We start from the raw sequence: 46,861 nt of genomic DNA, 5'->3' as shown, positions 1-46,861 counted from the left end.
TAGATGTTGCGCAGGTCGATCAGCACGGGCGCGGCCCCGGATGGCGCCATGGCCTGGCGCAGCCGGTCCAGATCGAGCGCCCGGAAGGCGTTCCACTCGGTCACGATCACCAGCGCGTCCGCGCCCTCGGCGCAGGCGTACGGGTTCTCGGCGTATTCCACAGACGGCATCAGCGCGCGCGCCTGCTCCATCCCCTCGGGATCATAGGCGCGCACCGTGGCGCCGGCATCCTGCAGGCCGGCCACGATCGCCAGCGAGGGCGCCTCGCGCATGTCGTCGGTGTCGGGCTTGAAGGTCAGGCCGAGCAGCGCGACGGTCCGGCCCCGGACGCTGCCGCCGCAGGCCTTGATCACCTTGCGGGCCATGGCGCGCTTGCGCTGGTCGTTGACCGCCACCACGGTCTCGACCAGCCGCAGCGGCGCCCCGGCATCCTGAGCGGTCTTGACCAGGGCGAGGGTATCCTTCGGGAAGCACGAGCCGCCATAGCCCGGCCCCGCATGCAGGAACTTGGTGCCGATCCGGTTGTCGAGCCCGATGCCGCGGGCGACCTGCTGCACGTCGGCACCGACCGCCTCGCACAAATCCGCGATCTCGTTGATGAAGGTGATCTTGGCGGCCAGGAACGCATTGGCGGCGTACTTGGTCAGCTCCGCGGTGCGACGCCGCGTCACCAGGATCGGCGCGGCGTTGAGGTAGAGCGGCCGGTAGACCTCGCGCATCACCGCCTCGGCCCGGGCATCCTCGGCGCCGACCACGATGCGGTCGGGACGCTTGAAGTCGGCGATCGCCGCGCCCTCGCGCAGGAATTCCGGGTTCGAGACCACGGCGACATCCGCCCCGGGGGCGGCCTCGCGGATGATGCGCTCGACCTCGTCGCCGGTGCCCACCGGCACCGTCGACTTGGTCACCACCACGGTGAAGCCCGACAGCGCTCCCGCGATCGCCCGGGCGGCCTCGAACACGAAGCTCAGGTCGGCGAAGCCGTCGCCCCGGCGCGAGGGCGTGCCCACCGCGATGAAAACCGCGTCGGCCCCCGCCACCGCCTCCCGCAGGCTCGAGCCGAAGCCCAGCCGGCCCTGGCGGACGTTCTCGGACACCAGCGCGTCCAGCCCGGGCTCGTAGATCGGCATGCGGCCGGCGTTCAGGCTCGCGATCTTGTCCGGGTCGCGGTCGATGCAGACAACGCTGTGGCCGAAATCCGCCAGGCACGCCCCGGAAACCAGGCCGACATAGCCCGACCCGACCATCGTGATGTTCATGGAATCCTCGTCGCGAAGCGAGCGCCTGCAGGCCCCGCTCTACGTCGACGGCACCGAGGGAACGCATCATATCTAAGGCGTATTCGCGGTAGCGGGACGGGGTACGGCGACCGCCCGCGTTCGGCGGATTTCCGGTGATCCGGTTCGCCTGCCCGGAAGCGAGGACGCCCCGAACGCCGCGGCTCCGCCGCTCCGGCCGGGCATCCCCGCCCGCGCGCCTCCCGACACCGCATTCCAGATCGCCAAGCGGCACGCCGCGGCTCCGGTCGCCGTCCCGCCCCGAGGGAGGATCGACGATACCTCACTTGGCTTACCTTGCGCGCCTCTTAGATTTTCCACGGGCAATGCCTCAGTCGATCCGGCCTCATAACTAATGCCTTTTCGCTCCGCTTATTACCAAAACTCGGATATTTTAGGCTGCCGCGATGGCAGGGCCGGATTCCCTCGGGGCATTTGGTCGGGGAGATTTCATTTGGCCACACGCTTCTACTTCGAGCTCGCGAATGCCGAGACGATGATCCGCGACCCGGAGGGCGTCGAGGCCGCCAACCTCGAAGAGGCCCTCCAGGAAGCCCGCAGCGTGATCGCCGAGATGGCCGACGAGATCGCCGAGGACCATCGCGAGAAGCCGTGGACGCTGCTCGTCCGGGACTCCGCCGGCTGGCTCGTGGGACGCCTACCCATCCGGAAATGACGCGGATCTCCGCTGCGGACGGGGCCGCCTCTCGCCATCCGCGCTCAAGCCGCGGCACGCGGGCTCCGGAGGCCGCCGAACCTTACGGCCCCCGGCCCTGACAGCCGGCCTTAACGTCGTGTTAACCTCTCATCCTGAGGATCAGGCCAGCCGGTGACCAGTGGCAGCCATGGCCAGAACGATCTCATCGCCCTCGAATGATGTGCCGGCCGCTTTGCTCGCGGATGCGACGGCGACCGATATGGCGCGCGCCGCACATGCCCTGATGGGCCTCGGTGATCGCGGCGCCGCCGAAGCGCTCCTCGAGATGGCGCGGCACAACCGGATCCTGGCGCTCAAGTTGCGAGTCGGATCCGGTCTCCGGCGAGACCGGATGAGATCCCAGCGGGGCGAGGCGAGCGCCTCCTGAACGCGGGTTGAGGGTCCGGCGCCCCTCCTGCACCGCGCTGAACCGTCACCCGGCAAATCCGTCCGGTCGCACGCTGAGCGCCGGCAACGTGGCGCTCGGCCGGTACGGCCTGTCGCGATCCTGTCCGGCGCTCCGCCGGACAACCCTGCTCTGCCGGCTCCGTAATGCGTGAGCTCCGCCGCTTCCGAAGGCGCGCGGAACGGCCGAGGCCGAGACAGCCTCCGGAAGAAGGTCCCCGCATGCGGAATGGTCGTCGGTACAAGCGCCCAAACTTGACGGGAAAAGCCCAGGATAACCAACTTTGTTGATTGCTATCAGTATATATCGTGATAAATATTCAATATAGAGCTCGAATGGGAACTCAGCTGCCGTGTCGCCGCGTGAAAGCGAAACCAGCGAAGTGAGCGCAAGTTTGGCGCTCGACATGGTCGGACGCGCCTATCTTGCTTTGGCGCTCCTCTATGAAACGGCCCATCCGGGAGAGTTCGACGACGTCCAACAAAAGATTCGTTCGTTCGTCGAAGACAACTTCCGTATCATTGAGGAAACGAGCAGAAGTGGAACCCTTGCCGCGGGCACGGTCGAGGGAGCGGCTCAACTTGTGAACGGCGTCCTGGTCGAGGTGGAGAACAAGATCGCCACGATGATCCGACCGTCGCGTCAGAGGCAGGCTTAGGGCTTTACTGCGATCCGCATACGCAAAAGCGCGACTGTTGCAGATGAGCCATGAATGCCCGATAAATGTCGCCCGGCGATCCGGCCGCGGCGATGACCAGGACTGGATACATCGACAGTCTTAACGGAACATGTTACGCGCTTAATGAGCGATAACAAGTTTACAAGCGCAATGAAAATCAGCGATGATTGCGAACGGGTTGCGCATAGTGCGGATGTTGCGCTCGAGGTTCTGGTCCGGGCCTATCACGCCCTGGCAATTGTCTATGAACTTTCGAGTCCCGGCGCATACATGGCGTTGCACGGCAAGATGATGCCGTACCTGCTGGATAGCTTCCGTCATTCCGAGGCGACGCAGACCAGCGACCCGCAGACCATCGAGATGTTCTCGACCGCGCTCGAGCGTGTCCGCTGCGCGCTGGACGAGGTCCGATCGGACGTGTCGGCCGTACGGACGCGCAACGACGAACGCGAGCACTGACGATGCCGGCACGGCGCTCCCGGTCAGCGCGCCGGCCGCAGGCTTTGCACCTGTCCGAGAAGCAGGCGCGGTCCGGGCTCCTCGTCGGGGAGGCGGGTCGGGAGGAGCCGCGTGGCCTTGGCCTTCAGCGTCTCGGACGCGATGTGCCGCCACGCTCGCGGGGCATGGAGGAGTTCGCCGAGCGCGGCCGCGTAGCCGTGCGTGCGCCGGCGGTCGAGGACGCGCCGGTGCTGCCATTTCCGCATCGTGGCATCGCGATGGGCTCGCAGGGCGTGCCGCGCGCCCGGCTCGAGGCCCGACCGGGCGAGCATCCCCTCGTCGAACGCCACGATCGCCCCGAGATCCTCCGTGCGATGCTGCGCGCTCAGCGAGTCCGATCGCTCGATCGCCACGTAGCCGCAGGGCGCCGTCACGACGAACACGGCTCCCGCCGCCAGCGCCTCGACGTAGAGGGCGTAATCCTCGCCCAGCCGCAAGCACTCATTGTAGCGAAGGCCCCGGCGCTGCAGGAACGCCCGCCGCATGATCGGCTTGAGGAACCCGAGCTCCCGCCGGTGTGCGCCCGCGCGTCCGATGTTGCCGGAGACGAAGGCTGCGAGCGAGAGCCGCTGCGGCTGGCCGGGCCCGGTCACCAAGCCGGCGGCCGCGGCCGCGGCGCTGCCGCGGACCATGACGATGTCGTCGGCGATCAGGTCCCAGGTGCGGGGCGCGGCCAGGAGGCGCCCCAGGCGCCCGTCCAGAAAGTAATCGTCGGCGTCGAGGATGCAGAGCAGCGGAGACGTCGCGGCCGCGAGGGCGGCGTTGCGCGCCGCCGCGGGCCCGGCATTGCGCGTCAGGCGCAGGAGCTTCAGCCGGCCCGAACCGTCGCCGGCGGCTTCGGCCGCCGCGCTGGTCCGGTCCTCGGAGGCGTCGTCGACGACAATGACCTCCGCGACCTCCGGCTGACGGAGGGCCGAGGCGACTGCGGTCGCGATGGTGGCTTCGGCATTCCGGGCCGCGATGATCACACAGACATCCGGTCCGACGGGTGGGGCCTGGACGCTTCGCAACGGACGACTCCGCAGTTCCTCCGGTCGATTCCGCGTGCCGGGCGACCATGCCGGACGGTAGGCCGCACCTGCTCGGGGCGCGCCATCGTCCAAAAGGAGGGTCACGGCGCCGGATCCGCTCGTCCGAAAGATCACCGCCCTGTCGCGCGATCGCGCCTACGCTTCGCCCGCAGTGCGCCGCTCGTGCAGGCGCTGCGCGCTCCGGCTGACGCCTCCGAGCCGTCTCGGAGCGCCGTGGCTCGCATTGGCGACAGATGAGGATGTGAGCATGACGAGACGGACCGGCCCGATCCGCGGCGCTTGCCTGGCGACGGCACTCCTCCTCCCGGCTTCGCCGCTCGAAGCCGGCGACGGCCTCTCGCCCTCGTCTGCACCCGCGGCGGCCACCCGGAGCGGCGGCTCGTTCGTCGAGACCTTCGGCAGTCTCGGCGAGCACCGCTGGTACGTGTCCGACGGCTGGGCCAACGGCGCGCACCAGAAATGCACGTGGTCACGGCAGCGCGTCCAGATCGCGGCGCCCGGGGAACTCACGCTCACCCTGTCCGACATCGCCTACAAGGACCGCGCCTTCAGCTGCGCCGAAATCCAGACCAAGGAGCGCTACGGCTACGGCACCTACGAGGTCCGCATGCGGGCGGGCGCGGCCTCCGGCCTCGTCTCGGCGTTCTTCACCTACAACGGGCCCGAGGACGGGGATCGCCGGACGAACGACGAGATCGATTTCGAGTTCCTCGGCAAGGACACCCGGGGCGTCCAGCTCAACTACTTCACCTCCGGCACCGGCCAGCACGAGAGCTTCGAGAGCCTCGGCTTCGACGCCTCAACGACGATGGCCGACTATGCGCTGGAATGGCTGCCCGACCGCATCCGCTGGTCCGTCAACGGCCGCCTGTTGCGCGAGGTGCGCGCCGCGCCTGATCGCCCGATCCCCTCGCATCCGAGCAAGATCATCCTCAGCATCTGGAGCGGCCAGGGCCAGGATTTCGAATCGTGGCTCGGGCCGGCCAATTATCCGGGACGGCCGATCACTGCCGCGTTCGAGCGCGTCGCGTTCACCAAGTTGGGCGATCCCTGCGGCTTCAAGGGCTCGATCGCCTGCCGTTAGCAGGCATCCGCCGCTCACGATCCGATCGATTGTCGCCCGGCAGGGATCGACTGGATTCAAGGCGTCTTTCGCCGGAGAACTTCGAAAAGATAACGAAACGTTAACCAATTTTACGTCAGATCCTGCTCCGAGGTATCTGCGGAGCCACAGGATGTCCGGGTTCAGTCTTCTCATCGCGGCCTATGCCGTCGGTCTCGTGGAGTTCTGGCGCCTGTGCCGGGAGGCGCCGCTGGCTCCCGAGGGTCAGGCCTGACGGCTGCCGGCGGCGCTCGCCCCCGCTCGCGCCCCATCGGCGTTCCGTCTTGCAAGCCCGGGGCGATCGACGCGCCGGCGGGATCATCGCTCGCCGCGCATCGGACGCATCAGCGCGCCCAGGAGAAAGGCCAGCTGGCCACAGACCAGCAGCGCCGCCCCCCGCCTCAGGCACGCGCCGGCGCCGAGATGATAGATCCAGTAGCCGTAGGCGACCTCGGCCGCCACGATCGGCACGAAGACCAGCAGGAACCAGACCGGGGCGAAGCGCCCCAGCATCAGTCCGAGCAGGGCGTTCAGCATCAGGCCCTTCATCGGCGCAGGCCGCGGCCGTTTCGAGCGCGGATCGCCGTGAGTCCCCGGGACGAGCACAGGCGGGTCGGGGGTCCAGGGCCGCCTCCCGGCACGGCTCCAGGTCGTCGCACCGGCACGCTCTGTCTCACCGAACCGGCTTCCACTGCGGCGGCGCGTTAGCGGCTGCCGCGCTGGCTCAGCACGGCCGGCACGGTCCGGATCAGGATGCCGAGGTCGCGCGATAGCGTCCACTGGCTGACATACGCGCAGTCCAGGGCCACGCGCTCCGCGTAGCCCGTGTCGCTGCGGCCCGAGACCTGCCACAGGCCGGTCAATCCCGGCGGGACGGAGAAGCAGGTCGTGAAGGCCGCCCCGTAGCGGACGACCTCGGCCTGAACGATCGGCCGGGGCCCGACCAGGCTCATCTCCCCCCGCAGCACGTTCCAGAGCTGCGGCAGCTCATCGAGCGAGGTCCTGCGCAGCACCTGGCCCAACGCCGTCACCCGGGGATCCTGGGTCAGCTTGTGCGTCGCCTCCCACTCGGCCCGCGCCTCGGCGTTCGCCGCGAGATGCCGGGCCAGTATCGCGTCGCCATCGGCCACCATGGACCGGAATTTCAGGCACCCGAAGGCGCGCCCATGCCGGCCGAGGCGCGTGTGGCGGAAGATCGGGGGGTGGCCGTCGCTGCCCCAGATCAGCAGGGCGATGAACAGAAGCAGCGGCAGCAGCAGACACAGGGCTGTCAAGGCGACCGCGGTATCGAGCATGCGCTTGGCCGCCCAGCCGAGCCGCAGCCCGGGACGGGCGGGCGATGCAGCCGGCAGAGTCTTGACCAACGCTTCGTTGATCGTCTCGACCATATGCTGCGGCGACGCAGGCGTGACGGTGCTCGGGGTCCCAACCGGGCGCAACATGATGGCGGCTCCTCACTCGGTGCGAGACTTGGATGAGACAGTGCTAAACGCGATCGAAACCCGGGCTTTGCGAAGGACGAGCGTCCGGTGGCCTCCGGCAGCGTCACCGCGGCCGGATTCGATGGCGCCGGGATGGGGCAAATGCTTGACAATCGAATGCTTCGAAACACCGCAACTTCCGAGTAATCGAGATACTAGACGGCAATACGACCGGCGAATCATCGGTGGAGATAAGTAATTGCTGGTCGTATTGGTTTTCGCCGCCCTGATCGGAGGCGCCGTCGGCTTCGCCGCGGGCCTACTGCATGGCTGGCTCGCCGCACTGCTCGCGGCCCAGGCCACCGCGGCGCTCGCCGTGCTCGCGGCCGTCCTGTTCAGCGTACGCCGATGAGGGGTAGGCCAACCGCATGCCGGCCGTCGGGAGCGCCCAGCCACCGAGGGCGCCGTAGGCCGATGTCTCGGGACGGGCGGCGGCAGCGGCCGCCGCGCGCGATCGAATCGGCCGGCGACCAGCGCAGATGAGCGATGACCCTTCACATCAGTGTTCCACGCGCGATTGAACCAGCTAGCCCCATCAGTTCCGGCATCGATACTGATAAACAGCCCTAAACCAAAAATCCCGGCCAGCTTATACAGCGGCACGGTAATTATTTGGACGAGCCCGCCTAGTTCGATCGAGGTACGGCGGCCGCGCACGCGACGGGCCTACACCGGCAGCCCGGACCGCCCCGCCTGCACCCGCGCGAGCACGACAGGACGGCGGCGGCGCCGCGGCTCTCCGGCGCGTGCCGGTGCCGGCGGGCTCCAGCATCGGACGAGGCGTGCCGTGGACCCTTCAGAGCGCCGCATCATCGGCTTCGACGGCCTGCGGGCCTTGGCCTTCCTGATGGTCTTCGTCAGCCATAAGGCGCCGAGCCCGCGAACGGAGGCCCTCGGCAGCACCGGCGTCTGGCTCTTCTTCGTGCTGAGCGGCTTCCTGATCGTCCGCATCCTCGCGGCGGCCCGCGACCGCGTGGAGGCCGGCAGGGCGACCCCGGCGACCAGCCTGGGATTGTTCTACCGGAAGAGGATCGCCCGCATCGGTCCCGTCTACTACGTCTTCCTGTTCGTGCTCTACACGACCCGGCTTGGCAGCCCATTGAGCCTGGGTGACGAATCCTTCCGGCTCTCGACCTGGCTCTACGTCACGAATGTCTACATCGAATGGAACGGCTGGGGGACGGAACTCGGCCACCTGTGGAGCCTGGCTGTCGAGCAGCAATTCTACCTGATGTTCGCGCCGGCTGCGCTGTTCCTGCCGCGGCGGCACCTCGGCGCGCTCTGCGGGGCGCTCGTCTGCACCAGCATCGTGATGCATGGCGCCTTATGGGCGGTGGGCGCGTGGCTGGTGAGCTTCGACGTCGATACCGTCGTCAATCTCGGGCTGATCGCGCTCGGGGGCTTGGCCGGGTTGCGCACGAAGCCGCTGCCGGCTTGGCTCAGGAGCGACGCCGCCATGGCCGGCGCGCTGATCCTGTTCCTGGCGCTGCCGATCGTGGCCGGGAATAGCGGCCGGTGGCTGATCGTCGGGCGGCTCAGCGGGGTTCTGGCGGCGCTGCTGCTCGTGCAGGTCTTCCAGGCCCAGAGCAGCCGGGCGGTCGGGCTGCTGGACACCGCGTGGCTGCGCAGGATCGGCGTGATCAGCTACGGCGCCTACCTGTTCCACGTGCCGATCCATGCGGAGCGGCTGCTGTCGGCCGTGGGCGTTCACCTCGCCACGCCGCGCCTCGTCGCCCTGACGCTGGACCTCCTGCTGACCCTGCTGCTGGCGGAAGCCTCGTGGCGGCTGCTGGAATCACCCGCCCGCAGGATCCTGCGGGCGCCCCCCGCGGCCGGTCGGGCGTCCGCATTGATCAATCCGTAGGCGAAAAGGCCGTCGCGGCCCGGGATCCGTCCCGGGCCTCACGCACCGCTCTTCTCCAGTCGGGCCGGCTCGAGGACGATCAAGTTGCGCCTCGCCATCAGGCCGAACCGCTTCCGCGCGCGCAGGATCGGGCTCTCGATGCCGTGCCACGACAAGACGGCGGCGAGGATCGTCGGCCCGAGGGCGAGCAGGAACAGCACAGTGACGGATTCGATTTTCGGGACGAGGTAGTGCACCGCATTGAGGATCGGGCAATGGTACAGATAGAGGCCGTAGGAGTAATCGGCCTTGTACTGCCCAATACGGCCGCCGAGATCCGCGAGGCCGATCGAGACCGCGATGTAGGCCAGACACATCCCCGACAGGGCCGGCCCCATGAGAGTCCGCCGGTCAGGACCGAGCAGATACAAGAGGCCGGCTCCCGCGAGCGCGGCCGCGAACAGCCGTCCGTCGAGGGGCACATCGTCCCGCCAGACGTAGAGCAGGCAACCGCCCAGGAAACACGAGAACAGGATCGCGCCGCGACCGGTGAAGAACAGGCGGAACAGCCAAGCCTGCTCGAACAGGGACAGAAGCCCGAGGCCGTCCAGCAGGGCGGGCGTGACCGCGAGCGCGACGATCGCCGCCAGAAGCACGCCGGGGCGGCGGAGAAGTCCCGACGCGATCAGGACCGCCATCAGGCAATAGCAGGCGATCTCGTACGGGATGGTCCAGAGGGCCGCATTGACGATGCCGGGCTGGCCGTTCTGCGTGAAGACCCCGGGAAGTTGGGAGCGGAAGATCCCGACGCTGTTCGCGCAATACTGCCACACCGCAGGCTGCGCGAAATAGGTCACCGGGTCGTAGGTCGAGAAGATCGGGCCGATGACGAACGCCGTCACCAGCGTCACGACGGCCAGCGCGGGCCCGATCCGCAGGGCCCGATTGACGAGGAACCGCCCCGGCGGGAGCCGCAACGCGCTTCCGGCCACCAGGAATCCGCTCAGCCCGAAGAACATCGGCACGAGGCTGTCAGTCAGGGGCGCGAGCGACGTGGTCCAGAGCTTGCTGCCCACCGTGGCGCCGGTGTGGAACGCCATGACCAGGATCGCGAGCGACAGGCGCAGGATGTCGAAGCCGCTCCCGTAGCCGCCGCCGGCCGCGAGTGCCCGGCCTATGGTCCCGGCCGGAACCGATCCGCTGCCGCGCCGGGCCGCCTGATGATGCATGATCTGGCCTCGCAAGGTCGCGCGGCGGGACGCAGCGCCGCGCGACCGGCATGCCACCGGTTCGCGCGGCGGCCGGAGCGGCCTCGGGTGCTCAAATGGAGGGATCCTGTGTCGGATCGGGCGCGCCGGATTGGGGGGCGCTCCACCCTAGGCAGGTCCCGCGACGACCGGACAGGGACCGGCCTCCTCCGAACGACGTAGCGGATCCGGATTTTTCGGTCGCCCCCTACCCCGCCGTTCACCTGGGTCCGTATCCGGCCACTCCGAGCCCGGGGCCGCGGGCGTAACGGCAGCCCGAGACCTCATGCGGGTGGCGGCCGGCCAGCGCCGCCGGGAGCGGCATGATCCCGGCGGTGTGGGCGCGCCTGCACATGCCGATGAGCGGGCCGAGCAATTCGCCTACGAAATAAGCGACGGTATCAACGAGCAATCACAGTCATTTTTGCAGTAAATTTGACTGATCTCACAAAAATACACGAAATTTCTCAATGATTAAAACTGAGATATTCTTTATCTTTATCGGCAATGATTCGATGTTATTGTAGGCGACGCTGCAGCTGGAAACTCCAGCCGTCCCGGCCTCAGATCATGATGACCTTGAGAGATCTGGCAGCCACAATGATACAGGCTTCCTGAAGATGCTCCGATGGGACCTTTTGGCCAGTATAGGCCTGTCCTTCAGGAGTGGGCGGAGAGTGCTTGTCGTGCGAGCGCGCGACAGGTTCGGCGGACTATTCCCGCGGTCGTTCGATCGATAGGAGAGCACTCGTTACTGAAGCGGGCACCGATAAATATAGATCCATCGGCAGCTCAAATAACCGACTATTATACCGCTCACCTCAGTAGCTTTGAGTCAGGATCCGCCGGGATGCGGATCGTCCCCGTCTATTTCGGCAGCGATGCCGTCCTCGTCCTGCGGCCAGCATAATCCGGTTCCGCAGGCCGGGCGTGATGCGGCCGAGCGACGGATATCGCGATCCGGCAGCATCGGCCTGGCGAAGGTCTGCTACCGCTTGATCGGCAGCCGCCCGACCACGCACCCGGTCGCGTCCCGCACGACGAGCGTCAATGGGCTGCCGGGCTCGGTGGCGCACACGTCGTCCGCCATCTCTTGAATCACGCTCCGCGCCTCGGTCAACGCCTCGGCCAAGTCATCGGCTTCCACGCCCTCGTCGTCACGGATCGTCCTCCTGCCGTTCTCGATGTCGAAATAGAAGCGGATGGGCACCTACATCCCCCCTGGTTGTTGCCCTCGGGAGGGCTGTCCGTTTCTGATTGCGTAGCCCGGCTGTGTCTGACAACATTCATTTGGAGACATAAAGCTTAATAAACATCAAAGCTGAGCTCGCGATTTGCGTTGCAATAATGTCGACATTTTAATTGAATAGTTCAATATAGGTATCGATCATCACCCATTCGGCCACGTCGCCGGGGCGGAATGAGGTCATTCGCCTGATCCGCGACGGCCGGCACCTCAGCCTCCGGCAATTCGGGCGTTGGGGAAAATCTATCCCTCCAGCGCCCGATAAAAAAATCCGCGCCGAGATCGAATCGGCTTCATCGAACATCAATCCCTGTCGCAGCGGGCGGGTCTTGAGCCGACCCGCCGGGAAGGCCGTCTCTCGTTGTGCGCCTCGGGAGACGGCCCGAACGGCGGCACCGCCGCGCCAAACCGCCCGCGCCCCCGTTTCGGCTGCGCGCAGAACCGGTTCGGAGCCATCCTCCGCAATGGGACGGTCCGGCGGCCGCGCTACGCCCTTTGAGCGTCGTGCGCCGTATCCGCGTGGCGCCATTCTCGGGCGCGGCCGGGGCGAGCGCCCCGCGCGGATCCTCCGCGGCGCGGCCGGGCAGGAAGGGCGATGGCGGATCAGATCGTGTCCGATGCGTGCGGCGCGTCCGTGGACGTCTCGTTCATCATGGCCGCGCACGACGCGGCTCCCTGGATCGAGACGGCGATCCGTTCGGCCCTCGACCAGGCCGGCGTCGCGGTGGAGATCCTGGTCGTCGATGACGGCTCGGTCGACGGGACCGATGCCGTCATCGCGCGCCTGGCGGCGGCCGACCCGCGCATCCGCGCGGTGCCCCTCGACGGGGCGCGGCCGGGGGCGCCGCGGGGCCCGTCGTGCGCCCGGAACGCCGCCCTGCAGGCCGCCCGGGGTCGCTGGGTCGCGATCCTCGACGCCGACGACCTGGTCGTCCCGGACCGGACCCGCACCCTCCTCGACCTCGCCGCAGCGGCGGGCGCCGACATCCTCGCCGACAACCCGATCCCGTTCGCGGGCGCGTTCGATCCCCGCGGGGCCGGCATGCTCGACGGCGGCCGGGAGCCCTACCTGTTCGAGGTCGATCTCGCCCGGTACCTCACCTGCAACCGGATGCTCACCCCGGGCGTGAAGCTGGGCTATCTCAAGCCGATGCTGCGGGCCGATCTCGTACGCCGGCACGGCCTCCGGTACGACGAAGGCGTCAGGGTCGGCGAGGACTTCCTGTTCTGCCTTGGCGCCCTCGCCGGGGGCGCCCGTTTCGTCGTCACCTCCTACGCGGGCTACGGCTATCGGCGCGGTTCCGCCTCTCTCTCCCACCGGCTGCGCCTGGCCGACATCCAGCGCCTGGACGCGGCATTCGCGGCCTGGGCCGGGCGCGGCGTCGCGGCCGAGCCCCAGGCGCAGGCTGCCGATATCCGGCAGGCCAGCCGCGCCTATCGCGACAGCCTCGCCACCGCCCAGGTCATCGCCCGGGTCGTCGATGCCGCCCAGGCGGGCCGGTGGCTCCGCGGTGCCGCGCTGGCGCTGGGCAGGCCCCAGGCCTGGCGCTTCCTGGCCGGCTCGCTGCTTTCGGCGGCCGGGAAGCGCCTGCGTCCCGCGATGCCGGACGCACTCCCGGTCGGACAGAGGTGAATCGCATGCGCCTGTGCATCTGCATCTGCACCTGCGAGCGCCCGACGGGGCTCGCCCGGCTCCTCGAGGCCATCGACCAGCAGAGGCTCGGCAGCCTCGCCGAGACCGGGCTGCGGATCCTGGTAGTCGACAACGGCCGCAGCGATGCGGCCATCCCGGTGGTGGAGGCCTACCGCACCGACGGCCGCTTCCCGATCACCTATGCCCGCGAGGAGATCCGGGGCCTTTCCGCAGTCCGCAACCGGAGCCTCAACGCCGCGGCTGCGCTGGGCTCCGACTGGGTCGCGCTGATCGACGACGACGAGATCCCCGACCGGGACTGGCTCTGCAACCTCCTCGACACGGCGCTCCGGGTCGGGGTCGCGGCCTGCGTCGGGCCGGTCGTGCCGTTCTTCGACCGGGTCCCGCCCGCCTGGGCCGTGGCGGGGGGCTTCTTCGCCAAGCGCCTCCCGGTCCGCGACGGTCTCGTGGCGGATGCCTACACGGCCAACGCGCTCCTGGACCTGCGGGTGGTCACGGCGCTCGGCCTGTCCTTCGACATGCGCTTCAACACGATGGGCGGCGAGGACACCTACTTCTTCCGGTCCCTGCTCCTCGCCGGGCACCGGATCGCCTGGGCGCAGGACGCGGTCGTGTACGACAGCATCCCCACGCACCGGATGCGGGTGCGCTGGCTGCTGGCCCGCTGGTACCGCAGCGGCAGCGTCGAGGCCTATCTCGGTCGCCTCCGCCCGGAGACGGTGAGCGGCCGCCTCGCCAATGCGGCCCGGGGCCTGGCGCGCCTCGCCGGGGGCCTGCTGCGGCTGGGGATCGCTGGACTGTCGCTGCGGCGGGCGACCCTGATCGGAGGAGGCTACACACTCTGCCGCGGCGCCGGGCTGCTGGCGGCGGTCTTCGGCGCCAGCTACCGGGAATACCACCCGTCCCGGCACCGGTAGGCCTGCCATCGGGTCGTGACCCGAGGCCGAGCGCGGCCTCGGTGAGGAGACCCGCATCGGCGCCCGAACCGCGAAAGACTGCGACACTGCGCGGCAGGCTCGGCGAAGCGGCTTCTTGCCCTCGACGGACGCGCACAATCGGAAACGACGCCCACTGGATCGGGAGAGCGGCCTGCCGCGCGCTCCGAACCCCGCGACGAGGCCCGTCACCGGAACAGGGGCAGGCCCGCGCCGATGATGACGAGGCCGAGCACGATCAGGCTGCCGCCCGCGCTCTCCAGCGCCGCCTGCTGCACCGATCGCTTCGGGGCGATGCCCGCGAGCACCGCGCCCGAGAGCAGGCAGATCAAGCTCAGGAATGTCATGGCAGTCGCCCCAGCGCCCCGCCCGGACGCTCTCCCAACGGTCTCGTTACAGGCCAAAATGCAGCCACGCCGTTAACGAACGCCCCTCGCGCCCCCCAGGCGGGCCGTGGCTGCCCTCGGCAGGCATGCGGCCAAGCCGCGCCGGGGAAGGGGTAAAGCTTCGCCTGCATTGGGCTTTCCCCGATCGATCAACAGCCCTCCACCGCAATCCGGATCCGCGGCGCCCGAATGGTTGAACCGTCCAGCCCCATGCGCTTTGTTCGCTTTATGTTCTCAACAGGATCGATGGCGATGCCCGCTCACCCGCACGAACCGCCGGCGGAGATACGCCTCACGGAGGCCGAGGCGATTGCGCTCGCGTATCACCGCGCCGCCAGGGGCGACGCCTGGGGCGCCCTGGTCGCGGCGATCGCGGACGCGCTTGTCGACCTCGATGAGGCGGAACGGCGCGCGGCGCAGCAGGGGCGGCTGATCTCCCGCGGCTATGCACGCTGCCAGACCGGGACAGGCTGAGCCCCGTCTGCGCCGGCCGCATCGACGAGGCGCTCGTCCGCAATCCGGACGCCGTGGGGTTCGCCGGTCGGGCAGGCCTTGGGCGTCGGCGTCCAGACCGTTTGCCCGCCGGGGCGCGGAGCCCGCATCGGGTTCGGGCTGGACGGAGCCGGCGCTGTGCCGTGTGCGGGCGCGATCGACCCTCTGTCCGGCAAACGGCCGGAGATCCGTGCGAACCAATTCCACCTGGACGGGAGCCGACCGAGGCGGCGACAATTTGTATTATTTCCTTTTCTATGACAATATGCTTATCTTCGTCCCACTTTGGGAACCGGTCATGGGCGATATCAACGATGAACGGCGGCGCCTCTCGGCGACGTGGCTCAACACGATCGCATCCGGTGTCGTGTCCGCTGGCTCATGCGGGTCGCTGCTGGCCTACAGCTTCGGCCCACGGCCGGGCATCAGCGGCTTTCAGGTCCTGGCGGTCTCGATCTTCGCCATGGGCCTCGGGGCGCTGTTGCACCTCCTGGCCCGCGCCCTCCTGAACGACCGCTGATGCGGGAACGGTTCCGGGAGAGCGGCGCGACGCCGCCATGACCCTGCCTTCACCGCGCAGGGTGTACCGACGCCGGCAAGCTCGACCTCTATGCCACCCTCTGCGATGTGCGTAGATCATGATGTGGATGGGCGGGATCCGGTTTCCCGGACTCGTCACGCAACCACCACACGGAGATGGCGCCCGCTGCTGCATCCGTGACAAAGCAGTAGCCTCAGAGGGGCGAGACGCCGGGCAGTGCGGATGTCGATGGAACGGGACCGGATCGGGCGGGGCTGTGATGCGCCGGCTACGCAGGGGCGGGCGAGCCTGATCGCGGGCCTCCTCCTGGCGATCCAGGCGACGGCCGCCCTCGCGGCGCCGGGCGCCTATCCCGACCAACGCGAGGCCGACCTGGTCGTGAAGGATTTCCGCCTGCAGAGCGGGGCCGTGCTGCCGGAAGTCCGGCTGCATTACACCACCCTCGGCACGCCCCACCGGGGCGCCAACGGCGAAATCGACAACGCCGTCCTGATGCTGCACGGCACCACCGGGACCGGCCGGCAGTTCCTGGCGCCCACCCTCGGCCCCGAGCTGTTCGCGGAAGGCGCACCGCTCGATGCGCGAAGATACTTCATCATCCTGCCGGATGGCCTGGGCCGGGGTGGCTCGTCGAAGCCGTCCGACGGGCTGCACGCGCAATTCCCGCGCTACGGCTACGGCGACGTCGTCACGGGCCAGTACCGCGTGGTCACGGAGGGGCTCGGGCTGAAGCACCTCAAGCTCGTCATGGGCACGTCCATGGGCGGGATGCAGACCTGGATGTGGGGCGAGCGTTACCCCACCATGATGGACGCCCTCGTGCCGATCGCCAGCCAGCCGATCCCGATCAGCGGGCGCAACGCCCTGTGGCGGCGCCTGCTCGTCACGGCCATCCGCATGGACCCGGACTGGAACGGCGGTGCGTACACGGCCGAGCCGAGGCGCTTCATCGAAACGCTGCCGATCTTCAACATCATGACCGAGAGCGTGCTCGGCCTGCAGAAGCAGGTGCCGACCAACGCGGATGCCGCAATGGTCTATGCCGCGCTCGAGGCGGGATACGCCGGCAAGGCCGATGCCAACGACTGGCTGTACTGGTTCGAATCCTCCTACGATTACGATCCTTCCGCCGATCTCGGGACGATCAAGGCCAAGCTGCTGGCGATCAACTTCGCCGACGACATGCTGAACCCGCCGGAACTCGAAGTCATGCACGACGCGGTCGAGCGGATTCCGGGCGCGCAGTTCGTCCTGGTACCCGCCTCGGCGGACACGCGTGGTCACCAGTCCCTGCGGTTCGCCAGCCTGTGGAAGGCGCATCTCTCCCGGTTCCTGGCAGGGCTCGACGGGACAGCCGCCGGCGCCACCGACCGGTAATGGGCGGACCACGCGGCAGATCGGGGTTCCCGCCATGACGCCGGCGGAACGCGACCGCTTCGAGAAGTGTCTCGCGCTGGCGGCACGGGGCGCGACCGCGGGTGAGCGGGACGCGGCGCGGGCCGCCGCCGAGCGCATCGCGACCGGCGCCGGCCTCACCCTGGCGGAGGCGGCCGCCGGGGTGCGCGATCCCCGGCCTTCGAGGGCGGGCACGGAACAGCCGCGCCGCCCACCGCCCGATCCGCGGCGCCCCTTCGCCTGGGCCCAACCGAAGGAGCCGGTGAAGCCGATCACCATCGAGGAATTGCTGCGCCAGAAGGCCGGGACGGAAGCGTGGAAGAAGCGGGCGGCCGCCTCCGCCGAGCGCCGGCTGAAGCGGGAACGGGCCGAACAGGAGGCCTACGAGGTGCAGCAACGCGCCCGGCAGGCCGAGCGCGATCGGGAATGGGCGGCCGCGAAGGCGCGGCGGAACGTGCCCTGAGGCCCGTCAGGGCGCCTCGGACGCGGAGGCGAATGTCCTGCCGGCCAGGACCGAGGCGTCGTCCGCGTGCCGGCCGGCCGCGATCACGCGCTTGACCGTGGACCGGGCCGCGTCGATGGCGATGGCCGCCGCCGACATGGTCCTGGCCTCGGTCGGTCGCTCCAGAGCGTGCTTGGCGATGTCGCCGGCGAGGTCGTCGATCTCGCGGGCCAGCGCCGCCAGGCGCCCGCCATCGTCCGTCTCCTGCGCCTCCTGCCGGATCGCCAGGAGCCGGTCGGTCGCCTCCTCGACCCGCTCGCGCCGCAGGCGGGACAGGCGCTGGCCGACCCAGGCGACCGCCGAGCCGATACCGCCGCCCAGGAAGGCGACCAGGTAGATCCAGGTCTCGTAGCGCTCGACGAAGCTCTGCTGCTCACGCTCGAAGTAGTCGACCGCCCCCGGGTGGATCGGCAGCCGCGCGCTGGTCGCGCCCGCGGTGCTCTCGTAGGCGGGAGCCTGCACGTAGTCGGCCGCCGGCGTGACGTTCGCCATGAAGCTGCGCAGCTCGAACAGGTGCTGTGTCACGTCCGCGGCCACCGCGCGGGACAGGCTCGACCGCGCCATGAGCCGATAGGAGGCGCCGACCGTACGGACCTCCGCTTCCGGCACCTTGGGACTGCCCCCGAAGGTCTCGGCCGGCATGCTCACCACCTGGAGGCGCGGCATGCGGGCGACGATGGCCTCGGCATTCTCCACGTCGACGAACGCGATCTTCCGGGTGCGGCCCGCCGCCTGGACGGTCTCGACGATGCGCAGCGCCGCCGGGGCGGTCGGCGCGATGACCGCGACAACCGCGTCGACCCGCTTGCGGGCGAAGGCGGTGGCGAGGTCGGCCTCGGCGACCTCGACGAGGGCCACGTGGCGGGGCGGCAGCGGCCCCTCGATATCCTTGCCGAGCAGCGTCAGGCCGTAATGCGCAAGCATGGACCGGATGAGCGCCTCGTCCGCGTCGCGGTGGGCCAGGATGGCCAGACGCTTGCGGTCGAGGTCGGGGAACCTGTCGATGCCCGACGTGCCGGGCGAGGCGATGATCATCGCTTGGTCGCGCAGGATGGCGAGCGTCAGGCCGTTGTCCGGAAGCTCGACGTCGGGGCGGACCACCGCGAGGTCGGCCTTGCCGTCGCGGAGCGCCTCGGCGCTGTCGCGCACGTCGTCGAAGGGCAGGATCCTGAGGCGGATCTCCTTGTGCCGCTTCGCCAGGGCATCCGCGTAGGCCTGGATCAGGGCCGGCTCGGTGCCGTCGCTCGGAGCGACCGCCACCGTCAGCACGGTCGCGCGGGAGACCCAGTAGGCCGCGGCGGCGGCGAGCCCGAGCCCGATGGACAGCGCCAGGAAGACGACTTCCGGGCGCAGGAGGAGCTTGCCGAACCGCCTCATCGGGGCCTTCTCCGCTCGCGTCGGGACCCGCCCGGCCGGCTCCTCCAGGGAGGGCAGCCGGGCACGGCGTCACGGGCAGGGGTGGCGGGCGCCGTCGTTGCCAAGATAGGTACCGCTCGCCGCGTCGTACGAGCGGAAGCGGCGCGCGCAGGCTGCGACCGCCTCCGGGTCTGAGCCACCCCGGACCACGACGGGCGCGGCCTGGACCTGCGCGTTGGCGATGGCGCCGCCGATGATGGCGCCTGCCGCCAAGCCGGCCACGCCCGCGCCGACGGCCGCGCCGACGCCTGGGCCGCGGCGATAGCCGTAGCCGCGCCGGTGGCCGAAATGCCGGTGGCCGAAGCGGCGGTACTGGCTGTACGCGGTCGGCAGGTCGCCGCGCGCCAGCGCGTCCACAGGGGCGTGCTGCCCCGGGGCGGCCGAGGCGGGAAGGCCGGCGAGGGTGGCCGCGACGGTCGCGGCCAGGGCGAGGGTACGCTTCATGCCCGGTCGATTCCTCTCTTTCAGGGACGCGGCGGATCTCAGGAGATCCGGTTGAGCCGGCCGCCGCTTCAGGAACGGAGGCCGAGGGAGGCGAGAGTCTCCGGCAGCCCGAACGCTGTCAGGGCCCGGCGCAGCCTGGCGCTCGACTCCGATGTCAGCGGGGGCGGCGGGTGAGCCAGCCGGCCGCGAAGGCCAGGGCGGCGAGACCCAGGAGCGTGCGGGTGCGGTTGCCGTCGGCGTAGCGGACGGCACGGCGGCCGTAGGCCTCGCCGCGACGGCGTGCCTCGCGGGCGAGATGGCGGCCGTCCTCGATCAGGTCGTCGGCCCGCTCATGCGCCGCATGGGCGAGGTGGCGACCGTCCTCGACGAGGTCCTCGGCCCGGTCGCGGGCGCGGCCATAGGCGTACTGCGCGCCGCCGGCCACTTGGTTCACGGCGCCCCGCACCTGACGACCCGGATCGCCGGTGATGCCGCCGAGGGTGGTCTGGGCGCGGCCCTTCAGATGACGGGACGCACCATGGAGCTGGTCGCGGTTCATACTGCTCTCCTGAAAACGGGATGAGGGGACGGAGCGGGCGCGGCGGGCCGGCCCGGCAGAGCCGTTCCGGATCGGACTGCGATCGGGCCCCGCTCTGTGTCTTGACGCGCCGCCTGCCGCCGAACCGGCGTTCGCTTCAGCGGCGACACTGATGCGGCGGCAAGGGGCCGATCGGAATTGCCTGATGCAATTCCGATCGGACGGTCATTTCCGGCCGGTGATCGTGTCGGCGACGCTCTTGGCGCCGTCCTTGACGTCGCCGACCGCCTTCTGCGCCTCGCCCTTCAGTTCCTGCGCCTTGCCCTCGGCCACGAGCTTGTCGTTGCCGGTAGCCTTGCCGGCGGCCTGCTTGACGTTGCCGACCGCCTCGTTGGCAAGGCCCTTGATCTTGTCGGTTGTGCTGCTCATCGGATTCTCTCCTTCTGGGTTGCAGTTCTGGCCGGCTATCGCCGGTCGGAAGGGGTCCCCGCCGGATGGCGGGGACCGAGCGGGTCAGACGCGGCGCGCCTCGTAGGTGCCGAGCAGGGTGACGGGCTTGGGGGCGCCGAAGCGGCCGCCCAGGAAGGCGGCGAGCGCCCCGAGGATCAGCGCGATGGCGGCGTAGAAGGCGCCCTGCGTGGCCGCCGACTTCGCGGTCACGGCCGCGGCCTCGGCCTTCTGCTTGGCGGTGGCGACCGCTTGGTCGTACTGCTTCTCGTAGTCCTGCACCTGCTGACGCGCCTGATCGACCGGGATGTTCTGCGCCTTGGCGAGCGCGTCCGCGGCGCGCGCCTCGGCCTGCGCCTTCTGCGCCGGGTCGCCGGTGAACAGGGCCTTCACGGCCGCCACAGCGGCGTCACGGGCGGCCTGCGGGTCCTGGCCGGCGGCCTGCTGTCGGACCGTGTTCTCGATGCCGTCGAGCGGATTCGTGATCTTGGACAGGGACGGCGCAGCGGCCTGGGCGGCCGTCTGCACCGTGCCGCCGACGAGGTTCCCCGCCCCGCCCAGGGTGCTGGTCACGCCGCTGAAGGCACCACCGACGAGGCCGCCGACCGCCGAGGTCAACAGGTAGAGCACGACGAGGGTCGTCACCGCCCAGGACACGAGGCCGTGAAGGCCGGCCGCGCCCGGTAGCGGCTTGCCCGAGAGGCGCCCCGCGATGGCGCCGCCGACCAGCGAGGCCACGACGCCAGAGGCCACGAACCAGACCCCCGCGCCGAGGGAGACGGTCGAGGCGGCCGGGTTGTCGGCGGCGGTGGTGCCGACGGAGGCCAGGCCCACGCCGACGCCGATCAGGTTCAGGATGGCCTGGGTCACGAGGGCTGTGGTGGCGCCGGCGAAGACGGCCCCCCAGGAGACTTGGTTGAGCAGGACGGCACGCGTGTCGGCGTGCGTCTCCGCGGCGAGAGTGGGAACGGTGGTCTGGATGGTGGTCACGCTGCTACTCCGGATCGTCGGTCGTCGGGGGGGTCTGCGGCTCAGTCGCGGGTGGCGCTGACGAGCAGGCCGAGGCCGAAGCCGACGAGGCCGGCGACGAGCAGGGAGGCGAGCGGGTACTCGGCGACCTGGTGGCTCACCTCGCGGGTGCCCCGGCGCAGGTAGTGTCCGCCGCGCTCGTAGGCGTCCTCGGCGTAGTCGTAGGCCTCGTCGGCCGCGTGGCGGACCGTGTCCTTGGCTTGGCCGTAGAGGTTCTCGGCCGTGCCCTGCGCCTCGCGGACGCGGCCCTCGACCGAGTCGCGCTTCGAGCCGGTGAGGTCGCCGACCGCGCCCTGCAGCTTGCCGCCGAATTCCTTCGCGGCACCCGTGATCCTGTCCGTGTCGACCATGTCGTTCTCCTGTGATGGCTTGTCTGTCGGGATGGCGCTCCGGGAGGAGCGCCGGACGGCGTTCAGCGTCAGTCGCGGCGGGGTCGCGTCGGCTTCGACGGCCGCGCCTCGCGTTTCTGACGCCGGCCCTCGGCTTCGACCCGGGTATCGCCGGTGAGCTTGCCGATGGCCTCCTTCACCGAGCCCTTGAGGTGCTCGGTGGAAGTCGATTTGCCTTGTTCGGTCATGGGCACCCCGTCGTGCTTGAGAAAACCCTGGACCGAATTTCAGATGTGCGCCTTGCGGGCACATTCAATGATACGAATTTACTGGTAGGCTGATCTTTATGGATCGGTCGCCTGCACGGGAAATCCGTTCTCGCGCCCCCACAAGATCACCTCCGTCCTCTTGTGCAGGCCCAGCTTGCGGTAGAGCGCGGCGCCGTGATTGCGCACGGTATTGCGCGACAGGCCGAGCTTTCGCGCGATGGCGCCGTCGTCGCAGCCCGCGCAGATCAGATTGAGGATCTGGCGCTCGCGCACCGTCAGATCGGGCACGGATCCGTCGGGGCTCTCGCGTCCTGGGCGCCTCAGGTTGGCGAGCTTCTCGATCAGGCCGCGGCTAAACCACGAAGTGTCGGCCATCACGGTCTCGATCGCGTCGAACAATTCCCGCTCGTTGTGCTTGCGCGCGGTGATGTCCTGAAGCACCAGCAGCACGAAGTCGGCATCGTTGATGGTGACGCGCTCGGCCGAGACCAGACAGTCGAGGTTGGCTCCGCTCTCGTGGCGCAGGCAGACTTCGGCGCCGAGCACGTAGCCGTTGCGGGCCAGCCCAGCCTCGAACGGCACGCGCTGGCTCTCGGACACCCAGAGCCCGACCTCGGCCAGGGTGCGGCCGACGATCTTGTCCTGGCCCAGACCGAAGACCCGGGTGAAGGCCTCGTTGACGCTGCCGACCGAGCAATCCTCCGCCCGCGCCAGTACGGTGGGCACCGGGGTGAGACGAAACGCCTTGGCGAAGCGCTCTTCGCTCTGGCGCAGGGCCGTCTCGGCCTTCCGGCGCAGTTCGAGGTCGGCGAAGGTGAAGAGCATGCAGCGCTCGTCGCCCATCTCGATCGGCTGGCCGGCCACGATGACGAAGCGGGTGCCGCCGTCGGGAAGCTGCAGGCAGGCCTCCATCTGGGGGATCGTGCCGCCCTCGTTCAGGCGGGAGACCGCCAGATCGCGCTGCTTGGCGTCGGCCAGCACGTCGACCTCGTAGACGCTGCGGCCGATCACGCCGTCGCGGGTGTGGCCGGTCATCTCCAGGAAGCCGGCATTGACCTTGACGTGGCGCAGGTCGGACAGCCGGGTGATGACCGCCGGCGCCGGGTTGGCGTTGAAGGTCTTCTCGAACCGCTCCTCGGCCTCGAACTGGTCGGAGATGTCCTTGAGGATCAGTGCGAGGCAACTCGGCCGCCCCTCACGGTCGACGGCGACCAAGCTCCTGAGCGAGTGGACGAAGTCGACCTCGGGCTTGTCCGTCCGCGTCACCTCCACCACGACGTCGTGGAAGGTCTGGCCCGTGACGACACGCTCGATCGGGTAACGCTCGGGCGTATGGTTGTTGCGGTAGCGCAGGCAGAAGCGCTCGCGGTAGGCATCGACCGTGCGTCCGAGTTCGTCCAGCGACGCGGCCCCGTGCATGACGAGCGCGGCCTCATTGGCGTAGGCGAGGCTCTGGTCGGGCTCGACCAGGATGACGCCCTCGCTCAGGCCGGCGATGATCTGCCGGAGTTCCTGCCTGTCGACACCTGCCGTCACGACCCCTCCGGCTCCTGCGTGCTGCGCCCTGCCCATTCGGCAGCCGGGCACAAACGGGTTGCGCACAAGCAGGTTCCCACCTTTCCGTTCTTTTCACTGGTATACCTGCATCATTGACGCGGTTGTTATCGACCAGAGATAAGTCCTCGCCTTGCCGGCAGGGTGCGCCACCCGATGTGGCCGCCTGTTTCGGCTGACCACGAGTGCTTGTTCCGTGCAGTCATTCGACGAACATCAGGACACCATGGCCGTCTCGGTCACGGCGATCGCCCATGTGCATGCCCACCTCGGGCTCCAACTGCGAGAATACTACTCACAGGATGTAGAGATTGACGCCAGCTCGCGCCTAGGGCGAGTTCTCGGCCGCCTATCCGCGGCCCTCGACGCCGCCGAGGCAGGGCACGAGGTCCCAGCCGCCTTCAAGGATGACCTGATCGGGATGGTCCCGCGCCTGCGCCGCTACGCGCTGTCCCTGACCCGCGACGCGGTCGAGGCCGACGACCTCGTTCAGTTTACCCTGCTCAGGGCTTGGCAGCATCGGACCAAGTTCACGTCCGGCACCAACTTGGTGGCATGGCTGTTCGCCATCCTGCGCAACGGCTTCATCAACGGGCGGCGCAAGCACCGTCTCGAGGTTCCGGACCCCGACGGCATCCATGCCGCCGCCCTCGTGCGACCGGCCGATCAGGAGCACAAGCTCGACATCCGCGATCTTCAGGCGGCCCTCGACAGGCTCGAACCCACTTACCGCGAGGCGCTGCTACTGGTCGCCGTGGAGGGCCTGTCATACGAGGCCGCGGCCGACGCGATCGGCTGCCCGACCGGCACCGTGAAGAGCCGGGTCAGCCGCGCACGCGACTGGCTCGCCCGCGATCTCGGCGAGGCCTGACCGGCTCGCGCCCGGACAGGGCGTCGCGCGGCCGAGCCGGAACGGCGCCGCCGCACGCTCGATCCGGCACAGAAAATCCCCTCTCCCGGTAAGTCCTTCTCAGTGCATCGGGACGGCCGGCACCCAAATCGGCTCGCAGGAAACCCGCACGACGGCGCGGCAGCGGGGTCCCGCTTCCTTCCCCAGGGTTGTGCCGGGCGCCGGCCCCCTGCCCTCCCGGCGCGGCCGCGCGGCCGGGCATCGCGCGAACGCCTGGTCCGCCAACCCAGCCGCAGCCACCGCGGAGCCGCCGTCACAGAGAGGACCGGCGGCCTCGCGGCAACGACGACACACGAGAGGAGACCATGACCAGACTCGACCGCGCCGCGATTCCGGCAGCCCTATCCCTGGCCCTGGCCGCCGGCTCGGCGGTTGCCGCGCCGACGGCGAACGGATTCGATGGATCCTGGTCGGTGGTGGCGACCACGGAGAACGGGAGCTGCGCCGGGCCGTTCCGCTATCCCATCGTCATCCGGGACGGGAATGTGGACGAGGCCGGCGACACCGGCGTCGACGCCTCCGGCCGGACAGGCGCCGACGGTCGGATCACCGGCACGATCCGCAGCGGGCTCGCCAGCGTGTCGGTCAGCGGTCGCCTTAGCGGAGCCGGCGGCACCGGACGCTGGAGGCTCTCCGGGCTCACCGCCTGTTCGGGGCGCTGGACGGCCCGGCGCACGGGCTGAGCGGCGCAGCGCCGGCCGGTGCATAGCGCCACAGGGCTGGACCTATCCGCTCGGCAGCCTGTTGCTCCCCGGTATCCGCAGGCGCGGGCGAGCGAGGTATATCGGTGGCAGAACAACTCTCCGGTCAGGACAGCCGTCAGGGCAAGCGCGGCAGGCCGGCGCTCTACGTCCTGATCGTCAGCGTGGGTCTCATGCTCGCCGCGCTCGCCGGGCTGATGATGTGGCAGGGCGCGAGTTCGCCGCCCGACTACGCGAGCCAGAGCCAGGATGCCTCGCGCAAGCAGATCACCGGAACCGAGAGCGGCGCCACGTCGCCGTCCAACAGCAGCGCGGTTCCGGGCGGCAATCCGTCCGCTCCGCAGCCGGCCGCCCGGAGCGCCAACCCGTGACGCCCGGGACCCGGCACGACCACCGATGCGCGGCGGATATCTGCCGTGAGCACGGCTGGCGTGTCGGAACCTGCCTCGTCGGCGATGCGGGCTACGGCCCGACCGTGATCCGGATCACCGCCCTCGGCGAGAAGGTCATGCTGGCCCGGATGGTCAGCCACGCCCGCGTGGCCGTCCCCTACAACGCGGATCGGGCGTGGTCGCTGTCGCTGCGCGACTGGCGCTCTATCGGCTGATCCCGTCCGATTGTGGTACGGCGTGCGCCAGGAAAGGGTGGGGCCGCGCGGGCGCGGCCGACAGCGCCACGGATACCGGCGCGGCGCGAGGGTTCCACGGGACCCTGACCGCTCGTCAACGCACGAGGTGAGCCATGACATCGCTGCTCGACCAACTCCGCACCATGACCGTGGTGGTCGCCGATACCGGCGACATCGGCGCCATCGAGAAGCTGAAGCCGGTCGACTGCACGACGAATCCCTCGCTGCTCCTGAAGGCGGCCGGCACGGAGGGCCTCGCCCACATCGTCGACGAGGCGGTGAGCTGGGGCCGGGCCCAGGGCGGCGGGACCGAGGATGTCGTCCAGGCCGTCGCGGACCGGCTCGCCGTCTCGGTCGGCGTCGCGCTGACCAAGCTGGTACCGGGACGGGTCTCCACGGAGGTCGACGCCAATCTCTCCTTCGACACGGAGCGGACGCTGGAGAAGGCCCGGGCGATCATCGGCGCCTATGACGCGCGCGGTGTGCCGCGCGAGCGGGTGCTGATCAAGATCGCCTCGACCTGGGAGGGCATCCAGGCGGCGCGCGTGCTCCAGCGCGAGGGCGTGGACTGCAACCTGACCCTGCTGTTCTCCCTCGTCCAGGCGATGGCCTGCGCGGATGCCGGCGTATTCCTGATCTCGCCCTTCGTCGGGCGCATCACGGACTGGTACGCCAAGGCCGAGGGGAAGACCTACACGGGGGCGGACGATCCGGGCGTCCAGTCCGTGCGGGCGATCTATGCCGCCTACAAGGCGCGCGGGATCAAGACCGTCGTGATGGGCGCCTCGTTCCGCAACATCGGCCAGATCCAGGCGCTGGCGGGCTGCGACCGCCTGACCATCGCGCCGAAGCTGCTGGAGGAACTCGCCGCCACGCAGGGCACCCTCACCCGCGCCCTGTCGCCGGAGGCCTACGGCGAGCCGCCCGAGGTGCCGGCAACGGACGCGCTCTCGTTCCGTTGGGAGCTGAACGAGAGCGCCATGGCCACGGAGAAGCTCGCGGAGGGCATCCGGCAGTTCGGCAGCGACCTGCGCGCCCTCCACGGTCTCATCCGTGCCCGGCTCGCGCGCGTGTGACGGAACCCGAGCCCGATCGGCCGGTCCGGAACGCGGGGCGGGCATGCGGGCGCCGGCGGATCGTTTCGGACCGCGGCCGAGTTGAAGCCTTGCCGCTCCTGCCGCGGCGGGGAGTGAGCCGTGTATAATTCCTTCTACTCGTCGATGATGCTGGCCATCGAGGCACAGCGTGTCATCGAACTGCGGCTGATGCGCCTCGCCTGGGGCGGCAGCGAGGGGCTCGCCGAGGCACAGTCCATGGTGCTCGAGAAGGTACACGCCGCCGGCGAGGCGATGACGACGCTGATGCTGGGTGGCTCGCCCGAGACGGTCATCGCCCGCTACCGCGAGCACGTCGCGTTCAACACCGAGCGCCTGACCGCGATCTGACCGGCGGGCGCCCCTTTCGGGGGGCCGCCCCGGGCGGTTGACGATTTTCCTGAGCCTGCGCCCCGTTCCGACCGGTTGCGCCTTCGTTGCAGCCACCGTCGGGTGTAAGCGTCCGCGATGATCGAACCTAACCAAACCGCCTTCATCGTGAAGGTCGCCCGCCCCGACGAGGACGCGCCCGAGCACCTGCTCACGCTGTTCTACGCGGTCATCGCCGATGATCCCGAGAGCGGCGTGCAGATCGTCAGGGAGGCCGTGAAGGAGGGCGCCGAGGTCACGCTGACGGAGGTGCGGCTCTCTCAGGCCACCGCCCAGGCGATCGATCTCCGTCCCGGCTACGCGCGGGCTCTCTGAACGGACCGGCAGATCGGCCGTGACTGCTCGCCTAGAGCCGGACTTATTCCAAGGAACGGGCGTCTCCGAGACACCTCACGCGGCGGCCGGCCTGTGTTCCGCCACCGAGCCGAGCAGCGGTCGCGGGCCGCCCGTGCGCCGGCGGATCTCAGGCTTCCACGCCCATCCGTGTTGAGGGGCGGATCGGACGGGCGTGGAAGGCCAGCGATCGGCTGGTTCTCCGGGCGTAATCCGACAGGGTTAACGGTTTCTTACCGGGGCCGCGCCCGCACGGAATGCACGCACCGGAGCGATCCTAGGCCCCCTGGGCGATCCAGCCCAGAACGGTCGCGCAGCGCTCGGCCTGGTCGCGGGTCAGTCCGGAAGCGACGGCAGCTCCGTTGCGATAGACCACGAAGGTGCCGTCGTCGGTGGCGCGGATCTTGATCGAAGCCATCACGCCGCTCCGCCCGAGAGAGCCCGGAGCTGCGTCAGGCCGGTGGCGGTGATCCGCCAGGTGGCGTGGCCGTCATCGGGCTTGGGGTGGTGGACGATCCGCTCCAGATGGCCGACACTTTCGAGCGCGATGAGCCTGCTGTGGTCGCCGGGCCAGGAATCGTCCGGCTTCCGTTGGATCGAGATCCGATAATCGTCGGCCTCGGCAGCTTTATTGAGAAGGCGGCGCTCGTGGTTGACCAGCATTGGCACTCCTGGGCTGGGCGGATCAGGACGCATTACTTACGTACAGGCTGACCCATATGGTTAAGCTTGGCAACCCCTCCCCCTCGAAGACCCTTGGATCGTCCCGGCCGGATCGCGGGGCTTCGAGGCGTCCCGCATCCGGACTTTGGATGGGAGCGCGGTTGGAGATCGCGCCGCCGCCCCGAAGAAGGGGGCATCCGACGACACGGCGCGGTCCCCGGGCGAGCCGCCCACCCGGCCAGGGGCCGCACAAAGCGTACCGTCGGGCAGGAATGCGGAAGGCCGCACTGCGGCGGCGTAGACCCAGCTTCGCCGGCGCATGTGACTGACGGGCCAAACCCGGTACCGCGGAAGCCCCGATGCCCGCAGCCGGAAATCGTCCGGCGCGGCGGATCAGGAGGCGAGCGCCAAGTCTGCGCCCGCGAAGCCGAGCCCGGCCAGGAACAGGCTCCCGCCCATCACCTCGAGGATGGCGCGGTACCGGGCGGACCAAAGGGATCCGACCACCAGGCCGATGCCAGCCACGACACAGAACACGCCCAGCGACATCATGATGGCCTCCGCGCCGATCAGCGATACACGAGCGACGTATGTCGAGCCGGAAGGTTTCCGAGTCTTCGGGTTGTCGACAGGCAAATTCACTCGGACGCCGCGCCCGTCCTGTGCAGGTAGGTCCTGTGCGGCTGAACGGCTTGAGACAGATCAAAGCGGGACGGCGCGAGCGCCGGCAGCCTCACGCAAGACCTGCGGGCTGGCCGGACAGGGCAACGCGAGGATCGCCCGTGAGCACGGGTGCCCCGGTACCGAGCGAGAAGACGTCCGAATCCCGGCCGGCCCCGGCCGAGGCGGTCCTCCTCGGCGAGATCCGCGCGCTCCTGGCCGAGCTGCACCCCAACAGCCGCGCGATCCCGGCGGTCGATCCGGGGAGCGACCTCGCGCGAGACCTCGGGCTCGACAGTCTCGGCCGGGCGGAACTCCTGCTGCGTCTGGCGCGCACCTTCAAGGTCACGTTGCCGGACCGGCTGATCGGCGAGGCCGCGACGCCGGCCGATCTCCTCGCGGCCATCGAGGCCGCGGGCCCGGCGCGATATCCGGACGTCCGCCTGAGATCGGAGGTACCCTGTCCGCCGGCCGAGGAGCCCCGGCAGGCCGAGACGCTGATCGACGTCCTCGCCTTCCACGTCGGCCGGCACCCTGACCGGCAACACCTGCGGCTCTGCCTGGAGCCCGACCGCGAGACCGTTCTCACCTACGTGGGGCTCGACCGGCGGGCGCGCGCGCTCGCGGCCGGGCTCCGGGAGCGCGGCCTCGGGGTTGGCGACCGCGTCGCGCTCATGCTCCCGACCGGTCCCGACTTCTTCCCGGCCTTCCTCGGCGTCCTCCTGGCGGGGGGCATCCCCGTCCCGCTCTACCCGCCGTTCCGGCGCAGCCAGATCGAGGACCATCTGGAGCGTCAGGTCCACATCCTCGGCAACGCCGAGCCCCGGATCCTCGTGGCGGGCAGCGAGATCAAGGCCTTCGCCGACCTGCTGCGCGACCGCGTGGCGCCCCTGCGCGAAGTCGTGACCCCGGACGACCTCGCCAGCGCCGCGCCGCTGACGCAGGCCGCAGCCGCGACCGGGGCGACCGTCGCGCTGATCCAGTACACGTCGGGCAGCACCGGCGACCCGAAGGGCGTGGTCCTCACCCACGCCAACCTCCTGGCCAACATCCGCGCCATGGGACTGGCGCTCGGGGCATCCTCCACCGATGTCGTGGTGAGCTGGCTTCCCCTCTACCACGACATGGGCCTGATCGGCTGCTGGCTCGGGAGCTTCTACTACGGAGCGCCCGCGGTGATCATGCCGCCGCTCGCCTTCCTGGCGGATCCGGGACGCTGGCTCCGGGCGATCCACCGGCACCGCGGCACGATCTCGGCCGCGCCGAACTTCGCCTACGAACTCTGTCTCAAGACCCTGCGCGACCAGGATCTCGCCGGGCTCGATCTCGGATCGCTGCGGGTCCTCACGAACGGTTCCGAGCCCGTGAGCGCCGACACGCTGGCGCGCTTCGCGCAGCGCTTCGGAGCCTTCGGGCTGCGGCCGGAAGTCCTGGCGCCGGTCTACGGGCTCGCCGAATGCGCCGTCGGCCTCGCCTTCCCGCCGCTCGGCCGCGGACCGCGCATCGACCGGATCGACAGGGACGCGCTGTCGCACGAGGGGGTCGCCCGCCTCGCCGGTCCGGACACCGCCCACCCGGTCGCCATGGTGGCGTGCGGGCGCCCGCTGCCCGGCCATCAGATCCGCGTCGTCGACGAGGCGGGACGGGAGTTGCCCGAGCGGGTCGAAGGCCGTCTGCAATTCAAGGGCCCGTCCGCGACGGCGGGATACTTTCGAAGCCCCGAGAAAAACCGCGCCCTGTTCGACGGCGACTGGCTCAACAGTGGCGATCTTGCCTACATCGCGGGCGGCGACGTCTACGTCACCGGCCGCACCAAGGACATCATCATTCGGGCCGGCCGAAAACTCTATCCTCAGGAACTCGAAGAGATCGCCGGCACGGTACAGGGTGTCCGGAAGGGCTGTGTGGTGGCCTTCGCGAGTTCGGATCCCAAGAGCGGCACCGAACGCCTCGTCGTGGTGGCCGAGACGCGCCTCGGCGATCCGCGCGAGCGGGACGCACTGAGGCGTTCGGTGATGGACAGGCTGGCGGCCGTGCTCGAACAGCCGCCGGACGAGGTCCTGCTGTGTCAGCCCCACACCGTGCCGAAGACGTCGAGCGGGAAGATCCGGCGTGCGGAGGCCCGGGCCCGGTACGAGGCGGGCGCACTCGCCCGGCCCGCGCCGGATGCCCGGGTCGCCCTGTTCCGCATGGCGCGTGCCGCCACCGCGGCGCGGCTGCACCGAACCGTGCGCCGGGTCACCGACTGGGCCTACGCCGCCTCCTGGTGGGCAAGCCTCGCCGCTGTCGCCGCGCCCGTCTGGGCTCTCGTCCACACGCTGCCCCGCCGGACCTGGCGCCATGCCGCCCTCCGGGCCGGCGCGCGGGCGTTCCTGCGGCTGACCGGGACACCGCCGCGGGTGACAGGGGAGCCGATCACGCCGGATATGGCGGCGATCGTCGTCGCGAACCACGCGAGCTACCTCGACGCGGTGGTCCTCACCGCGATCCTCTCGGGAGGCCCCGTCTTCCTCGCCAAGCAAGAATTGGCCGGGCAGCGCGTCGCGGGGCCCTTCCTCAGGCGTCTCGGAACGGTGTTCGTCCACCGGGGCGAAGAGGCGGGGGTCGCCGACGCGGCGGCGGTGCTCGACAGGATCCGCTGGGGCGAGCGGCTCGTGGCTTTCCCGGAGGGGACCTTCACCCGGAGCCCCGGCCTGCTGCCGTTCCATCTCGGCGCCTTCCAGGCAGCCTGCCGAGCCCACATCCCGGTCATACCGGTCACGATCTCGGGCACGCGTTCCATCCTCCGGGCCGATCAGTGGTTCCCGCACCGGGGCGCGATCGGCGTCCACGTGGGTGGCCCTCTCGTCCCCGAAGGCGAGGATTTCCACGCCGCGGTGCGTCTGCGCGACGTCACCCGCGCGGCCATCCTGGCGCGGAGCGGGGAGCCCGATCTGGCGGACCAGATGCCGACCGGTCCGCTGGCGGCGGCTTCGGCGGCCTGATCCCATGCGCGCGTTCCCGCTCGATCCGGTGGCCGATCCCGACCGTTCCGCCCCCAGCACGATCCCCGAGCTTCTGGAGGAGCAGGCCAAGCGGCGCGGGACCGAGACCGCCTACGTCGCCTACGACCGGCAGGCGCGAGCCTTCCGGCCGTGGAGCTGGAGCGCGGTGGCGGCGCGCGTCGAGGAGCGGCGCGCGGGCTTGGCGGCTGAGAAGCTGCGGCCCGGCGAGCGGATCGCGCTCTGGCTGCCGAACGGCCTCGAATGGGTGTGCTTCGATCAGGCCGCGCTGTCGCTCGGTCTCGTCGTCGTGCCCCTGTTCCTGAAGGATTCGCGCGCGAGCCTGCGGGCAATCCTGGAGGATTCCGGCGCCGCCTTCATCGTCGTGCAGAGCCCCGAGGATTGGCAGAGCCTCGGCCCGGACGCCGCTCCGCTCCTGAAGCGCGTCGTCATCGTCGATGCGCCCGAGACCTTGCTCGAAGACGGACGGGCCTGCGCCCTCGGCGACTGGCTCGCCGCGTATGGCGGGCGATCGAGCGCCCCCCTGGCTCCCGATCCGGATGCGCTCGCCACGATCGTCTACACGTCCGGCACGACCGGCAAGCCCAAAGGCGTGATGCTGACGCACCGCAATCTCCTGGCCGTGGCGCGGGCGGTGCTGGCGCGGAACCCGGGCTCCGACCGCGACGTGTTCCTGTCCTATCTGCCCCTCACCCACATCTTCGAACGCGTCGTCGGCTGCTACCTGCCGCTCATCCTGGGGGCGCGGGTCGTGTTCGCACGCTCGGTCGAGCACATGCGCGAGGATCTGCTCGTCGCCCGGCCGACCATCCTGCTGGTGGTGCCGAGTCTGCTCGATCGCCTTCACGAGCGCGCGCTGGCGGTCGGCCGCCGCAACGTCCTCGGGCGCTGGCTGCTGGGGCTGGCGCTCGCGCGCGGCTGGCAGGTCTTCGAGGCAGCGCGCGACGGTCGCCCCGTCGGCCTCCTCGCCGCTCTGCTCTGGCGGCTTCTGTACGCCATCGTCTCGCGGCCGATCTTCGCCTCGTTCGGCGGTCGCGTTCGCTTGGCGGTATCCGGTGGCGCTCCGCTCTCCGAGGACACGGCACGGTTCTGCCTCAGTCTCGGCTTCCCGCTGGTGGAGGGCTACGGCCTCACGGAGTCCGCATCCGCGGTGACCGGGTTCCGCGTCGGCGCCACGATTCCGGGCTGCGTCGGCCCACCGCTGCCCGGGATCGACCTGCGCATCGCCGAGACGGGCGAGATCCTGGTGCGCTCGCCGGGCGTGATGCACGGCTATTGGGGGCTTCCGGACATGAGCGCGCAGGCCCTGCACGACGGCTGGCTGCGCACCGGCGACCTCGGCACGCTGCGTGACGGCCTCCTGTTCATCCGCGGGCGGCTGAAGGACGGGATCGTCCTCTCGAACGGGGAGAAGATCTGGCCCGACGGGATCGAGGCGGCGATCCGGCAGGACCCCTTGTTCCACCAGGTGATGCTCGTGGGCGACGGCCAGCCGCGACTGACGGCGCTGGCCGTGGTCGCCCCCAACGCCTGGCAGACATTTGCTCAGGATCTCGGCCTGGATCCGAAAGCGGACGCGTCCCTCCTCGCTTCGGCCGCGCGCGGAGCCGCGCTGGACCGGATCGCGGCGCACATGCAGCACCTTCTCCCCGCAGCCCGGGTCGGTGCCGTGAGCCTGCTCCGCGAGCCCTGGACGATCGAGCGGGGCCTCATCACCCCAACGCTGAAACTGCGCCGGTCGGCCATCCAGCAGCAATATGGGCCGGAAATCAAAGCCATGCTCCACGATCTACAGTACAAGCGATTATGCCGTAGATAAGACCCATCTTATCCACGTATCTTGCGAAGAAAAATATTATATTTTTCTGTTGAAGGACCCGCCCCATCTGTCACCGACTTTGCGAGCGCAGCACAGCAATCCATCGACTCACGATGACGGCGCGGGACGATCGGCCGAGTTTTCCAGCCGGAAACCGCATTGCGCCATGCCGCTCAGCTGATGCGATGGGACGATCGTGTCGGGATTGGGCGGCCGATGACTGTCATGCCACAGATCGGTGGCTTCCCGCAGAGCGACGTGGCCGGCCCGTAGCGCCGCTTCCGGATCAGGCGATGAATAGAGCGATTGCCGCACCCTATGGCGGCCGTCTCGGACGGACCAAGTAAACCGCGATCGATCGTTCGCGCACGGTTCGATATGGAGCGTGAGACAGTCCGTCCGTTCGGCCAACATAGTTGCACCTCCGCAGGTTGACCCTGAGCACTGGCGTTGTCCTGCCGACGGGATGGGTCGGGCCATCCCGTCGGCGAAGGCCCCGGGCGGACGGGACGGTGACCGGCCGTGTGCCGAGGTCGATCCGCCCCGCACGAACCGGGATCCCATCGGTTGGCGTTCCACCGGTCCGGATCGTTCCGGTGGATCGCAATCATCCGCCGGCCATCATCGGGAGCCCGGTCCATCGGTCGACAACTGGACAACACGCCGGTTCTGCAGGCCGTCGAAACGGCCACGCAGCCTCAGGCGACGGCCAACCGGTCCTCGACGGCCGTGACCCCCGGTGCCGCCCAGGCGGCACGTTCGACGACATCGCGCTCGTGCCACGCGTGCACGCGCCCCTCGAGCGTAACCCTCGAGCCATCGACCCGGACGGTGATGTGGTCCGCTTCGAGTTCCGGCTCGCGCTTCAGGGCCGCCACGATCGTCTCGCGGATCGCAGGCGCACTCGCCTTCGGCGTGATCGCGATCAGGTTGATGATGCTGCTGACGCCGGATAGCCGCCGCACCGCCGCCTCAGCCGCCTTCTTCTGGAACTGCCACTCGATCTGGCCGCTGAGCGTGATGCGCCCGGCATCGACCTTCACCTGAACCGCGCCCTTCGGCACCTGCGCGTTCCAGTCGAGGACCTGGAGCGCGCGGCGGGCGAGATCCTCGTCCTTGGGTCGTGGCGTGGACGGGAAGAGAACGTCGAGGTGGATCACGACAGCGCGCACGCCCTTGACCTTCTTCACGGCACGCTCGGCATTGTAGCGCTCCGAGTAGCTGTCGACGTGCCCGCTGAGGGTGACGACCCCATCGTCGACGGTCACGCCGATATTGGCCGCATCGACGCTGGGCTCGAAGGCCAGCTCGTCGACGACGTGCTGTTGTACCGTCTTATCGTCCATGGCCTGACTCCGAATTCAGAAGCTGATCCCAAAATCATTTCGCCAATATGATTGTATTTAGTTTAGAAATATAAACATTAAATCGATACATCTACAGCAAAAATCAGATGAAAATCATGCTCGATGGCACGCGAATCGGATCTATCGCGCGCCGGTCCCGGGCCACGCCCATGGCTGCGGAAGGGTCGGAGAGGAGGGTATTTCGAATGGCGCGCCCGGCGGCACGCCGAGCGGCTCACTCTCGGGCGACAGGTCGGGCGGCATGGCGGGCACACCCGCCGGCTCGGGCTGGGGCACCTCTGGCGGCTCGGCAGGATGGGCCGGAGCCGGATAGGGGTCGGCCGGCGTCGGTTGCGGGGCTGGCTCGTCCGGCATGGTCATCGCGCGCTCCGTGATCCCTCGACGGAGTCGGGGGAATGTGGCCCGAGCCTCCTCTGCGGCGTCGGCTCGATCTCCAGTGGCGGCGGTCCGTAGGGCGGCGGGGACGGCTGCCCCGGAAGGCGCGCGGGCGCGATGTCGTGATCCGGGAAGCAGGACAGGCATTCCTGTTCCCGCCCGCGTACCACCCGGCGGCCGGCCAGGGCCCCATGCGTTTCCGTCACGACAGTGCGCTGGCCTTCCGGCCCGCGGCGCGAACTGAATGAGATCACCACCCAATCGCGCTGCTTGCCGAGTTCGTGGGCCCGCCCCGAATTCGAGTAGAGCGCCGTGAAGGTCCAATCGGCCCGCCGGGTATGGAGGACCGGGAGCCATGCCGCGCCGCCGGGATTGAAGCGGCGGGGCGCGATCCTCGGCAAGTCATCGAGCTGATCGCGATACTGCCGATCCACATCGAGCAGGACCGTCACGGGAGGCTCCTGATCGGACCGCTGGTCCGGGCGACGGATCCGCGACAGCACCGCTTCGAGTTCGGCGCGCAGCATCTTTGCCCGCCGCGGACCCAGGCCCGCGACCTCATCCAGCCGCCCCAGCTCGGCGGCGGCCTCCAGTTGCTCGAGCGTCGACACGTGCAGGGTGTCGAAGATGCGCCGGGCCAGCACAGGGCCGATTCCCGGAAGGGTGCGAAGCAGCTGAACCGGATCGGCCGACCCTCGCAGCTGCTCCAGGTATGGCCAGCGGCCGGTCTCAAGGAGCTGCTTGATGGCGCGACTGATCGAACGACCGACCCCCGGGATAGCCTCCAGGGCGTTGGGGCCGCCCTGCGCGATCTCACGGACATCACGGCCGAGATGCGCCACGGAATCGGCGGCTTTCCGGTAGGCCGCGGCGCGGAATATCTCCGCCTTCGTCAGGTCGAGGAGATCGGCGGCTTCCCGCAAGCGCTCCGCCACCGCTCGGTTGCACGTCGGCCGCGCGCCCGCGGAGGACGAAGTCCGCAGCGTCGGGGGAGATCCCGTCCGGTCGTCCGCAATCGGCTTCATCGTTCCACTCCAGCGGTTACGATGCCCCGTGTCGCGCGGCCGGCTGGGGTTACGGAAACCATGTCGCAAGCCGTACGAAACAGATCCGGCGACCACGCCCATCCCGTTGAGCGATACCGTGCCAGGGACAATATTGCATTATCCCCACCTTCTACGGCGCTGAATTGATTTGCATCAAAGCGAAATCGTGAGGCCGAGCAACTCTGAAAGCTGTGGTGTCCGCTTCTCTCCCGATTTGTCGGACGACGCGCCCATCGCTGATCACGTGGTCTTGAGCAGAGCCCGAACGAGGCCTTGAGCGACGAGCCGTCCCGATGAAGCTCCCGTCAGGATCGAGGTTCAGGGCCCTGTCGCCGCGAGATGTTCAGGACTCAGGGCAGGCCTCCGTATCGGAGCAGGTCGCAGAGATCACCCCGCTCGTCGCGGAGCAAAGCGGCCGCTTTTGGCGCGCGAGCTCTCGTGGCGCTGGCGGAAAGGGAACCCTCCCGGCTCGCATGCGCGACAATAAAATGCGGACGATAGACTTGGAACACAAGATAACGCCCAGAGATGCACCGCGGCGGCTGACACAATATCTCCGGCCTGCCCGTCAATTTTTGTAGCTTGAACTTCAGACATGAAAGCGCAGGGTGTGATGTCCCCGATCAGAAAGCTCGATCGAGTCCTCACCGAGGAAGTCTCAGCCGGCTGCCAGCTCACCATCGAGGACGAAAATGGCGAGGCCTACCAGATCGTCGCGACAGAGAGTCAGATCAAAGCGCTGATCGAGGACCTCAGCGCTTACCTGAGCAAGGCCGGCACGGAAGACGAACTCGTGGATCACGAGGAGATGGGCGATGAATAGAATCCTTTTGCCGCCTGGACGATGATGACATTCAGGGCGGAACACGCGGCCGGAGCACCCGGCAACTTCCAACCACCGAGACAATGATGATTAATAAATATCAGGTAATATTATTTGCATCACCAACCTACAATATATGCAGGCGGATAAGCATAATAATACCCGCCGCAATACGGATTGTAGCACGCGTTGTAGTAGGGGCCGTAGTAGCCGTAAGGGTAGTAACGCGGTGCCCACGACGCGGCGATGGCGGCATTGATCAGGCCCAGTGCCGTGCCGGCGAAAACGGCACCGGCCACACCACTGTTACGATGCAGCCGATAGTACCGATGTCGACCCCGATGGCTGTATCCAGGATGATATCCGCGATGGCCACGGTAGCCGACGCGGGCGTCGGCCGCCGTAGTCGTGAACACGGACGTCGCGAACGCCGCAGCCATAACCAGGGGAGCCAACGTCTTCATGGTGCCTCCAGCGCGGCGAAGCATCGGTCATCCGGGCCTTTTCATGCCCGCCGATGCTTCGGCGTTTCCGAGCGCGTATACAGGAGATCGGCCATACAGATCTTGAGATTGATCAATGCAACCGCTCCCCGACCGCTCGGGCATCCGGGACCGTTGACACCTCGGAGAACCGGCAGCCTCTTCGGCGGCGAGCCCCCTCGTCGCGAGCGTCAATGAGTCAGGAACAGGGGGAGCGCGCTTCGGGCGAGCAGTGATTGCGTCACGCCGCCCAGGATCCACTCGCGCATCCGCGAATGCCGGTAGGCGCCCATCACGATCATGTCGGCCTGGAACTGCGCGGCAGCCCTGCGCAGCGTTTCGGCGGTATCGACCTCCGTGGGCCGATCGTCGACCGTGACCTCGACCCCGTGGCGCGCGAGGTGCGGGGCGAAGTCGGCGCCTGGCACGGACGACAGCAGCCGCTCGGTATCCTCGACGCAGACGATCGCGACCGCCTCCGCGGCACGCAGGAAGGCCATGGCGTCGTTCGCGGCCCGCGCCGCATGCGCGCTACCGTCCCAGGCGACGACGACCCGGCGCGCACGGAATCTGTCCCAGCCCCGCGGCACCACGAGGACGGGGCGGCCGCTCCGGAACAGCACGCCCTCCATCAGGTCGCGGTCCGGCGCGACCGCCAGCGGCTCCGCGTCGAGAACCGTCAGGTCGTGCAGGCGGGCGCGGGCCGAAAGCCGGGCGACGAGTTCGTGATGCATGAGGCTGGGCGCCTCGGTGGTGCAGATGACGCCCGCCTGCGCCGCGTCCTGCGCGATCCGCTCCGCGGCGCTCCGGGCAAGAAGCGCCAGCCGGCCGTTCTCGGTGCCGATGATCTCATCGGCGAGCCCGCAGAGCGGCAGCCCGGTGGCCATGAGCTTGACCGAGGCGGACTGGACGGTGAGGTGAGCGCCGGCATCCCTCGCCAGCGTCAGGCCGTAGCCGAGGGATGCCGCGGCCTCATCCCCGCGTCCCTCCTCGGTGATGCCGACCAGGATGTCGCGCACGGTCGTGAGCCGGGATGAGGACGGGATCGACATGGAACAAGGCTCCGGGCGGCTTCGCCATCCCAGTCTCCTCCGGCCCGGCCGGCCGGCCTTGATCCAGCGCAACGCCTCCTGACGCGGGAGCGCGAACCGTGTTCATCGGCGATCGGCCCCCCGCGGACGTCTGGTGCTCGCCGCCCTCGCCCGCCCGCCCGGACGAGCCATCGCCGCGTTCGCCGCCGCCGAATGGAGCCGTCCCATGCCCCCACCCGACGATGACGCCGCGTCGTCCCGGCTGATCTGGCGGACGGACGAGATCCTGATCGGCGGCCTGCAGCACGCGGCCGGCATAGCGCTGGTGCTGGCGGCCTGGGTCCTGATCCTTGAGGATCACGCGCGTCCGGCGGCCTCGGCGCTCCTTCCCGGTCTGCTGATCGTCGTGCTCTCGGGTGCCAACCAGATCCGCTTTCGCGCGGCCTTCGAGCAAGCGGTCGCGCTCATCGGGGCCTGGACTCTGTTGGCCCCTTGGGCACTCGGGTTCGCCGCGAACGACCCCGCGACATGGGCTCACGTCACGCTCGGGACAGTGGCCGTCGTGTCCGCCGTGACGTGGCTCAAGAGGGCGCGGATGATCCAGGAATAGGCCCTACCGCTCCGGCTCTCGCCATCGGGAGGAGCTTACCGTTTCCGAAGGCGCGCGACGGCGCCCTCGACGACCCGCGCCGCTCGTTCGAGAGGCGGCTTCAGCGCCGGAATGTCCTCGCTCAGGAGGGCGAGGCCGAGCGGCAGCATCCACAGGCCGAGGACGGGCAGGAACGACAGAAACCCGGCTCCGATCAGGGCAATCGCCGCCGCCAATCGCGCCGGCCGGCGCGACGGCTTCCGCAGCCAGTCGACCGCGGCGCGGACGCGCGCGGGGAGGTGGCCGTTCAGCCGGTCGACCCGGGCATCCCAATCGGCCGCGGTCGCACGCATCGATCCTCCTCGACGTGGGCCTGCCGCAGCGCGGCCGGTCACGAATCCAACCGAGCTTGTACGGCGTCGGCCCCGGATGCGTTGATCCAGCGCAAGCCCGGATCTGAGCCTCTTGCGCCGACGTGTTCAACGGCGCGGCGGCGAAATGGATGCCGAACCGGGACTGAGGCGGAACGGCCTCGTGCAGCTCTGCTCAGGCCCCCGAATGCTGCCGCCCGTATTCGGCTCCCGCGTCGTCGGAACCGGTGTGGATCGTCGAGTTCGACTTTCCCGAACGGGCGCGCAGGGCCTTGTCGAATTCCATGACCGGAAGGATCGAGAGAGCCATCAAGCCGAGGACAAGCCATAGGCGTGGTGAGATCGGCGCGACCTGCAGGACCTCGCGAAGCCCCGGGATGTACGCGGAGGCGATGTGGAGGGTCTGCGCCGCTGCGACGGCCACGACCAACGACCCGTTGTTGCGGAGCGGCGTCCGGAAGGCAGAGCGCGTCTCCGAACGGCAATTGAAGACGTGCACGTTCTCGAACAGCACCATGAGGAAGAGCAACAGGTTGCGCGCCGATCCCTCGCTCCAGCCCTGAGACAGCGCCAGGGCAAAGAAGGCGTAGCCGGCCACGCCCATGTAAACCCCCGACACGGCGGTTTCCCGGAGCATCACGCGGTCGAAGATGGGTTCGTCCGGACGGCGGGGTGGACGATCCAGCATCCCCGCCTCTCGCCTCTCGAAGGCCAGCGCCACGTCCTGGCCGCCGTTGGTGACCAGGTTCAGCCAGAGGAGCTGCACGGCCGTGAGGGGCACCGGGAGGCCGCTCGCCACCGAGCACAGGAACAGGATGACCTCGGCCGCGCCCGTGCTGACGAGCAGGTAGATCACCTTTCGGATGTTCGCGTAGGCGGCGCGCCCCTCCTCGATGCCGGCGACGACCGAGGCGAAGTTGTCGTCGGTCAGGACGAGGTCGGCCGCATCGCGGGCCACGTCGGTGCCGCCCAGCCCCATGGCGACGCCGAGGTCGGCACGCCGCAGGGCGGGCGCGTCGTTGACCCCGTCGCCCGTCATGGCCACGACGTGGCCCGCCGCCTGCAGGATCTCGACGATCTGCACCTTCTGCGCCGGCTCGACGCGGGCGAAGACGGCGGCACCGGCGAGGCGCGCGCGCGCGGCCGGATCGTCCGAGCGGCCCGCCTGCAGGTCGCGGCCAGTGACGACCTCTCCGGCCTCCTGCGCGATGCCGAGTTCACGGGCGATGGCGAGGGCGGTGGCCGCGTGGTCGCCCGTCACCATCTTCACGGCCACGCCGGCCCGCCGGCAGGCCGCGACCGCGGCCTTCGCTTCCGGCCGGAGCGGGTCGATGAACCCGACCAGCCCGAGCAAGGTCAGATCCCGGAACTCGGCTTCGAGATCCGTCGCGCCCGCGCTTGCACCCACGCGCTTCGTCACGACGGCGAGGACCTTGTAGCCGTCCGCCGCCATGGTCTCGGCCGCCGCGAGAACGTCGGCGGCCGCGATGCCGCGACAGCGCGGAACCAGCGCCTCGGCGGCCCCCTTCGCGTGAAGCCGCAGATCGGCGCCGTCCCGGTTGAGGCTCGCCGCGTACCGGCGTTCCGCCGCGAAAGGGATCTCGGCCACGCGCCGGGACCGCGTCCGCAGGTCCACCGGATCGAGGCCGGCGCCGCGCGCAAGCTCCAGGAGCGCGATGTCGACGCTGTCGCCGCTCACCCCCGCCTCGCCGAGGGTCGGGTCCGACGTCGCATCGTTGCACAGGATGGCGGATCGCCCGAGCGCGGCGAGGGTCTCCCCGTCCGGCTGGCCTTCACCGACGGACACGAAGCCCTGCTCCGGCAGCCAGGCGCGCCGTGCGGAGAGCCGATTCAGGGTCAGGGTCCCGGTCTTGTCGGTCGCGACGACCGTGCAGGCTCCCAGACCCTCGACGGCGGGGAGCTGCCGCACGATGACGTTCCGTCGTGCCATCCGCCGGCTGGCGACGGACAGGGCGACGGTGACCGCGACCGGGAGCCCCTCGGGGATGACCGAGACCGCCAGGGCGACGGCGACGAAGAAGGTCTCGCGCGCAGGCGCACCGCCGCCCAGCTGCACGGCCACGATGAGGCCGACCAGCGCGAGCGTGACCGCGCCGAGCAGCCGGCTGAAGCGGTCGAGCCTGCGGATCAGCGGAGGCTGGGTCGCGGGCGCAGCGAGCGCCTGCGCGATCCGGCCGAGTTCGGTGCCCCGCCCCGTGGCAACGACGAGGCCCTCGCAGCGTCCCCGCCGCAGCGTCGTACCCGCATGCAGCATGCCGAGCCGGTCTGCCAGAGCCGTCGCCTCGGGCGCGATGTGGTCCGCCCGCTTGTCGATCGGGAGGGATTCGCCGGTCAGCGACGCCTCGTCGGCCCGCAGTTCCGCCGCGGAGATCAGCCGCAGGTCGGCCGGGACGCGGTCGCCGGCCTCCAGCAGGACGATGTCGCCGGGCGCGAGCCCGGCACTGTCGATGCGCTGGACCGTGCCGTCCCGCCGGGTGCGCACGAAGATCTGAATGGCGCGCTTGAGAGCGGCGGCATGAGTCTCGGCGCGTGCCTCCTGCGCGGTCCCGATGGCGGTGTTGATGACGAGCACCACGGCGATGAAGCCCGCATCCTCAAGATCGCCGAGCACGACAGAGACGGCCGCAGCCGCGAGCAGGAGTGCGATCAGCGGGCTCGCGACCTGGCCGAGGACGATTCGCGCGAGACCGCGCCGCGGGGCTTCCGGCAGGAGGTTCGGTCCATATGCGCGGAGGCGCCCGGCCGCTTCGGCGCTGTCGAGACCGTGCGCCGTGCAGGCAAGACGGCGACAGGCAGCCTCGATCCCGAGGGCGTGCCACCCGGGGCGTCGATCACGATCCGCGTCCGGGATTGAGGGAGACGGCGGCATCGCGGGCAGAGGGCTGCTGATCACGCGACGAGATTTCCCCGCCCATCACGGCGCGCCATGATCAGGATCAAGGCCCGACCGTCGGCAGCTGCAAGACAGGCCCATCCCCGCCGCTTGCGGGGCCTTCGAGACCGGGGGCTTCTCGGCTTGATCCAGGTCAAACCAAATCGGCGCGGCGTACGGTCTGCTCGTGCGAGGCGTGACCGAGAAAATCGGCGCAGGCCGCAGGGCGGGCAGGATCCTCCTGTCGGTTCTCGTTGCCCTGCGCCAGCATCGACCAGTCCTGTCCTCCGGCGCCGCCGGCCTTCCCGCCAGCTTGCCAGTTTGAGGAGGGGGCGGTGACAGGGTCCGGGTTTCAACCCGAAAGCGGCGATCCAGCCACCGACCGGGCGTGCATCTTCGACGTGGATGGGGTCCTGCTCGCCTCTCCCCATGAGCGCGCCTGGCGCGAGGCGCTCCGCGGCCTCGCCGACCCGGCGCGCTTCACCACCGCCCTGTATCAGGCGCACGTGGCGGGAAAATCCCGGCTCGCGGGCGCCCGTGCCGCGCTGATCGCGCTCGGCGTACCGGATGCCGCGCGCCTGGCGGCCGGCTATGCTGCGGCCAAGCAGGGCTGCCTCGACACGATCATCACGGCGGAGGGCGTGACGGCCTTCGCCGATGCGCTCCGCTTCGTCCGGGCTCTCGGCGCCCGGGGCTGGCCCATGGCGGCGGCCTCCGCCTCGAAGAACGCCGAGCGGATGATGCGCAGGGTGCCCCTGGACGAGGGCCGAACGCTCCTCGACGCCTTCGCGGTCAAGGTCTGCGGCCGCGACCTGCGCCACGGCAAACCCGACCCGGAGATCTTCCATCTCGCGGCCTCCGAGTTGCGGGTCGAGTCGACGCGATGCATCGTGTTCGAAGATGCACCCGCAGGCGTGCAGGCGGCACGCGCCGCCCGCATGATCGCGGTCGGGATCGCGAGGCTCGGCGACGCGGCGGGATTGCGGGCCGCAGGTGCCCATCGCGTGGTGGCGAGCCTGGACGACCTTCGCGTCGACGAGCTCGCGCTGCTGCGGCCGTCGGAGGGGGCCGCGTGATCGTCTCCGGGACCATGGAGCAGGCGCTGACCCCCACCGCCGATCCGGCCTGGCTCCTGCGGGAGACCGGCTACGAGCTCCTCCGCGAGAGCACCTTTGAGACCCGCTTCGCCATCAGCAATGGCTTCCTGGGCGTCCGAGGCGGGCTCGCGACCCATCTCGGGGCATGCCGGGCCGTCCCGCCGCGCACCTACGTGGCCGGGCTGTTCGATACGCCGACCCCGGACAGCGCCGTCCCGGAACTCGTGCCGGCGGCCGACTGGCTTGAGGTCCGCATCCTGCTGCCGGACGGCCCCCTGATGCGACATCCCGACCGCGCCTCGCGCGGGCTGACGCTCGATTTGAAGCGCGGCGTGCTCCTCGCCGAATCGCGCCAGACCTCCAACGCGCCCCTCGACGTGCGCGTCCGCAGCTTGCGGCTGGTGTCGCTGGATGCGCGCGCGGTCGGCATGCAGATGATCGAGCTCGACATCGAGACCGGGGTCAGCGACCTCACGCTCGAGGCCACGTTCGGCCCGACGGACTTCGAACTCGCTCCGGAACGCGCGGAACTCGACCTCCGGGCCTGGCGCACCTGGCGGTCGGCCCGGAGCCTCGCCATCGCGGCGGCGGCGGCGCTGCAGGTCGACGGCATGGAGCGCCAGCCCACGGAGCGAGGCGACCTGACATGGTCCTGGACCTGGACGGCCAGCCCCGGCCAAGTCGTGAGCTTCCAGCGCATCGTCGCCGTGACGCGCCACCATTCCCTGGATGTCCATTCCGGCTCCAGGGCCCGCAAGGAGCTGGCAGCCGCGCGGGCATTGGGCTGGCGAGGCCTCATCGCCCGGCACGAGGCGGCCTGGGCCGAGCGCTGGCGCAGCAGCGATGTCAGGATCGAGGGCGATACGGCCGCACAGGCCGCCCTGCGCTTTGCAGCCTACCATCTAAACGGAGCCGTGAACCCGGCGGATCCGCACGTCTCCGTCGCGGCCCGCGCCCTTACGGGCGACGATTACCGGGGCCACGTCTTCTGGGACACCGAGATCTTCCTGCTGCCCTTCTACAGCCTGACGTGGCCGGAGGCAGCGCGGGCGCTGCTGATGTACCGCTTCCGCACGCTGCCGGCCGCGCGCGCGAAAGCTGCCGCGATGGGCTGGCGAGGCGCGCTCTATGCGTGGGAATCCGCCGATACAGGCGCCGAGGTCACCCCCGAGCAGACCGTGGGCCCGGACCGCAAGATCCTCGACATCCTGTGCGGCAGCCAGGAGCAGCACATCAGCGCCGACGTCGCCTATGGTGTCTGGCAATATTGGCAGGCGACGGAAGACGAAGCCTTCCTCCGCGAGGCTGGCGCCGAGATCATCCTGGAAACGGCCCGGTTCTGGGCCAGCCGGGCCGCGCTGGAGCCGGACGGGCTGCGCCACATCCGCACTGTCATCGGGCCGGACGAGTATCACGAGGGAGTGGACGACAACGCCTACACGAACGGGATGGCCCGCTGGACCATCGCGCGCGGCCTCGAGGTCGCGGCCCTCCTGCAGGAACGCTGGCCCGAGACCTGGGCCTGCCTGTCGCAGCGCCTCGGCCTCGACGGGCCGGAACTCGGACAGTGGCAGGAGGCGGGGCGGACGATCGCGACCGGCTTCGATCCGGTCACCGGCCTGTTCGAGCAATTCGGCGGCTTCTCGACCTTGGAAGACGTCGACCTGAAAGCCTACGCGGGACGCTCGGTCCCCATGGATGTGGTGCTGGGCCGCGAGCGGACGCAGCGGACGCAGGTCATCAAGCAGGCCGACGTGGTCGCGCTCCTGGTCCTTCTGCCGGAGACGTTCCCCGACGGGACGGGCGTGACGAACTTCGACCATTACGAGCCGCGGTGCGGGCACGGCAGTTCGCTGAGCCGCGCCATGCACGGTCTCGCCGCCGCGCGGCTCGGCCGCGCGGAGACAGCGTTGCGATACTTCCATCAGAGCGCGGCCATCGACCTGGCCGACACCCATGTGGCGATCGGCGGCGGCATCCACATCGCAGCTCTCGGCGGCCTGTGGCTGACGGCGATCTTCGGTTTCGCCGGGTTGTCGCTGCGCCCTGACGGTGTGGCCTTCGATCCGCACCTCCCGGCCGCTTGGCGCAGTCTCGAATTCCGCGTGCAGTGGCGCGGAAGGCAGCTGTCCGTAACCCTCGACCAAGCGACCCAGGGCTTGCGGGTGAGCCTCGAAAGCGGACCGCCCCTGACGGTCTTCGTCGGGGGCATCAAGCACGCCGTCTCAGGCGCCGCGCCTCTGAGGCTTGAGGGCGTGGGCGGATGAACCCGCGACCGCGTGACCCTCGGAGGCCGAGACTTCACCCGCAGGAGTTCTCGCTTGCGCAGGCAGGGGTCCAGGACTGACGGCCGCTCGCGCATCCCCTGCAGACGGTATCGTCAGCCGCGTATACACGCCGCTTCCCGCGGTGTGACCGCGGTCGGTCCTGCAGATCGTAACGTTTCAGCTGTGGGAATGGCGCGCCAGTCTGAACGAAAATGCGATCATCTATGTAATTGAGATTGCGAGATAATTTCGAAGGCCATGCTGCCAACCGGTAACTCGGAGCCGATGTGCACCCTCACCGAGCCGCAACCCGTCACTCGAAAACGGATATTCGGCTTTGCGCCCATTGTGGTCATTCAGTGCGCCGAATCCGCGTCTCCAAAGCGGATGCCCGAACACTTCCGCCAGGGCGCGTCATCGCTTGCGCCAGTCGAGGGCGGCGGCCACTCAGAGGACGCTCATGAAGCTGACGGCGGTCCTCTCGTAGCGGGTGGCGATCCCGCGCCACTCCTTGAGCCTGGCACAGAGCTGCTCGACCTGATTGCGATTATTGTAGATCCAGTCCGGGCAGGTCACAGGTGCCTCGTAGCGCGGCGGTGGGATCGCCGGGCGCCCATGTTCCAGATGTGCTCGCGAAAGGCGTGGCTGGTGTAGCCGCGATCTCCCACGATCACTTGGGCACACCCGGCAGTTCGTCGAGCAGAGGAACCGCGTGAGGCAGCTCATGGGCCTGACCAGGCGCCAGCCCAAAGGCGATGGCGCGTACGCTGCCGTCAGCGATCACGCAGGCCTTGGTGCCATAGCGTCTGGGTCCAGGTCGTCTCGGCGTAGGGAGCCTCGACGCGCCGAGCACGGCCACGAAGATCTCGGCCTCGCGCACGACGCCGGTGGCGGGGTCGACGA

Annotated in this window: 50 protein-coding genes and 1 pseudogene; 25 read left to right on the top strand and 26 right to left on the bottom strand. The window is 69.4% G+C overall.

Annotation, left to right across the window (positions count from 1 at the left end; genetic code table 11):
• The coding region (locus Q8W67_RS22780; RefSeq protein ID WP_305550064.1) for a UDP-glucose/GDP-mannose dehydrogenase family protein at positions 1-1,259 on the bottom strand (1,259 nt) is incomplete at its 3' end.
• A 472-nt stretch (positions 1,260-1,731) separates the two neighbouring features.
• On the opposite strand from Q8W67_RS22780, the gene Q8W67_RS22775 reads away from it, so the two are divergent.
• Positions 1,732-1,953 (top strand): hypothetical protein, encoded by a 222-nt coding sequence (locus Q8W67_RS22775; RefSeq protein WP_305550063.1) that lies wholly within the window; start codon positions 1,732-1,734, stop codon positions 1,951-1,953.
• A 184-nt stretch (positions 1,954-2,137) separates the two neighbouring features.
• Here the strand turns inward: Q8W67_RS22775 and Q8W67_RS22770 are convergent, their stop codons facing one another.
• On the bottom strand, positions 2,138-2,272 hold the full coding sequence (locus Q8W67_RS22770) for a hypothetical protein (RefSeq protein WP_305550062.1): 135 nt from the start codon (positions 2,270-2,272) through the stop codon (positions 2,138-2,140).
• Between the two features lie 460 nt (positions 2,273-2,732).
• Between Q8W67_RS22770 and Q8W67_RS22765 the strand changes: the two genes are divergently transcribed.
• Positions 2,733-3,038 (top strand): hypothetical protein, encoded by a 306-nt coding sequence (locus Q8W67_RS22765; RefSeq protein WP_305550061.1) that lies wholly within the window; start codon positions 2,733-2,735, stop codon positions 3,036-3,038.
• A 144-nt stretch (positions 3,039-3,182) separates the two neighbouring features.
• The gene (locus tag Q8W67_RS22760) at positions 3,183-3,518 is read left to right on the top strand and encodes a hypothetical protein (RefSeq protein ID WP_305550060.1); all 336 of its coding nucleotides are present in this window, start codon (positions 3,183-3,185) and stop codon (positions 3,516-3,518) included.
• Positions 3,519-3,541: 23 nt separating this feature from the next.
• Here the strand turns inward: Q8W67_RS22760 and Q8W67_RS22755 are convergent, their stop codons facing one another.
• Entirely contained in the window at positions 3,542-4,525 is a 984-nt protein-coding gene (locus Q8W67_RS22755; protein WP_305550059.1) for a glycosyltransferase, read from the bottom strand.
• A 310-nt stretch (positions 4,526-4,835) separates the two neighbouring features.
• Here Q8W67_RS22755 and Q8W67_RS22750 point away from each other — a divergent pair, with 310 nt between their 5' ends.
• A complete protein-coding gene (locus Q8W67_RS22750) occupies positions 4,836-5,672 on the top strand; it encodes a family 16 glycosylhydrolase (protein ID WP_305550058.1) in 837 nt (278 codons plus the stop codon).
• Positions 5,673-6,008: 336 nt separating this feature from the next.
• On the opposite strand, the gene Q8W67_RS22745 is transcribed toward Q8W67_RS22750, so the two are convergent.
• Positions 6,009-6,227 carry a hypothetical protein gene (locus Q8W67_RS22745; protein WP_305550057.1) on the bottom strand — a complete coding sequence of 73 codons (219 nt, stop codon included), beginning with the start codon at positions 6,225-6,227 and terminating at the stop codon, positions 6,009-6,011.
• Between the two features lie 167 nt (positions 6,228-6,394).
• Positions 6,395-7,132, bottom strand: a complete 738-nt coding sequence (locus Q8W67_RS22740) for a sugar transferase (protein ID WP_305550056.1) — start codon at positions 7,130-7,132, stop codon at positions 6,395-6,397.
• Positions 7,133-7,370: 238 nt separating this feature from the next.
• Here Q8W67_RS22740 and Q8W67_RS22735 point away from each other — a divergent pair, with 238 nt between their 5' ends.
• The gene (locus tag Q8W67_RS22735; protein WP_305550055.1) at positions 7,371-7,523 is read left to right on the top strand and encodes a hypothetical protein; all 153 of its coding nucleotides are present in this window, start codon (positions 7,371-7,373) and stop codon (positions 7,521-7,523) included.
• Positions 7,524-7,958: 435 nt separating this feature from the next.
• Complete coding sequence (locus Q8W67_RS22730; protein WP_305550054.1) at positions 7,959-9,035, top strand: acyltransferase; 1,077 nt, start codon at positions 7,959-7,961, stop codon at positions 9,033-9,035.
• 38 nt (positions 9,036-9,073) lie between these two features.
• On the opposite strand, the gene Q8W67_RS22725 is transcribed toward Q8W67_RS22730, so the two are convergent.
• Both Q8W67_RS22725 and Q8W67_RS22720 read right to left on the bottom strand, forming a co-directional pair.
• Positions 9,074-10,243: an acyltransferase gene (locus Q8W67_RS22725; RefSeq protein ID WP_305550053.1), complete on the bottom strand. Its 1,170-nt coding sequence runs from the start codon at positions 10,241-10,243 to the stop codon at positions 9,074-9,076.
• Between the two features lie 1,006 nt (positions 10,244-11,249).
• On the bottom strand, positions 11,250-11,471 hold the full coding sequence (locus Q8W67_RS22720) for a hypothetical protein (protein WP_305550052.1): 222 nt from the start codon (positions 11,469-11,471) through the stop codon (positions 11,250-11,252).
• A 631-nt stretch (positions 11,472-12,102) separates the two neighbouring features.
• Here Q8W67_RS22720 and Q8W67_RS22715 point away from each other — a divergent pair.
• Together Q8W67_RS22715 and Q8W67_RS22710 are read left to right on the top strand one after the other, a co-directional pair.
• A complete protein-coding gene (locus Q8W67_RS22715; protein ID WP_305550051.1) occupies positions 12,103-13,140 on the top strand; it encodes a glycosyltransferase family 2 protein in 1,038 nt (345 codons plus the stop codon).
• Positions 13,141-13,145: 5 nt separating this feature from the next.
• Positions 13,146-14,078: a glycosyltransferase family 2 protein gene (locus Q8W67_RS22710; RefSeq protein ID WP_305550050.1), complete on the top strand. Its 933-nt coding sequence runs from the start codon at positions 13,146-13,148 to the stop codon at positions 14,076-14,078.
• A 206-nt stretch (positions 14,079-14,284) separates the two neighbouring features.
• On the opposite strand, the gene Q8W67_RS22705 is transcribed toward Q8W67_RS22710, so the two are convergent.
• Positions 14,285-14,443, bottom strand: a complete 159-nt coding sequence (locus Q8W67_RS22705) for a hypothetical protein (protein WP_305550049.1) — start codon at positions 14,441-14,443, stop codon at positions 14,285-14,287.
• A gap of 291 nt (positions 14,444-14,734) precedes the next feature.
• On the opposite strand from Q8W67_RS22705, the gene Q8W67_RS22700 reads away from it, so the two are divergent.
• The 4 genes from Q8W67_RS22700 to Q8W67_RS22685 all read left to right on the top strand — a co-directional run bounded on the left by Q8W67_RS22700 (position 14,735) and on the right by Q8W67_RS22685 (position 17,373).
• Entirely contained in the window at positions 14,735-14,956 is a 222-nt protein-coding gene (locus Q8W67_RS22700) for a hypothetical protein (RefSeq protein ID WP_305550048.1), read from the top strand.
• Between the two features lie 208 nt (positions 14,957-15,164).
• Complete coding sequence (locus Q8W67_RS22695; RefSeq protein ID WP_305550047.1) at positions 15,165-15,494, top strand: hypothetical protein; 330 nt, start codon at positions 15,165-15,167, stop codon at positions 15,492-15,494.
• Positions 15,495-15,737: 243 nt separating this feature from the next.
• Complete coding sequence (locus Q8W67_RS22690; protein WP_305550046.1) at positions 15,738-16,892, top strand: alpha/beta fold hydrolase; 1,155 nt, start codon at positions 15,738-15,740, stop codon at positions 16,890-16,892.
• 34 nt (positions 16,893-16,926) lie between these two features.
• A complete protein-coding gene (locus Q8W67_RS22685) occupies positions 16,927-17,373 on the top strand; it encodes a hypothetical protein (RefSeq protein ID WP_305550045.1) in 447 nt (148 codons plus the stop codon).
• A 6-nt stretch (positions 17,374-17,379) separates the two neighbouring features.
• Here Q8W67_RS22685 and Q8W67_RS22680 read toward each other — a convergent pair whose 3' ends face one another.
• The 8 genes from Q8W67_RS22680 to Q8W67_RS22645 form a co-directional block, all read right to left on the bottom strand.
• Positions 17,380-18,789 carry a TAXI family TRAP transporter solute-binding subunit gene (locus Q8W67_RS22680; protein WP_305550044.1) on the bottom strand — a complete coding sequence of 470 codons (1,410 nt, stop codon included), beginning with the start codon at positions 18,787-18,789 and terminating at the stop codon, positions 17,380-17,382.
• A gap of 69 nt (positions 18,790-18,858) precedes the next feature.
• Positions 18,859-19,272, bottom strand: a complete 414-nt coding sequence (locus Q8W67_RS22675; protein WP_305550043.1) for a BA14K family protein — start codon at positions 19,270-19,272, stop codon at positions 18,859-18,861.
• A gap of 154 nt (positions 19,273-19,426) precedes the next feature.
• Positions 19,427-19,810, bottom strand: a complete 384-nt coding sequence (locus Q8W67_RS22670) for a CsbD family protein (RefSeq protein WP_305550042.1) — start codon at positions 19,808-19,810, stop codon at positions 19,427-19,429.
• Positions 19,811-20,014: 204 nt separating this feature from the next.
• Entirely contained in the window at positions 20,015-20,218 is a 204-nt protein-coding gene (locus Q8W67_RS22665) for a CsbD family protein (RefSeq protein WP_305550041.1), read from the bottom strand.
• Between the two features lie 84 nt (positions 20,219-20,302).
• Positions 20,303-21,226: a PhnA-like protein gene (locus tag Q8W67_RS22660; RefSeq protein WP_305550040.1), complete on the bottom strand. Its 924-nt coding sequence runs from the start codon at positions 21,224-21,226 to the stop codon at positions 20,303-20,305.
• 41 nt (positions 21,227-21,267) lie between these two features.
• The gene (locus tag Q8W67_RS22655; protein ID WP_305550039.1) at positions 21,268-21,615 is read right to left on the bottom strand and encodes a CsbD family protein; all 348 of its coding nucleotides are present in this window, start codon (positions 21,613-21,615) and stop codon (positions 21,268-21,270) included.
• 68 nt (positions 21,616-21,683) lie between these two features.
• On the bottom strand, positions 21,684-21,842 hold the full coding sequence (locus Q8W67_RS22650) for a CsbD family protein (RefSeq protein WP_305550067.1): 159 nt from the start codon (positions 21,840-21,842) through the stop codon (positions 21,684-21,686).
• Between the two features lie 96 nt (positions 21,843-21,938).
• Positions 21,939-23,399, bottom strand: coding sequence for a helix-turn-helix transcriptional regulator (locus tag Q8W67_RS22645; RefSeq protein WP_305550038.1), 1,461 nt, complete (start codon positions 23,397-23,399; stop codon positions 21,939-21,941).
• A gap of 214 nt (positions 23,400-23,613) precedes the next feature.
• Between Q8W67_RS22645 and Q8W67_RS22640 the strand changes: the two genes are divergently transcribed.
• The 7 genes from Q8W67_RS22640 to Q8W67_RS22610 all read left to right on the top strand — a co-directional run bounded on the left by Q8W67_RS22640 (position 23,614) and on the right by Q8W67_RS22610 (position 27,455).
• The gene (locus tag Q8W67_RS22640; protein WP_305550036.1) at positions 23,614-24,288 is read left to right on the top strand and encodes a sigma-70 family RNA polymerase sigma factor; all 675 of its coding nucleotides are present in this window, start codon (positions 23,614-23,616) and stop codon (positions 24,286-24,288) included.
• A 344-nt stretch (positions 24,289-24,632) separates the two neighbouring features.
• Positions 24,633-25,010 (top strand): hypothetical protein, encoded by a 378-nt coding sequence (locus tag Q8W67_RS22635; protein ID WP_305550035.1) that lies wholly within the window; start codon positions 24,633-24,635, stop codon positions 25,008-25,010.
• A 104-nt stretch (positions 25,011-25,114) separates the two neighbouring features.
• Positions 25,115-25,399 carry a hypothetical protein gene (locus Q8W67_RS22630; RefSeq protein WP_305550034.1) on the top strand — a complete coding sequence of 95 codons (285 nt, stop codon included), beginning with the start codon at positions 25,115-25,117 and terminating at the stop codon, positions 25,397-25,399.
• Positions 25,396-25,635 (top strand): hypothetical protein, encoded by a 240-nt coding sequence (locus tag Q8W67_RS22625; protein WP_305550033.1) that lies wholly within the window; start codon positions 25,396-25,398, stop codon positions 25,633-25,635. The genes Q8W67_RS22630 and Q8W67_RS22625 overlap by 4 nt, the downstream gene beginning before the upstream one ends.
• 134 nt (positions 25,636-25,769) lie before the next feature.
• Positions 25,770-26,732, top strand: coding sequence for a transaldolase (tal, locus tag Q8W67_RS22620; protein WP_305550032.1), 963 nt, complete (start codon positions 25,770-25,772; stop codon positions 26,730-26,732).
• Positions 26,733-26,876: 144 nt separating this feature from the next.
• Complete coding sequence (locus Q8W67_RS22615) at positions 26,877-27,101, top strand: hypothetical protein (protein ID WP_370693936.1); 225 nt, start codon at positions 26,877-26,879, stop codon at positions 27,099-27,101.
• Between the two features lie 117 nt (positions 27,102-27,218).
• Entirely contained in the window at positions 27,219-27,455 is a 237-nt protein-coding gene (locus tag Q8W67_RS22610) for a hypothetical protein (RefSeq protein WP_305550030.1), read from the top strand.
• A 295-nt stretch (positions 27,456-27,750) separates the two neighbouring features.
• Here Q8W67_RS22610 and Q8W67_RS22605 read toward each other — a convergent pair whose 3' ends face one another.
• The 3 genes from Q8W67_RS22605 to Q8W67_RS22595 form a co-directional block, all read right to left on the bottom strand.
• Entirely contained in the window at positions 27,751-27,891 is a 141-nt protein-coding gene (locus tag Q8W67_RS22605; protein WP_305550029.1) for a hypothetical protein, read from the bottom strand.
• On the bottom strand, positions 27,891-28,136 hold the full coding sequence (locus Q8W67_RS22600; protein ID WP_305550028.1) for a hypothetical protein: 246 nt from the start codon (positions 28,134-28,136) through the stop codon (positions 27,891-27,893). The genes Q8W67_RS22605 and Q8W67_RS22600 overlap by 1 nt, the downstream gene beginning before the upstream one ends.
• A gap of 393 nt (positions 28,137-28,529) precedes the next feature.
• Entirely contained in the window at positions 28,530-28,688 is a 159-nt protein-coding gene (locus tag Q8W67_RS22595) for a hypothetical protein (RefSeq protein ID WP_305550027.1), read from the bottom strand.
• Between the two features lie 230 nt (positions 28,689-28,918).
• Here Q8W67_RS22595 and Q8W67_RS22590 point away from each other — a divergent pair, with 230 nt between their 5' ends.
• Positions 28,919-31,780, top strand: coding sequence for an AMP-binding protein (locus Q8W67_RS22590; RefSeq protein WP_305550026.1), 2,862 nt, complete (start codon positions 28,919-28,921; stop codon positions 31,778-31,780).
• 4 nt (positions 31,781-31,784) lie between these two features.
• Positions 31,785-33,617, top strand: a complete 1,833-nt coding sequence (locus Q8W67_RS22585; protein ID WP_305550025.1) for a long-chain fatty acid--CoA ligase — start codon at positions 31,785-31,787, stop codon at positions 33,615-33,617.
• A 698-nt stretch (positions 33,618-34,315) separates the two neighbouring features.
• On the opposite strand, the gene Q8W67_RS22580 is transcribed toward Q8W67_RS22585, so the two are convergent.
• Together Q8W67_RS22580 and Q8W67_RS22575 are read right to left on the bottom strand one after the other, a co-directional pair.
• Positions 34,316-34,963 carry a BON domain-containing protein gene (locus tag Q8W67_RS22580; RefSeq protein WP_305550024.1) on the bottom strand — a complete coding sequence of 216 codons (648 nt, stop codon included), beginning with the start codon at positions 34,961-34,963 and terminating at the stop codon, positions 34,316-34,318.
• A gap of 377 nt (positions 34,964-35,340) precedes the next feature.
• Entirely contained in the window at positions 35,341-36,384 is a 1,044-nt protein-coding gene (locus Q8W67_RS22575; protein WP_305550022.1) for a helix-hairpin-helix domain-containing protein, read from the bottom strand.
• Between the two features lie 616 nt (positions 36,385-37,000).
• Between Q8W67_RS22575 and Q8W67_RS22570 the strand changes: the two genes are divergently transcribed.
• Complete coding sequence (locus Q8W67_RS22570) at positions 37,001-37,228, top strand: hypothetical protein (protein ID WP_305550021.1); 228 nt, start codon at positions 37,001-37,003, stop codon at positions 37,226-37,228.
• 119 nt (positions 37,229-37,347) lie between these two features.
• On the opposite strand, the gene Q8W67_RS22565 is transcribed toward Q8W67_RS22570, so the two are convergent.
• Positions 37,348-37,692 carry a hypothetical protein gene (locus tag Q8W67_RS22565; RefSeq protein ID WP_305550020.1) on the bottom strand — a complete coding sequence of 115 codons (345 nt, stop codon included), beginning with the start codon at positions 37,690-37,692 and terminating at the stop codon, positions 37,348-37,350.
• Between the two features lie 209 nt (positions 37,693-37,901).
• Positions 37,902-38,762 (bottom strand): universal stress protein, encoded by an 861-nt coding sequence (locus Q8W67_RS22560; protein WP_305550019.1) that lies wholly within the window; start codon positions 38,760-38,762, stop codon positions 37,902-37,904.
• 133 nt (positions 38,763-38,895) lie between these two features.
• On the opposite strand from Q8W67_RS22560, the gene Q8W67_RS22555 reads away from it, so the two are divergent.
• Positions 38,896-39,351 (top strand): SPW repeat protein, encoded by a 456-nt coding sequence (locus tag Q8W67_RS22555; RefSeq protein ID WP_370693934.1) that lies wholly within the window; start codon positions 38,896-38,898, stop codon positions 39,349-39,351.
• Between the two features lie 35 nt (positions 39,352-39,386).
• Here Q8W67_RS22555 and Q8W67_RS22550 read toward each other — a convergent pair whose 3' ends face one another.
• Both Q8W67_RS22550 and Q8W67_RS22545 read right to left on the bottom strand, forming a co-directional pair.
• The gene (locus tag Q8W67_RS22550; RefSeq protein WP_305550018.1) at positions 39,387-39,683 is read right to left on the bottom strand and encodes a hypothetical protein; all 297 of its coding nucleotides are present in this window, start codon (positions 39,681-39,683) and stop codon (positions 39,387-39,389) included.
• 193 nt (positions 39,684-39,876) lie between these two features.
• A complete protein-coding gene (locus tag Q8W67_RS22545) occupies positions 39,877-42,615 on the bottom strand; it encodes an HAD-IC family P-type ATPase (RefSeq protein ID WP_305550017.1) in 2,739 nt (912 codons plus the stop codon).
• A gap of 314 nt (positions 42,616-42,929) precedes the next feature.
• On the opposite strand from Q8W67_RS22545, the gene Q8W67_RS22540 reads away from it, so the two are divergent.
• Complete coding sequence (locus Q8W67_RS22540; RefSeq protein WP_305550016.1) at positions 42,930-43,670, top strand: HAD family phosphatase; 741 nt, start codon at positions 42,930-42,932, stop codon at positions 43,668-43,670.
• A 14-nt stretch (positions 43,671-43,684) separates the two neighbouring features.
• Entirely contained in the window at positions 43,685-45,958 is a 2,274-nt protein-coding gene (locus Q8W67_RS22535; protein WP_370693935.1) for a glycosyl hydrolase family 65 protein, read from the top strand.
• A 447-nt stretch (positions 45,959-46,405) separates the two neighbouring features.
• Here Q8W67_RS22535 and Q8W67_RS22530 read toward each other — a convergent pair.
• Positions 46,406-46,760 (bottom strand): annotated as a pseudogene (locus tag Q8W67_RS22530) (transposase); the annotation flags it as partial.
• Positions 46,761-46,861 lie beyond the last annotated feature (101 nt).

The sequence above is a fragment of the Methylobacterium sp. NEAU K genome (assembly GCF_030700285.1).
Classification (GTDB): Bacteria; Pseudomonadota; Alphaproteobacteria; order Rhizobiales; family Beijerinckiaceae; genus Methylobacterium.
The sequence above is the reverse complement of the archived record's forward strand: the minus strand, read 5'-3'. Positions and strand labels throughout refer to the sequence as shown.

What these genes read in the sequence shown, in the direction of transcription:
- Q8W67_RS22580 (WP_305550024.1), bottom strand. Translation starts at nt 34,963, where the DNA reads ATGGACGATAAGACGGTACAACAGCACGTCGTCGACGAGCTGGCCTTC.
- Q8W67_RS22740 (WP_305550056.1), bottom strand. Translation starts at nt 7,132, where the DNA reads ATGTTGCGCCCGGTTGGGACCCCGAGCACCGTCACGCCTGCGTCGCCG.
- Q8W67_RS22760 (WP_305550060.1), top strand. Translation starts at nt 3,183, where the DNA reads ATGAGCGATAACAAGTTTACAAGCGCAATGAAAATCAGCGATGATTGC.
- Q8W67_RS22615 (WP_370693936.1), top strand. Translation starts at nt 26,877, where the DNA reads ATGATGCTGGCCATCGAGGCACAGCGTGTCATCGAACTGCGGCTGATG.
- Q8W67_RS22600 (WP_305550028.1), bottom strand. Translation starts at nt 28,136, where the DNA reads ATGCTGGTCAACCACGAGCGCCGCCTTCTCAATAAAGCTGCCGAGGCC.
- Q8W67_RS22665 (WP_305550041.1), bottom strand. Translation starts at nt 20,218, where the DNA reads ATGAGCAGCACAACCGACAAGATCAAGGGCCTTGCCAACGAGGCGGTC.
- Q8W67_RS22535 (WP_370693935.1), top strand. Translation starts at nt 43,685, where the DNA reads ATGGAGCAGGCGCTGACCCCCACCGCCGATCCGGCCTGGCTCCTGCGG.
- Q8W67_RS22565 (WP_305550020.1), bottom strand. Translation starts at nt 37,692, where the DNA reads ATGAAGACGTTGGCTCCCCTGGTTATGGCTGCGGCGTTCGCGACGTCC.
- Q8W67_RS22705 (WP_305550049.1), bottom strand. Translation starts at nt 14,443, where the DNA reads ATGACATTCCTGAGCTTGATCTGCCTGCTCTCGGGCGCGGTGCTCGCG.
- Q8W67_RS22715 (WP_305550051.1), top strand. Translation starts at nt 12,103, where the DNA reads ATGGCGGATCAGATCGTGTCCGATGCGTGCGGCGCGTCCGTGGACGTC.
- Q8W67_RS22680 (WP_305550044.1), bottom strand. Translation starts at nt 18,789, where the DNA reads ATGAGGCGGTTCGGCAAGCTCCTCCTGCGCCCGGAAGTCGTCTTCCTG.
- Q8W67_RS22745 (WP_305550057.1), bottom strand. Translation starts at nt 6,227, where the DNA reads ATGCTGAACGCCCTGCTCGGACTGATGCTGGGGCGCTTCGCCCCGGTC.
- Q8W67_RS22700 (WP_305550048.1), top strand. Translation starts at nt 14,735, where the DNA reads ATGCCCGCTCACCCGCACGAACCGCCGGCGGAGATACGCCTCACGGAG.
- Q8W67_RS22675 (WP_305550043.1), bottom strand. Translation starts at nt 19,272, where the DNA reads ATGAAGCGTACCCTCGCCCTGGCCGCGACCGTCGCGGCCACCCTCGCC.
- Q8W67_RS22710 (WP_305550050.1), top strand. Translation starts at nt 13,146, where the DNA reads ATGCGCCTGTGCATCTGCATCTGCACCTGCGAGCGCCCGACGGGGCTC.
- Q8W67_RS22595 (WP_305550027.1), bottom strand. Translation starts at nt 28,688, where the DNA reads ATGATGTCGCTGGGCGTGTTCTGTGTCGTGGCTGGCATCGGCCTGGTG.
- Q8W67_RS22635 (WP_305550035.1), top strand. Translation starts at nt 24,633, where the DNA reads ATGACCAGACTCGACCGCGCCGCGATTCCGGCAGCCCTATCCCTGGCC.
- Q8W67_RS22610 (WP_305550030.1), top strand. Translation starts at nt 27,219, where the DNA reads ATGATCGAACCTAACCAAACCGCCTTCATCGTGAAGGTCGCCCGCCCC.
- Q8W67_RS22550 (WP_305550018.1), bottom strand. Translation starts at nt 39,683, where the DNA reads ATGCGTGCGACCGCGGCCGATTGGGATGCCCGGGTCGACCGGCTGAAC.
- Q8W67_RS22655 (WP_305550039.1), bottom strand. Translation starts at nt 21,615, where the DNA reads ATGGTCGACACGGACAGGATCACGGGTGCCGCGAAGGAATTCGGCGGC.
- Q8W67_RS22585 (WP_305550025.1), top strand. Translation starts at nt 31,785, where the DNA reads ATGCGCGCGTTCCCGCTCGATCCGGTGGCCGATCCCGACCGTTCCGCC.
- Q8W67_RS22650 (WP_305550067.1), bottom strand. Translation starts at nt 21,842, where the DNA reads ATGACCGAACAAGGCAAATCGACTTCCACCGAGCACCTCAAGGGCTCG.
- Q8W67_RS22750 (WP_305550058.1), top strand. Translation starts at nt 4,836, where the DNA reads ATGACGAGACGGACCGGCCCGATCCGCGGCGCTTGCCTGGCGACGGCA.
- Q8W67_RS22575 (WP_305550022.1), bottom strand. Translation starts at nt 36,384, where the DNA reads ATGAAGCCGATTGCGGACGACCGGACGGGATCTCCCCCGACGCTGCGG.
- Q8W67_RS22560 (WP_305550019.1), bottom strand. Translation starts at nt 38,762, where the DNA reads ATGTCGATCCCGTCCTCATCCCGGCTCACGACCGTGCGCGACATCCTG.
- Q8W67_RS22605 (WP_305550029.1), bottom strand. Translation starts at nt 27,891, where the DNA reads ATGGCTTCGATCAAGATCCGCGCCACCGACGACGGCACCTTCGTGGTC.
- Q8W67_RS22670 (WP_305550042.1), bottom strand. Translation starts at nt 19,810, where the DNA reads ATGAACCGCGACCAGCTCCATGGTGCGTCCCGTCATCTGAAGGGCCGC.
- tal (WP_305550032.1), top strand. Translation starts at nt 25,770, where the DNA reads ATGACATCGCTGCTCGACCAACTCCGCACCATGACCGTGGTGGTCGCC.
- Q8W67_RS22570 (WP_305550021.1), top strand. Translation starts at nt 37,001, where the DNA reads ATGAAAGCGCAGGGTGTGATGTCCCCGATCAGAAAGCTCGATCGAGTC.
- Q8W67_RS22685 (WP_305550045.1), top strand. Translation starts at nt 16,927, where the DNA reads ATGACGCCGGCGGAACGCGACCGCTTCGAGAAGTGTCTCGCGCTGGCG.
- Q8W67_RS22725 (WP_305550053.1), bottom strand. Translation starts at nt 10,243, where the DNA reads ATGCATCATCAGGCGGCCCGGCGCGGCAGCGGATCGGTTCCGGCCGGG.
- Q8W67_RS22690 (WP_305550046.1), top strand. Translation starts at nt 15,738, where the DNA reads ATGTCGATGGAACGGGACCGGATCGGGCGGGGCTGTGATGCGCCGGCT.